Raw genomic sequence first — 56,313 nt, forward strand, 5'->3', positions numbered from 1 at the left:
CCTCAGCGCGCCGTGGCCCGCCGGGGTGATGGGGGCCGGGCGGGGCGACCGGGCGGCCGCTCCCGCGGGCGCGGCCGCCCGGTGCAGATCGTGGTCACCGCGCGTAGCTCTCGGTGTCCCGCCACTGGTTGATGAACGGCTGCATGAAGTCGACCATGGCGGGCAGTTGGTCCGCACACGACAGGTAGGCGATCACCCGGATCGCGCCGACCGCGTTGACGAACCTGAGCACCTCCTGGTCGAGCTCGCGCAGCCCGTTCTTGCGCGCACCCCGGTCGTAGGCGGCCTCGTACTCCGGGCCGAGGCCGGCCAGGTCCCACTCGACCGGGCCGTAGGTGATCAGCTCGAAGTCGGAGAACAGCGGGCCGCCGGTGCTCGCGAAGATGTTCGCGGGCGGCGAGTCGCCGTGGACGGGCTGCAGGCCGACGCCGGGGAACTTCGCCTCGAACGCGGCCTGGGAGCTGACGAGCGGCTCCAGGACCTCCCACTCGGCTCGTGCCCGCCGGAGGTCCTCCGCGGTGACGATGTCCAGGCCTTCGAGCTTTTCGAGGCCCTCGCGGACGAACCGCGGTTCCGCCGAGGACAGGAACTCGAGCTCGCCGGGGTAGTCCCGCAGCGCCTTGTGCAGGTCGGCGGAGAGTTCGGAGTTCTTGACGTAGTCCGGTTCCGCGGACTTGTCCTCCTCGGTGAACGGCCAGAAGGTGATCGAGAAACCGTCGCGCTGCACCGGTTCGCGCGGCACCAGCGGGCTCGGCGGGATGACCGGGGTCCCCTGGTCGTGCAGCCACTGCGCGACGTCGAGTTCCTGGCGCTGGCGCCGGGCCAGTGACTCGAGGGTCGTGGTGTGCGACAGGACGGTCGGGACGCGGGCCACGACGGGCGACGGCGCGAGGTGGACGACGACGGAGAACAGTTCGTAGAGCACCTTGCCCTCGGTGATCTCCAGGCCGAGCTCGCGCCCCGCCGCCACCGCGGCGTCTCGTGCGGCGTTGGTGCGGGCGGCGATGTTCTCGGGGGTCGCGAAGGCTGTCATGGCGTGATCGTGTCACGCCCCCGTGGCTCGACGCAGATCATTTACGGTGGGCCCATGGCCGACCGCCACCTGATCGACGTCCACGTGCTGCTCGTGCGCGACGGCGAGGTGCTGCTGTCCCGGCGCCGTGACACCGACCCCCGGTTCGACGGTCTCTGGCACCTGCCCTCGGGCAAGCTCGACGCGGGCGAGTCCGTGCTCGGCGGTGCCGTGCGCGAGGCCGCGGAGGAGATCGGCGTGGTGATCGAGCCCGGCGACCTGCGGCACGTGCACACGTTGCACGCCAACGGGTCCGGAGTGGAGCCGCGGCTCGGGCTGTACTTCGAGGCCCGGCGGTGGAGGGGGGAGCCGGTCAACCGCGAGCCGGAGAAGTGTTCGGAGCTGCGGTGGTTCGGGCTGGACGCGCTGCCCGCCGACATCATCTCCTACCCCGCCGCCGGGATCACCGGTTACCTCGCCGGGGAGTCGTTCGGGATGCTCGGCTGGGGGCCCTGAACGAGCCCGTCGAGCACCAGGGTGATGACGCCGTCGGCCTCCGCCCGCCACCCCGGGCGGTCGTGGGCCGCGCCGATGCCGTGCAGCGCCATCATGACGGCGCCGGCGCCCACGTCGGCTCGGACTGCGCCCTCCTCGACGGCGGCGGCCACCAGGTCGGTGACAGCCTGCTCCAACGCCCTGCTGCCCTCGGCGAGCGTCTCCGAGCCGGTGGTCATCAGTGTGGCCAGCGTGCGGGCCAGGCCGTGGTGGTCGTGCAGGTAGCCGACGAAGTCGCGCAGGAAGGTCGCCAGGGCCTCCAGCGCGGGTGACGTCGCCCCCAGCCGGCGCGCCCTGTCGCACAGGGCGGCGACCTCCTCGCGGTAGACCGCTTCGGCCAGCGCCTCCCTGGTCGGGAAGTGGCGGTACAGCGTGCCCGTGCCGACTCCGGCCAGCCGCGCGAAGTCGTCGAAGCGCAGGTCGAAGAACTCCCCCGCCTCGATGATCTCCCTGGCCTTGGCCAGCAGCGCCCGGCGGTTGCGCTCGGCGTCCGCACGCAGCGGCCTGGCACTCCCTCGCGTTGACAAACGGAACCTGCCTCCATATTTTCGGAAGTGGAGATTGTCTCCACTTATTGTAGCCCACGAGGTGGACCTTGAAGATCCTCATGTTCGGCCGAGGCGTGATCGCCACCGTGTACGGCTGGGCGCTGGAACAGGCAGGGCACGACGTCGAGTTCTACGTCCGGCCGGGCCGCGCGGCGGAGTACGGCGGCACGACGAGCCTCGATCTGCTCGACGTCCGGCAGCGCCCGTGGGGACGGCGTGTCGTGCTGGAGTGGCCGGTGCGCCTGCGCGAGGAACTCGAGCCGGACCACGACTTCGACCTGATCGTGCTGAGCGTGGGGCACCACCGGTTGACCGAGGCGGCGGACTTCCTGGCACCCCGCGTCGGCAGGGCCGCGGTGCTGGTGTTCGGCAACATCTGGGCCGAGCCGCTGGACGCGATCGGCGCGCTTCCCGCCGAGCAGGTCGCGTGGGGCTTTCCCCAGGCGGGCGGCGGTTTCGACGAGAACGGCGTGCTGCGTGGCGCCGTCCTGCCGTCCGTCCTCTTCGGAACCGTCGGCACGCCGGCGGCACCGGGGCAGGCCGTGCGGCGGGTGTTCCGCGAGGCGGGGTTCCGGATCAAGGAGGTACCGGACTTCCGCGGCTGGCTGTTGATCCACTTCGTGTCGGACGCCGGGCTGTTCTCACAGGGACTGAGGCTGGGCGCGCTGGCCGATCTCGCGGGACGCAGGCGCGACCTGCGCGAGGCGTTGCTGGCCGGGCGCGAACTGCTGCCGCTGGTCGAGGCACGGGGTGTCGTCGTGGGACGCCGTGCGCTGCTGTTCCGCGCGCCGACCTGGCTGACGGCCCCCCTGTTCGCCTGGCTGACCGCTCACTTCGGGCCGGTGCGCGACAACTTCGCGACGCACTCCGACCCCGGGGCGGAGGAGCCGAGGGTGATCTGCCGGGACGCGCTGGCGGAGGCACGCCGGCTGGGCGTTCCCGCACCGAGGCTGGCAGCGGCGGAACCGAGTTTCGCCACGCACCCCTGACGGGTGCCGGCTCGTGCGGGTGCACGAGCCGGCGACCGTTCAGTGGTCGCAGCAGACGCGCTCGGCCCACTCCGGCTCGTGCCACCAGTGCCTGTTCTCGGCCGACGGCAACGGGTCCAGCGCGACGGACGCCGTGAGCGCCTGCGGCTGCCGCCGGTAGGGCTCGAGCAGGTCGGGGACGCGGTGGAGCACTCCGCCGACCATGACCTGCTCGACGTTCGCCGCCGCCTTGATGTCGGCCAGCGGGTTGCCCCGGACGAACGCGATGTCCGCCGGTGCACCGGCCTTGATCGCGCCGAGCGGCAGGCCCAGCCACTTCGCCGGGTTGCGCGTCGCGGTGATGAGCGCTTCCCTCGGCGTGAAGCCGTGTTCGACGAGTGCGCGCAGGTTCTGGTGCGTGGCGGTGGCGGGGCTGTCGAGCGGCGCGTCGGTGCCGGTGATGACGAACCCGCCTCCCCTGTGCACGTTCAGCGCGAACTCGATCCAGCCCTTCAGGACCGCGCGGGAGGCCGTGGCCGCCGGGGTGCCCTGGGTGGCGGCGTCGGCCACGTACCGCTCGTACTCCCACGGCGGGAACAGCACACGGGTGCGTTCGTCGGTGACCAGCGACTTGTCCGTGTCGTACAGGGCTCGCGACTGGAACAGCGTGGGCGTGATGGACATGCCGGACGTCGTGAACAGCGCCACGACGTCCTGGTAGGCCTTGCCCTGCCGGGAGATGGTGTGGGAGTAGCCGAGCCGGTTGGTGGCACCGACGTGTTCCATGCCGTCCATGCCGATGTTGGCGGCCGGGTACAGGTAGTGCGACGACAACGGCACGCGGGAGCGCTGCACGGCGGCACGTTGCAGCTCGACGGGCAGGCGGACGTAGGTCTTGATCATGTCGTAGCCGAGCTCGTGGGCGCGGCGCAGCTCGAGGTCGAGCTGGGCCTTGCTGAGCGTCGGGCGCATGAAGTTGTAGTAGACGCGCGAACCGTCGACGGCCTCGCCGGTGGCGTAGAACCGCGGCCCCGTCAGGGTTCCCGCCGCCAGCGCCTCCCTCGTCTCGACCATCTGGTAGACCGGGTCACCCGGTGAGCGGACGGTCGTGACGCCGTACGCGAGCCAGACGTTGCCCTGCCGCGCACCCCACTGGCGGCCGCGCAGGTGCCAGTGGTTGTGGGCGTCGATCAGGCCGGGGATGGCGGTGAGACCCGACGCGTCGACGTCGGCCTTGCCGCGCCGCGGGCGGATCTCCGCGACCTTGCCGTTCTCCACGACGATGTCGACGTCGCGCTTGAGCTCGTGCGCCTCGCCGTCCCAGTAGGCGCCGACGCGGATCACCTTGCGTTCGGGCGCCTTCGGCCTGCGCCAGGTCAGGCCGTGCCTGACGGTGGTGACGCGGCCGTCCAGAGTGGACTTCCGGATGCGGCCGTTGTTCAGGTACACCAACGCGTCGTCACCGTGCCACGCCAGCGAGTCCGTGACCTCGTGGGTGATCTGGCGCGGCTCGCCCTGGAACTTTCCCCTGCCGTCGACCGGGACGACCCACGCGACGCTCTCGACGACGAACGCGATGTGCCTGCCGTCCGGCGACCACACCGGGCCGTCGTCGCCGCGCGTGGCGATCGAGCGGAACGGCATCGGCTCGGTGTACTCGAGCTCGCCACTGGCGAGGTCGACGCTCAGGATCTGGCTGGTGCCCTCGCGGAACCGCCGCGAGAACGGCTTCACCGCGGCGAGGGCGACCGTGCCGCCGTCCTTCGACCAGGTCGGGCGGCCCGGCTGGAACAGCGTCGGCGTGACCTGCCTGCGCGCCTGCCGGTCGGTGATCCACACCTGGCCGTCCTGGTCCAGGTACGCGACCCTGGTGCCGTCCGGCGAGAACCGCGGCGTGATCTGCGCGTGCGGCGCCGGTGCGTACAGCTCGTCCTGACCGGTGGCGAGGTCGCGGACCCACAACTGTGCGACGCCGGTGCGGTCGCTGGCGTAGACGATCTTCGTGCCGTCGGGCGAGAAGTCGGGGTCGGAGTCGAAGTACCTGCCGTCGGTGAGCTTCGTGGCCTTGCCGTCGCTCAGCAGGTACAGCGCGTTCAACGCCCGGAAGGCGATCTTCCCGTCGCTCGACACCACCGGACCGGCGATGCCCTTGACCGCGCCACCGGTGAGGTTGCGGGTGCGGTGCGGCCTGCGACTGGTGCGCACGGGAACCGTGGCCTCGAACGCGATGTCCTTTGTGGACCCACCGGTGCGGCTGCGGATCTTGCCGTCCGCGGTGTAGAGCACGCTGTCGCCGGCCCAGATCGGCGCGAACCCGAAGACGTCCTCGCCCGTGACCACCGCGGTCGTCCCGAGCACCAGCTCGGCCTGCCCAGGTCGCATCCGCGTGTAGCTGGGCTGGTCACCCGGCCCGAACGCCGCCCCGAACAGCTGCGTGCCCGCCGGAGCCGTGACGAGCCGCTCGCGCACGCCGTCCAGCGTCACGGTGTCGACCGCCGCGTTGCCGACGGTGAAGATGATCCGCCTGCCGTCCGCAGACCACTGCGGTGCTGCGGCCTCGTCCGGCACCCCGGTCAGCTGGGTGACGGTGCCGGTCGCCAGTTCGAGCAGGTGCACGCCGTAGCTGCCGGCCCGGTCGCTGACGAACGCGAGGTGCCTGCCGTCCGGCGAGAACGCGGGCTCCCGGTGGTCGTACCTCCCCCGCGTGAGTTGCCTGAGCCCCTTGCCGTCCAGTCCGATGACGTACAGGTGGTAGTTGCCGTCCCGATAGGACTGGAAGGCGATCTGGCCGTCCGGGCCGAACGACGGCAGCGAGGCGTCCTGCAGCTCGTCGGTGAGCTTGCGCGCCTGTCCACCGGTCGCGGGCAGGACCCAGATGGCGGTGACGAGGTCGATGGCGAGCCACCTGCCGTCCCGCGACCGCGACACCGAGATGTTGGTGCCCTGCGTCAGCCTCACCCGCTCGCCGGGCTCCGCCCGCGCCTCGGCGCTGATCGTGAGCGTGGACGCGGCGGTGGCGACAGCGGCGGCCTGGCCGGTGCGGGTCAGCAGTTCGCGACGCGACAGTTCCATGGTGGCACTCCCCCGAATGGTGTTCCCCTTGGAGAACCCACCCTGGCACCGCCCAGGCCTCGCGCCATCGGCCGTTCGGACCAGCGTCCACCACGCGGAACACTTGCGCTGTCCCAGCTCGGAGTGCTAGCGGCAACTTGCACCCGACCGGATAGCGTGCGGGCGCAACGTGAAGTGCCTAGACAGCGAAATGTCTTGAGTCAGCTATTCATCATCTCCAACTCTTCCAGCAACGGAGGTACCTCGTCGGGGACGCTGAAGTGCGAGGCCTTCACTCCGTCGAGATAGCGAGCCACGAAGATCTGCGGAACTCCGGGAGGCACAATGCCGATGGACTGCAGCATTGCCGTCACCCGGCGGAACGGCCTGGTGAAGCCGCGCAGCATCCGGTCGTCCGCGTAGTTGCCGAGCTCGTACACCTCTTCGCGGCTTACCCGACCACGCTTGGCGAGCCGAAGCGCCGCCGCCTGAACCGGGGCCTCGACGTCGAGATGCGCAAGGAGAGCCGCCACCCCGACGAGCGTCCACTCCGCCCCGGACTCCTCGTCCTCCTGGTCAACGGCACGACCCGCATCGGCTGGTGATTCCTGGTCGACGACGACTTCGAGCACGGCGGCGCGGGCGAGGAGGTCGGTCGGCCGCATGAGGAACAGGCGCTGCCCCGTCAGTTCGCTGTACTCCAGGGCGAGCTCAGGCCGGGGGCCGATGAAGTCGGCACCCTGCCGCCACCACCAATCCTCCTTCTCGTCCCGTGTGACGATCAAAAGATCCTGCTTGCGCTCCAGCGCGTACCGAGTGGCTTGGTACCAGACGAGGTAATCGCCAGCGCCGCCATCCGCGGAGTCGTACTCCTGCTTGTCCGCGTCCTTGTAGCCAGGCGGTATCTCCGCCTTGATGCGGCGGTTCGCCTCGGCGACGCAGTCCTCGTGTTCGTCCTCCGCCAGCGGAGCTGTAACCCTGCCTTCGAGGAGCTCGCCGAGCTGTTCCAGGATCGGGTCGCCTGCACGCTCGGCGTCGGCATCCTCGAGAACGAGTTGCAGCTCCTTGTGGAGCGCATCCACGAAATCGTTCACGCGGGTGGTGAGTTCAACCAGTTCACCACCGTCCACACCTACTGCCTTCGCCCAGATGCCCAGCGTGTCGGTCATCGAGCGAGCCGACTTGGCAATGGCGTCGGTGGCGGCTTTCGTCGCGCCGCGCGGACTGCCCTGGGAACGTTGGCGGTGACGCCAGAACTCACGAAGGGCCTGGTGCGGAACGATAAGCCGGTCACCGAGGCTCTTCAGGGTGGTGATGAGATCGCTGGAGGTCTGGGACCTGAACCTGTACAGATCGAGCAACACGTTCGCGTCCACAGCGACGATCGCCTCGCGGAGCGCCGTGTCCAACTCATCCGGTGACGCGATCTTGTAACCGGCGAACTCACCGTCGTACAGACCATTCATGACGGTCTTGTCGTGCCGGTGGCCTCGCCACGTTAACCATCCGGTGGGCCGTTCATTCTAACGGCCCACCGGACGCGACTAGAGGGCGAGCGCGCCCTCGATGCGGGCCACCATCGCGTCCTCGGCCTCGACGACGACACCGTCGGCCTCGGCGACCTCGCGGCAGATCGCCAGCACGGCGCGCGGGAAGTCCTTGGCGTCCTCCGGCGACTTGGCCGTGAGCGTCTTCATCGAGGAGCGCAGCGCCTCCAGGATGACGGGCTCGATCTCCTCGTCGGTGCCGGAGGGCACCGACGGGCGGGCGCTGCCCAGGACGATGCGCAGGTCGGGTGACAGGTGTGCGAGCGCGCGCAGGCCGGCGAAGCGTTCCTCCAGCACGGGGCCGGGGTCGGCGTGGGAAACCAGCAGCATGGCGCCGTACACGGCGGTGCGCAGCGTGCGGCTCTCCTCGTCGGTGTAGAAGATCATGTGGCCCACTCTAGGTCGTCGGGTCAGGCGGTTGTTCTGGTGTTGATTAGAGGACTCTCCAGCTCCCTCACGGTTGCTCCTCAGCTGCGAAAACGCCTGTGATGGACGTCTATCGCGGACGAGGCGAACAAACTGACCGGGCTGTGCGTTGAGATGGGTTGAGACCGTCCAGCGCAGGAGGATGCACGCATGACGACCACCGCTACCCGGCCCCGCGTCACGGTTCGGCGGGTGGTGTTCACGCTCGTCCTCTTCTCCGTGACGACGCTGCTGTTCTGGGTGCCGTTCGAGGGCCTGTTCGCCGCGAGCGCGGAGTGGCCGGACCCGGTGCGGCCGGTCGCCGCCGTCGTGTTCGCCGCGGCCGCCATCACGATGATCGTGCTGTTCACCCAGCGCGGCAGCGACCGCGCCGCGCGGATCTCCCAGTTCCTGCTCGGCTTCGTGTGGATCGCGTTCGTGTGGACGCTGATCACCGACGTCGTGCGGCTCGGGCTCGCGCTCGGCGGCGTCGAGAACCCGTTCCGCTCCCGCTTCATCGCCGTGCTGCTCGCCGTCCTCATCGTCACCGTGACGGTCTACGGGGTGTACGAGGCGATGCGCGTGCCCCGCGTCAAGCGGCAAGACGTGACGATTCCCCGGCTCGACCCCGCGTTCGACGGCCTGACCGTCGCGGTCATCACCGACACGCACTACGGCGCCATCAACCGCGCGAAGTGGTCGAGGGGCATGGTCGACGCGGTCAACGAGCTCCGCGCCGACGTCGCCGTGCACGTCGGTGACATCGCCGACGGCACCGCCGAGCAGCGCCTGGAGCAGGCCACCCCGCTCGGCGACGTGAACACCGAGCACCGCTTCTACATCACCGGCAACCACGAGTACTACTCGAACGCGCAGGGCTGGATCGACCTGATGACCCGGCTGGGCTGGAAGGCGTTGCGCAACGAGCACGTGGCACTGGAGCGCGGTGGCGCCGAGCTGGTGTTCGCGGGCGTCGACGACGTGACGGCCAGCCACTCGGGCGAGCCCGGCCACGCCGCCGACCTCGCCCTCGCGCTGCGCGGCGCCGACCCGGGCGCGCCGGTCGTGCTGCTCGCGCACCAGCCGTCCGAGATCAGGAAGGCCGTCGACGCCGGAGTGGACCTGCAGCTGTCCGGGCACACGCACGGCGGGCAGATCTGGCCGTTCCACTACCTGGTGCGGCTGCAGCAGCCGGTGGTCGCCGGCCTGAGCAGGCACAGCGACCGCACCCAGCTCTACACCAGCCGCGGCGCCGGCTTCTGGGGCCCGCCGATGCGCGTCTTCGCGCCCAGCGAGATCACCCTGCTGACGCTCAGGGCTGCCTGACGGGCACCCCGGAGAGGTGGCCGCTGTCGTTGAACCTGACCAGACGAGGTGACTCTCCGGTCGTGTAGCGGATGACCGTGAGCGCCGCGTGGTCGTGGTGCAGCGTCAGCCACCGCTCGGGCGGGGCGTCCAGCGCGTCCCGCACGAGCCAGCCGATCAGGAACGAGTGCGTCACGACCAGCACCGGGCCGTCGCCGGGCCGGGCGAAGCGCGTCTCGGCCTCGTGGGCCAGCGCGGGCCCGCGGGTGCGTTCCGACTCCGGGAAACCGTCGAAGAACTCGTCGTGGTCGGGGACGAAGTGCGGCACGTAGTCGTCCGCCGCCGCCTCGACGCGGCAGGGCACGCGCAGCACACCGGCGATGATCGACGCGGTCTCGGCGGCACGAGGCTGAGGACCGTGGTGCACGGCCGCGAAACCCGTGCCCCGCAACCGTTCCGCCAGGGCCTCGGCCTGCCTGCGGCCACGCGCCGTCAGCCGGGACCCGTCCTTCGTCGCCTCGCCGTGCCGGACCAGGTGCAGATCTCTTGTCACGCCGTGCAGTCTGCCTTGACGGCACTCGCGGCGTGATGGGCGTAGGTCGGTCCGGAGCTGTTCCAGTCCTGACCTCGGGTGACGAGCTGCACGGTCAGGTTTCCGCTGGCCTTGAACTTCCCGACGCCGACCCACTGCCCGCGCTTGTCGACCTGCTTGATCGCGAACGACGCCATCGGGGTGCCGCCGACGCCGTTGCGGTCGAAGACGTAGTACACGGTCGGGTTACCCCCGACCTCCTGCAGACCACCGTTCGGGACGTGCACGGAGACCTCGCAGGTACCGGTCGCCGTGAACGTCCACATGCCGTAGGCCGAGCTGTCGTCGCGGCGCGCGTCGCCGGACATCGGGATCGACACGAACGTCGAGCCGCACTTGCCGTCGCCGTGGTCGACCCAGCCCTTGCGGCCGTCGCGGTACAACCCGACGTTGGTGTAGCCGCCGCACCCCGGGCCCGTCGTGAACGACTTGGTGCCGGCGGGCGCCCTGCCGGTGTCACCGGCGGGCGGCGGGACGGCGTTCCGCGTCGTCGTCGGCATCAGGCCCAGGGCGGACGAGGCGAGCGACGGGTCCAGGCTGTTCGCCGAGGTGGACTCCTCCGGCAGCTCCTCCGGCGGGGTGATCAGGCCGGGGATGTAGCTGTGCGAGGGCTGCGCGATGTCCGTGCCGCCGCTGCCGGGGTCACCGTCGAACGTCACGAGGGCGATCCCGCCGAGGACCAGCAGCGCGGTGATGGCGACGATCGCGGCGGTGCGCGGCTTGAACGGACCGGCCGGCGGCTTCTCCTCCTGCTCCGGGACGTCACCGGCCGAGGCCCAGCGGGCGGCACCCCTGGCGCGGGCGGCCTCCATCAGCGCTGGGTCGGGCGCCAGATGACGCTCGGTCGGTTCTTCGGGGAACTGGGTCGGCACGGAGCGCAGTGTGCCAGGGACACAGGGCCACCCGAACGCGTGGTTCTTTCACGAACGGGTTGTTTGAACTCAATGGACCGCACGCTGTGCAGGCGGCTGCGCCGTTTCGTCTACGTAACGTGACGGCTACCGGCGGAGCGAACTTTCATTCCTGACTCGTGAGTCAAGCTAAGCACCGTCCCGCACCTGCGCACACCCACCGCCGCGGACCGGAAAAACCGGATCTTGTCCCGGTTCCCGTGTCACAGAACGAAAACACCTGCAGAACGCCTTGATCTCGCCGTGTCCACGGGCGGTAGAACCGGTTCAGAGCCGTCATGTTCCGGGCACGGAGTCGATCGCTCGCAAGATCTGGCGGCACCGGCGCCGCCGGCAGGACGGGTTCCGGCGGCCGGATCTTCTCGTGCGCACGGCAGTAGCCAAGCCCCTCCCGGCCCGCCTAGGGTGCCCGCCATGCCCTCAGGTAGACAGGCCGTCGTGCTGCTTGCCGCCCTCGTGGCGGGTTGCGGCACGGCGATCCCCGGTACCCCCGTCGCCGGACCCCAGTTGCCTCAGACGTCGACCTCCCAGACCGTCACCGTCGTGACGACGACTCCCGCGCCGAGCAGCAGCGCCGTCCCCCCGCCTTCTCCCCCGCCCCCGCCCGCTCCCGTCGCGAAGTTCGGCAACCCGAACGGCACCACCCCCGTGCCGCCGGAGGCCGCCGCCGAGGACACCTCGAAGCCCACCCGCGTGATCGGCACCGGCACGCCCGCGAGCTGCACGTCGCAGGCCGTGGTCGACGCGGTCGCCGCCGGAGGGGTCGTCACCTTCAGCTGCGGGCCGCAGCCGCACACCATCCCGCTGGCCACGACCGCGAAGGTCCGCGCGAGGACCGTTCTCGACGGCGGTGGCCGGATCACGCTGAGCGGCCAGGGACAGCGCCGGGTGCTCGACCACGACGCGCCGAGGCTCGTGGTCCAGAACATCACCCTCGCCGACGGCAACTCGACCGGCGACACGGCCGACGGCGGGGGTGGCGGCGCGATCATGGTGCGCGGCGGTCAGCTCAAGGTCGTGAACTCGCGTTTCGCGAACAACAGGTGCGACGCCAACGGCCCCGACCTCGGCGGTGCCGCGATCCGCGTGACCGACTGGGCCGAGAAGGTGCCGGTCTTCATCACCGGCAGCACGTTCGAGGGCGGGGTGTGCTCCAACGGCGGTGCGCTGAGCAGCATCGGCGCGTCGTGGGTCGTGCTCAACAGCCTGATGAAGAACAACAAGGCCATCGGCCGCGGCGCCAACCCGGCGCGCGGTGGCACGCCGGGTGGCGGCAGCGGTGGCGCGATTTACAACGACGGCAACACGTTCACGCTGCGCGTCGCCGGTTCGCTGATCGAGGACAACCAGGCCAACGAGGGTGGTGGCGCGGTGTTCTTCGTCAGCAACGACAACACGGGCTCGATGTCGGTCGAGGGCTCCACGTTGCGCCGCAACCCGAGCCTCGGTTTCGAGACCGTCAAGGGGATCTTCTACCTAGGCGTGGGCGGCAAGCCGAAGGTCACCGCGTCGACGATCCAGTGAGCCCGCGACCAGCAGGAACGCGAGACCGGCGACGCACATCGCCAGGCTGAAGCCGTAGACCCAGCGGAACCCCAGCTGCTGGGAGACGCCGAGCAACGCGCCCGCGACCATGCCGCCGACGATCTGGGTGTTGCTGAACATCGTCGTGGCGTGGCCGGGGCGGCCGGGGTCGAGGCTCTGGAAGTAGGTGATGCCGACGCCCATGATCAGCGAGATGACGGTGGCGTGCAGCAGCTGCGCGGCCATCACCTGCCAGATGGAGTCGGCGAACACCATCACCCCGTGGTAGCTCAACGAGATCACCGCGCCGATGAGCACGAGCCTGTGCTGCGACATGCGGTTCGCCAGCGAGCCGAACCACAGCATCATCGGGATCTCCAGCGCCGCGCACAGGCCCATCGCGAGCCCGGCGTCCCCGGCCGTGCCGCGCAGTTCGGTCGTGATGAACAACGGCAGGCCGCTCACCGCGAGGGCCACGGCGCCCTGCAGGAACAGGAAGGCGGCGGAGACGACGACCATGGGGCCGGCCGCGGAGCCGGCGGCTTCCTCGGCCTCCTCCTCTTCCGCCCGTGCGGGCGGCACCGGGAGCGTGAGGGCGAGGACCGCGACGCCGAGCTGCAGCACGGCGGTGGAGCCGAACAGTCCGATCCACCCGGTCTTCGCGACGAGCAGCGCGGCCACCGGCGGTCCGGCGACCCACGCGACCGAGAGCAACGTCCGCAGCACGCTGACGACCATCGACGGGCCCTGGGACACCTGACGGCCGTATGCGAAGAGCTGCGGCAGCAAGGCGCCCGTGATCCCGATGAACACGACGGACGTGCCGAGCAGGAACCAGTAGTCGCGCAGCACGGCGAACAGGCCGTAGCCGACGGCCCCGGCTACACCGCCCGCGGCGAGCAGGTACCGGCGCTGCACCCGGCCGTCCGAGAGCCTGCCCATGACCGTGCTCGCCACGACCTGCGCGACCGGGCTCACGATCAGGAAGAAGCCGAGCTGGAACGGCGTCACCTTGACTTCGCTCGTGAGGAACAGCGAGCCGAACGGCAACGCGAACGCCATCGACACGCCGCACACGACGCTGATGCCGGAGAGTTGGAGGAACGTACGGGACAGGAGCGGCGAGGATGTTCTCTCGCTGAGAGCCGTCACCCGGTGATCGTGCTCTTTGAGCGGTCAATCAGGAAACGAAATATCCCATGATGCGGGCAATCTCTCACACGACGACGATCGCGCCGTCTCGACGGTGATCTGCACCACCTCTGAGCAGGCCCGATTCGGTCATTTCGACCACCTGGCAGCCGCCGAAGAACATGCTCGGCGCGCGGAACCGGGTGACCGGGAGCTCGCTTTCCGGTCGAATTCCCGGCTCGACGTGGAGGTGGTCTCCGCTCAGGTGCATGCGCGGCGCGTCGACCGCGTCCTGGGCGGGCATGCCGCGGTCGAGGACGTTCACGAGCACCTGCAGGATCGCGCCGCAGATCCGGCTGGAGCCCGCGCTGCCGAGCACGAGCTCGGCCTGGCCGTGCCTCGTCACCACGGTCGGCGCCATCATCGACGGCAGCCGGTCACCGGGCGCGTGGCTGAAGAACCCGTCCGGCGACAGGTCCTCCTCCCCCATCATGTTGTTCAGGTGCACGCCGGCGATCGAGATCCCGGAGCCCGCGCCGTTCGTCGTGGTGACGCTGCACGCCGTGCCGTCCGCGTCGAGCACGGAGATGTGCGTGGTGGAACCCAGGCGGTTCAGGTGCGCCTTCGGGGTGGCGAGCGCGCGGAGGAGGTCCTGCTGCGACGGGTTGCCCGGCAACGCTTCCAGCATCTGCGTGAGCAACGCGCCACCCGCGGCCGGTGGTGGGTTCGTGTGGACGTCACGGCCGCGGTGCCGCGCGTGCAACGGCTCGCGCCGCACGGCTTCGTAGGCTTCCAGGTCCTGGCGGGTGAGGTCGCCGCCCTTCGACCTGATCCAGTCGGTGATCGCGCCCGCGATGTCACCGGTGTAGAACGGCTCCGCGCCGTCGCTGCCGAGCCGGTCCAGGGCCTCGGCGACCTCGGGCTGCACGAGGAGTTCGCCCTCCTCGAACGCGGTGAGACCCGCGCTGTGGGCGAGCGGCAGCAGCAGCGACGTGACGTACGCCTGATACCGGTTGATCCGATGGCCTTCACGGGCGTGCATCGCCGCCGTGGCCACGAGTTCGTGCAGCGGCGCACGGCCGTAGGCGGCGGCTTTCGCGGCACCGGCGGGCATCCCGTAGGCGGCGACCGAGGACGGTCCCACGTGGAACTCCTGTTCCGCGTCACCGAAGTGGACGGTGATGGGGGTCAGCGGAGCGCGGTCACCCGACGCCCCGCGTCCCGGTGCGGCGGCCGAGAAGTCCAGCAGCACAGGGGTTTCCCCGGCGCGCGCGATCATCATGTACCCGGCGGAGCCCAGCCCGGTCAGCAACGGCTCGGTGACGCAGGACGTCAGCATCGCGGCGACCGCCGCGTCCACGGCGTTCCCACCGGCGCGCAGCATCGTCGCGCCCGCCTGTGCGGTGAGCGGGTGGCCCGCAGCGATCGCGCCTCGCACCGTTCGACCTCCTGAAGAGAAGGCAATCAACGGTAGACCCCGGTGCGGCACGCCGACCACCCGGCCCGCTCGACGAGCTGGTGGGTCCTGGAGGTTGAAATCATGGTCAAAACGGGTATTTCGACGACCATGGAGTGGATCACTCGGCTGATGGAGGCGCTGGGCTCGCCCGGCGCGGGCATCGCGGTCGCACTGGAGAACGTGTTCCCGCCGGTGCCGAGCGAGGTGATCCTGCCGCTGGCGGGCTTCACCGCCGGCCAGGGCAAGATCTCGCTGGTCGCCGCCATCCTGTGGACGACGGCGGGGTCGGTGGTCGGTGCCCTGGTGCTGTACGGCCTGGGCGCGTGGCTCGGCGTGGAACGGCTGCGCAAGGTCGCGGACAAGATCCCGTTCGTCACCGCGTCCGATGTGGACAAGGCCGACGAGTGGTTCGACAAGCACGGCAGCAAGGCCGTGTTCATCGGGCGGATGGTGCCGGTCGTGCGGAGCCTGATCTCCATCCCGGCGGGCGTGTCCGGGATGCCGATCCTCAAGTTCACGCTCTACACGGCGGCGGGCAGCCTCGTGTGGAACACCGCGCTGATCCTCGCCGGCTACGCGCTCGGCGACAACTACGAGCTGGTCGACCGCTACCTGGGGTGGGTGTCGACGGTGGTGCTCGCCGCGCTGGCCATCGCCATCGTCTGGTTCGTGGTCTCCCGCGTCAAGGCGCGCCGTTCGTAGAGCACCGACGCCACCGCGATGGCGAGACCGGCCACGGACAGCGCCACGCCGACCCACGCCGTCGAGGTGTAGCCCCAGCCCGCCGCGATGGCCAGGCCGCCCAGCCACGCGCCCGCGCCGTTCGCGACGTTGAGCGACGAGTGGTTGGACGAGGCCGCGAGCGACGGCGCGTCCGGTGAGGCGTCCATCAGCCTGATCTGCAGGGCGGCCGCGAGGATCTGGATGGTGAAGCCCAGCAGGAACAGCAGGGCGACCAGGAACACCGGCACGGTCGCGGTGAGCCCGAAGAGCGCCAGGATCAGGCAGACCGCGATCAGCCCGCCGAACACCGAACCCGCCGGCGAGCGGTCGACGAACCGGCCGCCGAACGTCGCGCCGAGCGTCATGCCGAGCCCGAACACCGCGAGGATCCACGGGACGGCACCGGCGGGCAGCCCGGCGACCTCGGTCGTCAGCGGGGCGACGTAGGAGTAGACGGCGAACATGCCGCCGAAGCCGATCATGCCGGTGAAGATCGCGAACCACACCGTCGGGCGGCCGAACGCGCGGACCTCGCCCTTCATCGACGCGCCCTCGGCCTTCGGCACCAGCGGCACCCAGGCCGCGATGGCCCCCGCCGTGACGAGGGCGATCACCGCGACCGCGAGGTACGCCGTGCGCCAGCCGATCTGCTGCCCCGCCGCCGTCGCGAGAGGCACGCCCACGAGGTTCGCCACGGTCAGACCGACCATCACGCGTGCGACGGCCGTGCCGCGCCGTTCGGGAGCGACGAGCGTGGCGGCGACAACGGCAGCGATGCCGAAGAACGCGCCGTGCGGCAGTCCGGCGACGAACCGGGCGATGAGCAGCAGCGTCTTGTCCTGCGCGACAGCGGACAGCCCGTTGCCCAGGGCGACCGCGAGCATGAGGCCGATCAGCATGCCCTTGCGCGGGAGCTTGGCCCCGAGCACCGCGATCAGCGGCGCACCGACGACGACACCGGCGGCGTAGAGGCTGATCGCGTGACCCGCCTCGTAGTCGGGGATGCCGAACGTCTCCGCGATCTGCGGCAGCAGGCCCATCGTCGCGAACTCGGTCGTACCGATGCCGAACCCGCCGAGCGCGAGAGCGGTCATGGCGCGGGTGGTGTTCAAGGCTTCCCCAATGGGTGTCAGCAGCAGAGACTAGTTAGCTACTGGAACGATTTTACGGCCCTTCTGACGCGCTTCAGAAGACTTCGGGGCGGTGCCGCTGCTCACACGCCGGTCCAGCACCACGGACATCACGGCGATCGCCAGGCCCCCGACCGCGAGCAGGTTGGCCGCCTCGTCGCCCAGCAGGTTGCCGCGAAAAGACCAACACCGAAGAGGCCGATCCCTGCGGGGACCGGCCTCTTCGGCGTCAGCTACCTCAGATGCGCGGGACGTCCACGAACGTGCGGCCGTTGAGCGGCTGCGTCGCACGGGCGTTGCCCGCGGTGAACAGCCCCTTGAACCGCGCGATGGTCGCGGCCGACACGTGCTGCTCGCCGGTCAGGTACCACTCGACGCCCTCGGTGAACGGCGCCGTGGTGAGCGAGCCGGTGTAGTGCAGCGTGTGGTGACCCGCGGGCAGCAGCCGGTTGAGGTCGACGGGCTCGATGTCGACCGGCGCACCGCACTCGGGCGAGAGCGTCGCCAGCACGTCGTCCACCACGGAGTGCGAGCCGACGACCAGCGGCACGCCGACCACCAGCAGCTTGCCCGCGGCACTGCGGTGCACGAGGTGCATCTCGAGCGGGGTGTTGCGGCCGCCGAACTGGTGCTCGGACGGCGTGTGGAAGTGGAACTGGACCAGGTCGTACCTGGTGCCCGCCACCGTCACGTGGCCGGCGCCGGGCTCGACCTCGGCCTCTTCTGTCTCCTCGTGGTCGCGGACCGTGCAGCCGTCGGCCTTGTCCGCGTCCTTGCGGATGTACTTCAGCTCCAGTGCGGAGTGCCCGTAGGACACGTCGAGCTTCGGCGCGTGCGGGTCGAACCGGATCGCGCCGGCCGTGACGTTCACGGGGCTTTGCTTCGGCGTCGCCGACTCGGCCGCGCCGCTCGCGAAGAAGGTCGCGGTGAGCACGAGAGGAAGAAGCGCCGGAAGGGATCGCTTGATGTTCATGGCACTACTTTTCACCCGATCGGGTGAAATGAGGAAGAGAGTGTGTTCGCGCTCTCACCCGCCGGAAACATTCCCGGTTCCGCAATCGTGACAAATCTGAACTGCTTCAGCGCCGCGAAGTGCGAACATGCAGGTCAGAATGCTGCAACCCAGTTGCAACAAGGGCTCTCACGGCGTGATCGTTGACGACGCAAATTCGAATTGAGACAGAATCAACCCGGACGTGAGAATTGAAGAACGAGAACGTTCTCGATCACCATTGTCCGATTCAAGCGGATTTGACGAATTTGCCTGAAGTGACTCCATTGACGCGATGTGTGCGACAAGATGGGCCTATGGTGACCGCCGCTGACATCCGCGCCGTGGCACTCACGCTGCCGCGGACCACCGAACACCTGATCCGCGACCGCGTGAAGTTCCGCGTGGGCCAGATCGTCTACGCGGCCCTCTCGCGCGACGAGACCGTGCTGGGCTTCGGCTACCCGCGCGAGGAACGGGAAGCGCTCGTCGCGAGCGACCCGGTCAAGTTCGCAATGCCCGGCCAGTCGGACATGCGCTTCCAGTGGGTGCACGCCTCGATGGCCGAGCTCGACGTCGAGGAGATGACCGAGCTCGTCATCGGGGCTTGGACGATGTGCGTGCCCAAGAAGCTCATCCGCGAGCGTCTCGGCGAACACGTTATTTAGTCAACACTGAAGCTATCGTTATCAACGAGGCTGTTCTGCGCAGAGGCAGCCCACCCCGGGCTCGATCCACTGCCGGCCCGCCCACTCCGGATGCCGCTCGACCAGCACCGCCGTCACCTCGGCCACGATCTCGTCAAGCCCTGCCGCGGAGTCGCGCCGCCGCCACGTCTCGTCCCGCAACTCCCCCAGGTAGTCCCGGACCCCTTGCAGCACCGCGACATCACCCACTGACCCGTGCCCCGGCACGATGACGCAGGGCGCGCCGGCGATCAGCCCGTCCAGCACGCCGATCCACGCCAGGCCGGAGACGTCGGTGTCGTGCGGGGGAAACCACGGGAAGATCGCGAACTGCCCGGTCTCGGCCAGGTCGCCGGTGAACAGCACGCCCGCGTCCGGCACCTCGACCACCTGGTCCCCCAGCGTGTGCCCGCGCCCGGTCGGGCGGAGCAGCACCGTGCGGCCGCCGAGGTCGAGGGCGCGGACGCCGTCGAACACCTCGTCCGGCACCGGGATCTCGACGTCCGCCAGCCGTTCGGCGATCGTGCCGCCGAAGCCGCGGAACATCTCCAGGTAGCCGGATCCCTTGCGCCGCAAGTCGTCCGCCTGCGCCCGGTTCACCAGGTAGGAGTCACCGAACGCGGACGCGCCGAACGCGTGCTCGGGGTGGAAGTGCGTCGTCGTCAGGTGGATCCGCCGTCCGCGCGCCACCTCTTCGGCGAGGTCCCGCACCTGTGACGCGTTGGCGAGGCCGAGTCCGGTGTCCACCACGAGGACCGCCTCGGTGCCGCTGACGATCCCGATGTTGGGCACCAGGGCGACGTGCTCGTTGGGGATCACCAGCACGCCGCCGGCCACCTCGGTGGCGCCGGAGATCTGGACGGCGGGGTCAGGAAGGTTCATGCCCCCACTCCACCCGCGTGGGCCGGGGGCCGTCCAAGACCATCTGCGCAGGCCCGATACCGCGCGAGTATCGTGCCTGTTCATGGAGCTGCGGACCCTGCGGTACTTCGTCGCGGTCGCCGAGGAGCTGCACTTCGGACGCGCCGCGCGGCGGCTCCACCTGAGCCAGCCGCCGCTGAGCCGGGCGATCAAGCACCTGGAGACCGACCTGGGCGCGACACTGCTGCACCGCTCCCCCGCCGGCGTCACGCTGACCGCCGCCGGCCACGTCCTGCTCGCCGAGGCGAGGGCCCTGCTCGGCCACGCCGAGCGCATCCGCGCCAAGCTCGGCAGGACGACGATCACCGTCGGCATGCTCGGTGATCACAGGACAGGCGTGGCCGAAGCGTTCCGGCGCAGGCACCCGCACGTCGAGATCCGCGTCCGCGAGACCGACCTGACCGACCCGACCTGCGGCCTGCGCACCGGTCAGGTCGACGTCGCCCTGACGCGCGGCCCGTTCGACGAGAGCGGCCTGAAAACCGTTGTGCTCCACCGGGATCCGGTCGGCGCGGTGCTGCGGCGCGACGATCCGCTCGCGGCGCGGGAGCGGATCACCACGGCGGACCTCGCCGGTCGCGACTGGTTCCAGTTCCCGGACGGGACCGACGAGATCTGGCGGGACTACTGGAACGGCGGGCGACCGCGCAGCGGCCCGACCGTCCGGGCGGTCCAGGAGTGCGTGCAGTCCGTGCTGTGGAACGGTTCCGTGGGCCTGGCACCGCTCGGCCACGACCTGGGCGAGCTCGTCGTCGTGCCGCTGACCGACATGGCACCCAGCCCCGTCGTGATCGCGTGGATCGAGGACGACCCGCTCACCCGCGACTTCGTCGAAGCGGCGGTCCAGGCGTACGGGGCCGGGTGACGGCGGCTGACCCCGGTGCGGTTGGCCGCGTCCGGGGGAAGTGGGTCAGGGCGTGCCGACACGGCTCACGGTCACCGCGTAGTCGCCGCCCTCGAAGGGTTTCCGATCCCAGGTCGCGAACCGTTCGACCAGCGTGAGCCCGGCCTGCGCGCAGTGCTCGTCGTAGTCGTCGGCGGTGTAGCCGCGGTCCAGGCTGAACCCGGCGACCAGCACTTTCCCGACGTGCCTGGCCACGCCCGCGACGAGCGCGGCCTGCGTGCCGGGCGGGGTGAACAGCGGCACGTTGCCCGCCATGACGACCACGTCGAACGTCCGGCCCAGGTCGAGCTCGGCCAGGTCGGACAGCACCCACGTGATGTCCGGCGCCTGCTCGCGCGCGTAGGCCAGCATCGACGCGTCGACGTCCGCCCCGACCACCTCGATGCCGTGCCGGGCCAGCTCGATCCCGACCCGCCCGGTGCCGCACCCGGCGTCCAGGACGGAGGCCGGGGCGAACGCCCGCACGAAGGTCGCCTCTCCGTGCACGTCCATCCCCGACTCGGCGAGCGAGTCGAACCTGCGCTGGTACTCCGCCCCGTTCCACACGCTGCGCATCATAGATCCGAAGATCGGCGGCTACCGGACATGAGGGAGCACTGCCAAGGTCGGATCATGACGCGCTTTCTGCTGGCAGTGGCGTTGCTCGTAGCGGCGGCCTCACCCGCGCAGGCCGCACCGCCGCGCTGGGTGGGCACGTGGGCGACCGCGCCGTCCTCGGCCGTGCCCGGCTATCCGAACTTCTCGATCCGCAACATCGTGCACGTCAGCGCCGGCGGCAAGGAGATCCGCGTCCGGCTCTCCAACGCCTACGGCCGCACCCCGATCGTCTTCGGCCAGGTCACCGTCGCCCGCGCGGCCGGTCCGGACACACCCCTCGCGCTGCCCGGCACGATGCGCACGCTGACGTTCGGCGGCGCCCGGTCGATCACGGCCCCGCCCGGAGCCGACGTGGTCAGCGACGGCGTGGCGCTGACCGTCCCCGCCGACTCCGACCTGCTGGTGAGCGTCTACACGCCGGAGCCCGGCGGCCCCGTCACGCGCCACCAGCTCACGATGCAGAACTCGTACTTCACCCGCGACGGCGATCACACGGCCGACGAGTCCGCCGCCGCCTACCGCGAACGCACCACGAACTGGCACTACGTCTCCGGCGTGGACGTCAGGTCGGCCGGCCTGCGAGGCAGCGTCGTGGCACTCGGCGACTCGATCACCGACGGCGCGAACTCGACCTGGGGCGCGAACCTGCGCTGGCCCGACCAGCTCGCCGACCGCGTGAACACCCGCCTGGGCGTGCTGAACGCGGGCATCAGCGGCAACCGCCTGCTGCTCGACGGCGGCTCGGCCGGTCCCAACGCCCTGGCCAGGCTGAACCGCGACGTGCTCACCCAGTCCGGCGTCCGCACGGTGATCGTGTTCGAGGGCATCAACGACATCCAGCAGACCCCGCACCAGACAGACCCGGCCAAGATCATCGCCGCGCTGAAGCAGATCGCGTCCCGCTCGCACGACCGCGGCCTGCGGGTGGTCGGCGCGACGATCACGCCGTTCAAGGGCTGGAACAGCTACACCGAGGAACTCGAGTCGGTGCGCCAGGCCGTGAACGCGTTCATCCGGACGAGCCCGGACTTCGACGCCGTCGTCGACTTCGACCAGGTGATCCGCGACCCGGCCGACCCGCAGCGGATCAGGCCCGACTACGACGAGGGCGACCACCTGCACCCCGGTGACAAGGGCTTCGAGGCGATGGCGAAGGCGGTGCGGGTCGCCACCCTCTGACACCCGATCGAGCGATGTGGGTTTGTGAGAGCCTTCGGCCCGGTCATCCGGTGGAGATCGACACGAACCACCGGGTTAGGGGTCCACGCATGCGTCTCACGATCCTCGCCGCCCTGCTCGCGGTCAGCGCCACGGCTTGCGGGGCGCCGGACCCCGCGCCCCAGGCGGCCTCCACCACCGGCTCGGCCACGCCCACGCCGGCGAACGACAGGCAGCAGGCCGCGGTCAAGGCCGAACTGACCATGCAGGGCAAGCCCGGCCTCGGCCTGCTGGCCGCGACGAACCAGGGCACCGCGCCGATCACGTTCCAGGGCTGGCCGAAGCTCGCCTTCAGCAACCCGGCGAACCAGCCCGCCGCGATCCCGGTGGAGCAGAAGCTGGTGCCCGGCGAGGGTCCGTCGATCACGCTGCAGCCGGGCCAGACCGCGTTCGCCGGCGTGCAGCTGGACGTGGACGACGACGCGAACTCGTTCGCCATCAACGAGATGACCGCCGAGCTGCCGGGCATGACACCGGTGAAGGTGGCGTTCATCGGGACGGACGGCCAGCCGATCGCCGACCTGACCAAGATGAAGGTGAGCGAGGTCAAGGTCGGGACGATGCAGCCGGTCGCCCAAGGCGTCCTGGTCTTCGACTAGCGCTTCATCCAGCGGTACTGGAGGTGCACCTCCCGCGGGTGGGCGGCCCGGTCGAGGAACATGAGGCTGTCCATCCGGCAGTTGCAGGCGTTGCCCTCGCGGGTGTTCTGCGGGTAGCTGCCGCCGATCTTGTACCCGCGCGGGTCGGTCGCCGAGGCGAGGTCCGGTTCCGGTTCGCCTTCGAGCTTCCACGGGTCACCGGCCACGACGTAGTTGCCCGTCAGCGGCTTTCCGTCGCGGTACAGGGCCATCGTGCCGGTGTCGAAGTCGAACGTGGCCGCGAGGAACACCCATTCGTTCTGCGGCAACAGCTTCCGCCAGTCCTCCGTGGCCGCGAACGTCTGGGACTCGCCGCCGTCGAGCCTGCGGGCGAGGGCGACCAGCTTCAGCTCACCGCCGACCTGGATCAGCTCCAGCAGCGCCCGCACCGCGTGACCGTTGGAGTCGCCGGTCAGGACTCCGGCGAGGCCGATGGCGCCGTAGAGGTCGTCCGGGGCGGCCGAGTTCGAGTTCGGGGCCGGGTTCTGGCCCGTCATCTTCACCCAGCCCATGATCGACGCTTGCCGCGTGCTGTTGAACGCCTTCAGCGTCGGCACACCGGTTTCGCTGTACAGGCCCGCCTTCCAGTCGTCGTTGCCGGCAAGGGCCGGGTTGACCTGCTGGAGCTGCAGCGCGGTGCGACTGCGCCGGAACGCCCCGTCGCGCACGCGCATGCCGGCGCCGCCGTTGATCAGCCGCAACGGCGTGCCGGAACGGCCGCCGTCCTTTTCCAGGGCCTCGTCGCCGCGCACCGGGTGTTCGAAGTCGTAGTACGACACCAGGTCGCGGGACAACGTGGGCAGCACCGTGCCGAACGTGGCCTGCGCCGGTGCGGCCAGGCCGGCGCTGAACACCGTGACCAGCCCGAGCGTGAGCAGCCGCCTCATCGAATCCCCTTGCCCCGCACCCACAGGTCGCGGACTCTGCCGATGTTGTCGAACGAGCCGAAGCCGACGCGGCCGGACGCGAACGTCCTGTCCACGGCGGTCATCAACGGGTACGGCGACCCGTCCACGTACACGGCGATCTCGCCCGAGTCGGCGCAGTGCTTGACGCGCACGCGATGCCAGGCCGAGTCGCTGACGGCCGGAGGCGCGCCGACGGAACGCACGGCGTCCCATTGGTGGTCCAGGCGCAGGCGGTCGGCGTTGTTCACGACGAAGATCCCGTTGTGCGGGTAGATCCTGTTGTCCGACGAGAGATGCGCGTAATAGAACTCGGTGTCGGAGCGGTGGCCGAACACGATGATCACGTCCCGGTTGGACTCGGCGACCGGGGTGTCCAGCCGCACCGAGGCGTCGACCTGCACCGAGCCGAACTCGGGGCCCTTGCGCAGCACCGCGTACTCGAACGGGCGGCGTGGACCCGGCCGGGCGACTCCGGGCTGGGCCAGCACGACCTCGCGGCCGGGGAACTGCCAGAGCGACGGGGTCACCGGCTGCCACGACCGCGCGGAGCCGGTCCCGGCGACGAGGTCGTGACCGGAGCGGCAGGAGGCGAAGGTGCGGGCACCCGTCACCTTCCAGACCTTGCCGTTCGCCTTGGCCAGCACGTAGAGCTCGCCGGCCGCGTCCTGACCGAAACGCAGGTCGACCCGGTTCGGGTCGTTCACCAGAGCCTTCATCGTGGTCAGCTGCCCGTCGACGTAGACCATCAGCTCTCGCGACACGGCCATCGGCCTGCCCGCCCGCATCTCGCGTTCGTCGGCGTAGTAGAGCAGTCCCTTCACGCCCTCGCCGTAGACGTACTTGCCGCGCAAAGAGGGGATCTTCGAGCCGCGGTAGACGAAGCCGCCCATCACCGCGTTGCCGCTGTCGGCACACGGTCGCTGGGACGGAAGGCGGTTGTGGTCGAACGCGGTGACCGGGTAGGTGTAGCCGTACTTCGCGTCGTCGGCGGGCAGCGGGAACACACCGCACGACGGGTCGCCGCGCCGGTACTCCCAGATGCCCTCGCGTTCGCTCCAGCCCAGGTTGGCGCCCTTGCGGACCTCGTAGACCGCGTCGACGGCCTTCTCGCCGATGTGGCCCAGGTACATCCGGCGGGTGACGCGGTCCCAGCTGAAGCGGTACGGGTCGCGCATGCCGTACGCGTAGATCTCCCCCAGCGCGCCTTCCTCGCGCACGAACGGGTTCGCGCGCGGGATGCCGTACTGGCCGTTCACGCCGTCACGACCGGCGGGGTCGATGCGCAGGATCTTGCCCTGCGGCAGCGCCAGGTCCTGCGGCACGGTGGTCGAGACGCCGATGCCGCCGTCACCGGACGCGACGTAGAGCAGGTGGTGGTCCTCGTCCCACCAGCGCGCCGCCGGGTTGAAGCCGATCTCCTGGAAGCCGTGGATGTAGGAGGCGAAGCCGACCCGCAGCAGTTCCCGCCGCGTACCGGCGAAGACGTCCGCGCGCGGGTCCGAGGCGGTCCACTCGGTGATCACGCCGTGCACCTGCGCGTCCGCGGGTGAGGGCAGGTCGGGCTTCTTGGTGGTCAACGCGGAACCGGTCTCGGTGTGCACGGTGTAGAACTTGCCGTTGCGCCTGAAGTCCGGGTGGAACGCGGCGAAGCCGAAGCCGCTGCCCAGGCCGCGGTGGGTGTGGAAGTCGGGGCCGATAGCGGCACCCAGGTCCAGGAACGCGTGCTGGGCTCCGTCGCGCAGCAGGTGGAGCTTGCCGTTCATGTCGGGCACGAACAGCCGGCCGGAGCCGTCCGGCACCTCACCCAGGTAGTTGATCCTGTTGTAGCGCACCAGTCTGGTGTCGGTCGGCGGTGGCACGGGCTGCGACTTCGGCAGCTGCGCCACCTCGGTCAGCTCCAGGCCGGTACCGGAGGCGCCCGGTGTCGGCAGCGGGTCGGCGATCGGTGCGTCGGCCCGCGCCGGCGCAATGGGCACGAACAACGCCGAGAGCACGAATGTTGAGACTGCCAACCGGAACGAGCGTCTGGACATTCCCCACCACCCTGTGGGCCAGGCCGTGGCAGCACGGCATCGGAAAGCGCTTTCCAATGCGGCGGCTCCCGAAATCTACCTAGCTGATAATGTGGTTACAACCCTTGCACCCGTTGCTCGCGAACCGCGGGTGGAATGCCACGAACCCGGCCCCGCTGCCGAGTCCCTGGTGGTCGCGGAAGTGCGCGCCGACGGCCGGGCGGACGTCGAGGTACGTCCGCCGCCGTCCCGGTTCGGCGTGTACATCCTGCCGTTCATGTCCGGCACGAAGAACCTGCCGGAGCCGTCCGGAATTTCGCCGAGGTGGTTGATCCGGTTGTACCGCTTGAGCCTGCCGTCCCCGGCCTCCGGAGTGGTGGAGGACTGCGGCAGGCGGGTGACCTCCCACGATCGCACGCCGACGCCGGACGGCGCGGGCGACGAGAGCGGCTGACCGGACTCCACGCCCTCAGTCGTGCCCTGTCACGGCTCCCAGCAGGTCGCGGATGTGCGCGGCCGCCGAGGCGAACTCCGGACGGGCCATCGTCGTCGAGTAGTCCCGTTCGGCGGGCAGGCCGACCTCGATGACCTCCTGGACCACCGCGGGACGCCGCGTCAGCACGACCACCCGGTTCGCGAGGTACACCGACTCCGCGATCGAGTGCGTCACGAGCAGCACCGTCGTGCCGGTCTCCCGCCACACCCGGTGCAGCTCGACGTTCATTTGCTCGCGCGTCAACGCGTCCAGCGCGCCGAACGGCTCGTCCATCAGCAGCACGCGCGGCTGGTGCAGCAACGCACGGCACAACGCCACGCGCTGCTGCATGCCACCGGACAGCTCGTGCGGCAGGGCGCTCTCGAAACCGGAAAGCCCTGTCATCTCGATGAGTTCGTCGGCTCTCCTGCCCGCCTCGGCCGAGTCCATCCCGCGCATCTCGGCCTGCAGCAGGATGTTCCTGCGCGCCGACCGCCACTCCAGCAGGGCCGCGCGCTGGAAGACGAACCCGATGTCGTGCCGCGGGCCGCGGACCTGCTCGCCGAGCAACGACACCGAGCCCGACGAGGGCGTCAGCAGGCCGGACACCAGCTTCAGCAACGTCGACTTGCCGCAGCCGGACGGCCCGACGATGGACACGAACTCGCCCGGCGCCACGTCGAGCGACACCTGCTGGATCGCCGTCACCTCCGTGCGCTTCGACTGGAAGCGCACGGAGACGTCGCTGATCTCGACAGCGGAGGTGGTGGTTCCCGAAGTCACGCTCATCCCTGCGGTGCTCATCCCCTCGGGGCCACACTTTCTTCCCAGTAGGCCGACGGGTCGGCAGCCTCCTTGATGATGCCGGTCTTCTGGAAGGTGTCGATGGTCATCTTCCAGTCCTCGACGGTGTTGACGCCCGGCGCCTTGTCCTTCGTGGCATCGGTGTGCAGCAACGTCAACGTCGTCCTGAACTGTTCCAGCACGACGGTCGGTGACGGCAGCTGCTCGGCTGCGCCCTTCATCGACTCGGCCGCGGCCTCCGGCGCCTTCTCGGCCGCCGCCCACGCCTCCTGCGTGGCCGTGACCATCTTCTTCACCAGCTCGGGATCCTTCTGCAGCATCGACTTCGACGTCAGCAACCCGTTGCTGAAGTAGTTCAGCCCGAACTCCGAGAAGCGCAGGTACCCCACGTCCTTGCCGGACTTCTCCTTGATCGTCGGCCCCTGGTCGGACGCGAAGCCGAGCAGCACGTCCGTGCGGTTCGAGATGACCGCGGCCATCTTCCCCGCGGGGTCGATGTTCTGGATGGAGACGTCCGACTCCTGCATGCCGTTCTGCTTCAGGAAGGCCGGGAACGTCTTCGTCAGCGCGTCCCCCGCCGTGGTGGCGACGGACCTGCCCTTCAGGTCCTCGGGCTTCTTGATGTTCTTCTCGGTGAAGAACTGCACGGAGGCCGGGGTGGTCTGCAGGAACACGCCGATGCTCTTGGCCGGCACGCCCTGCTCGACCGCGGTGGCCAGCGCGGACGTGTCGGCCCAGCCGAAGTCGGTCTGGCCGGCGCCGGTGGCCGTGACCGTCTTGCCGGAGCCCTGGCCCGCCTGGATCTTCAGCTTGATGCCGTGCTTGTCGTAGATGCCCTGCTTGACCCCGTAGTAGAACGGCGCGTGCTCGCCGTACGGGTACCAGTTGAGGGTCAGCGTGACCTCCCTGGCCTCCCCGCCGGACCCGGACGTCGTACCGCCGCCCCCACCGCAGGCGGCGACCAGCAGCAGTGCGGGAAGTGCGCCTGCGAGCAGTTTCTTCATGATCCGCCCTTCGCTAGGAGTGTTGTGACGGCGGCGCCGCGCCGGCTGGCGTGCCACGGCAGCACCAGCTTCTCGGCGAGGTCGAGCAGGAGGAAGAGCAGCACGCCCACCAGCGAGACGACGATCAGGCCCGCGAACAGCATCGGTGTGTCCATGTTGCCGTTGGCCTGCAGGATCACGTAGCCGAGGCCTTCGTTGGAGCCCACGAACTCGCCGACCACGGCACCGGTCACGGCGAGCGTGACAGCGACCTTCAGGCCCGCGAAGAGGTGCGGGAGGGCCGCCGGGAACCGGATCTTCACGAACGTCTTGACCGGACCGCCGCCCATCGTCGCGGCGAGCTCGAGCATCTCGGTGTCGACCGACTTGAGACCGGTGACCGTGGAGATGACCACGGGGAAGAACGCCATCAGCACGGCCACGATCACCTTGGGCTCGAAGCCGAAGCCGAGCCACACCACGAACAGCGGAGCGATCGCGATCTTCGGGATGACCTGTGCGAACAGCAGGATCGGGTACGCGGTGCTCTCGATCGTCCTGGAGTAGACCATCGCGACGGCGACCAGGACGCCGAGGACGCCCGCGATGACGAAGCCGAGGACTGTCTCGTAGGTGGTCACCCAGGTGTGACCGGACAGGTACGACCACTTGTCGGCCAGCAGGCCGAAGGTCTTGGCCGGTGACGGCACGAGGTAGGCCTCGACCAGGCCGGTGACGGTGACGAGGTGCCAGATGGCGAGGCAGGCGGCGAGCAGCGCGGCCGGGCGCCACGCCCGCTCCACGACGCCGCGCCAGCGATCCGCCCGAACCGTGTCCACGAAACCCCCTGAGGTCTCGGAAAGCGCTTTCCAGGTACGCTATGTCCGGTCCACTGCACGGTCAAGGAGGAGGATCGATGCAGCTGGACCTGACAGTTGATCACTTGGACGTCCACGCGGTCGAGGCGACCGCGGTCCCCGGTGGGACGTTCGAGACGCCTGAATCGATTCTCGGCCATTGTCCGCGGTTCGGTTCAGGAGCTGTAGGTGTTGCCGGCGTGGTCGCGGCCGCGGGCGAGGTAGATCCTGTGGTCACCGGTTTTCAGGAACCGGACCGTGGTCGGCATGTACCGCATGGTGTAGCCGCAGCGACGGGTGGTGCTGCGGTTCGGCGGGCTGCCGTGCACCAGCATGGCCGAGTGCACGCTGCACGCCCCGCGTTCCAGTTCCACGTCGACGGCGCGGGACTCGTCCACCGCCGTCTCCTGGTTGAAGAACGAGTCCGCGGTGCCGGTGTGCTCGACGGCCGCGAGGTGGCTGCCCGGGATCACCCGCAGGCACCCGTTCTCGACGGTCGACGGGTCGATCGCGAGCCACACGGTGATCGCGTCGCCCGCGGGCGAGATGGTGTCGCGCCAGAAGTGCGCGTCCTGGTGCCACGGCACGGGTTTGCCGTCGCCCGCGGGCTTGCAGATGAAGTGCGACGAGAACAGCGCGATGTCGGGGCCGATCAGCGACTCGACGAGGTCCAGCACGTCCGGGTCCAGCAGCCACTGGAACAGCGCGGGGTCGGTCAGGTGCGGCACGTCCATGTGCTCGGGGCGCCGCCCTTCGGGCAGGGCCGCCAGCTTGGCCTCGAAGTGCGCGGCCAGCGCCTCGAACTTCGCCGGTGCGAGCACGCTGGAGTGCGTCTCGTAGCCATCGGTCTGGAACATGGTCACCTCACGAGTAGGCCGGTCTCCCTGTCGTAACGCAGAACGCGTGCGGGCGGCGCGTCCACGGTCACCGTCGCACCGATCTCCGGCTCGTCGTCCTCGGGCACGACGTAGCCGATCTGGTCCTCGCCGCAGTCGAGCGTCACCAGCGACGTCACGCCGAGGTTCTCCACAATGGACACCTCGCCGGTGAACAGGCCGCCCGCGGCGGGTGAGAGGTACTCGGGCCGCACGCCGATGATCTCCGAGCCGCGGGGCACGAGATTCATGGGCGTCGAGCCGATGAAGTTGGCGACGAACGTGTCCGCGGGCCGTTGGAACACCTCGCGCGGTGTGCCGAGCTGCCGGATCCGGCCGTCGTCCATCACCGCGATCCGGTCGGCCAGCGCCAGCGCCTCGGCCTGGTCGTGCGTCACGAACACCGTCGTCAGCGCCAGCTCGCGCTGCAGCTTCTTGAGGAACGTCCGCGCCTCCAGCCTCAGCCGGGCGTCCAGGTTGGACAGGGGTTCGTCGAGCAGCAGCACCTCGGCCGACGCCGCGACCGCGCGGGCGAGCGCCGCCCGTTGCTGCTGACCGCCGGAGAGCTGGCCGGGCCGCCGGTCCAGCAGGTCGCCCAGGCTCAGTCCTCCGGCGGTGCGCACGGCCGTCTCCCGCTGCACGGACTTGGCGGCGCCGCGCACCCGCAGCGGATAGGCGATGTTCTCCGACACCGTCATGTGCGGGAACAGGGCGTAGTCCTGGAACACCATCGCCACCCGGCGCTCACCGGGCTGCAGCCGCGTGACGTCGCGGTCGCCGATCGCCACGGTTCCGTCCGTGGCGCCTTCGAGGCCCGCGATGGTGCGCAGCAGCGTGGTCTTGCCGCAGCCGGACGGGCCGAGCAGGGCGAACAGCTCGCCGTCGGTGATCTTCAGGTCCAGCGCGTCCACCGCCCGCACCCCGTTGGGGTACACCGTGGACAGACCCTCGGCAGTGATAGCCGCCATCAGCTCTTGATGCCTCCGTGGAATCGGAACCCGTACCGCTTGCTCACGAACACGTACAGCACGACCACCGGGATCGAGTACAGCAGCGAGAACACCGGGATCACCGTCAGGTTGGCGCTGCCGCCCTCGTCGTAAAGGGTGCGCAACAGCACGGCCGCCGGCTGCCGGCCGACGTCGCGCAGCAGCAGGAACGGCAGCAGGAAGTTGCCCCAGGCGTTGACGAACGCCCACACGAAGATCGTGGCGACACCGGGCCGCGCGACCGGCAGCACGACGTGGGCGAGCACCTGCGGGGGTGAGGCGCCGAACACCCGCGCCGACTCCTCGTACGACCTCGGCACGGCGTCCACGAAGTCCTTGAGGATGAAGATGGCCGCGGGCAGCATGCCGCCCGCGATCACCAGCGCCGTGCCGAACTGCGAGTCGATCAGGCCGAGCTGCAGCATCATCACGAAGATCGGCACCATCGCGGCCGTACCCGTGACGACGCTCGACAACAGCAGGAGCAGGTACAGCAGCAGGTCACGGCCGGGAATCCGCACGCGCGACAACGCGTAGGCCGCCAGCGCCGCGAGCACCGTCGTCACCACGGTCGCGATCGCGCACAGCACCAGCGAGTTCACCAGCGACGTCAGCGCGTACGGGTGGTCGAAGGTCGCCACGACGTTGCGCCACGTCCAGTCCGGCCAGCGCAACCCCAGTCCGGGCTTCGAGTCGAACGGCGCCGAGGCCAGCCACAGCATCGGCACCGCGAAGAACGCGAGCACCACCGCGATCAGCACGTAGAAGCCGATCCGCCGGACGATCCACAGAGGACTCACGCCCGCCTCCGCAGCAGTCGCAGGTACACCAGGGCGATCACCAGGTTGCCCACGAGCAGCAGCATCGACATCGCGGACGCGTACCCGAGCCGCCCTCCTTCCAGCGCCTGCCGGTAGATCAGCACCGGCAGCACCTCGGACTGGTGGTTCGGGCCACCGGACGTCAGCAGGAACGGCGTGAAGTCGTTGGCCGTCCACAGGCTGATCAGCAGCGTGTTCGTCAGCACGTGCCCGCGGATGTGCGGGAACACCACGTCCCGCACGGTCTGCCAGCCCGACGCTCCCGCCAGCCGCGCCGTCTCCAGCTGCGAGGGCGGCACCGCGGCCAGCGCCGAGGTGTAGAGCAGCATCGAGAACGCCGTGCCGCGCCAGACGTTGAAGATGACCAGGCTGGTCATCGGGTACTGCACCAGCCACGACGTCTCCGGCTGCCCGAGCAGCAGCCCCAGGGTGCCCGTGTCGCGGCTCAGCACGGCGAACCACAGGAACGCGACGACCGTGCTGGGCAGGATCCAGCAGAGCAGCACCAGGCCCTCGGTCGTGCGCCGCAGCCACGGGCTGACCGAGCGCAGCAGCCACGCCAGCACGAAGCCGAGCACGTTCTGCCCGATGACGGCCGAGAACAGCACGAACAACGCCGTCAGCCACAGCGAGTTGGTGAACAGCGGGTCGCGGACGGCCTCCGCCAGGTTGTCGAGGCCGACCACCTGGGGGTTCGCCGCCGCGGGCCCGGTGAGCTGGTAGTTCGTGATGCCGATGTAGAGCGTCCACAGCGCTGGGAAGACCAGGAAGACCCCGATCAGCAGCAGCGCCGGCGCGACGAACCCGGCCGCGCGCCGGACGCCCAGGCCGGAGCTATCCAACGTTCTGCTCGCCGACCGCCTTCACCAACGCCTCTCTGTAGGACCGGGCGACGTCGTCGGGACTCCTGCCGGACACCACGTCCGCGGTCGCTTGCTGCAGGGCGGCCGACACCTTGGGGTAGTCGGCGAGGCCCGGCCGGTACCGGGTGATCGGCAGGACCTTCTCGGCGACGAACGACAGCATCGGGTCGCCGCCGAGCACCTGGTCGTTGACGTCCTGCCGCTGCGTGAGCTGCGCGGTGCCCGCGAGCGACTCCTTGACGGCCTCCGCGGAGTTGAGGAACTGCATGAACTCCCAGGCCTGCCGGGGGTACTGCGTGTTCGGGTTGATCACGCGCACGCCACCTCCGGACATGCTCACGAAGTCCTGCCCGCCGACGCCCGATCCCGGTGACCTGGCCGGGACCAGCGCCCAGCCGACGGCGGCGTCGCGGTCCGCCATCCTGGCCACGCCGTTGGCCGGCTCCAAGACGGACCGCCAGAAGTAGTCGCTCTCCAGCAGGATGCCGATCTTGTTCTCGCTGAACAGCGTGAACGAGCGCTGGCGGCCGTTGGTCTCCTGTTGCAGCACGGGATCGCCGAGCCCGCCGCCGTAGATCTTCCGGTAGAGCCCGAGCACGTCCTTGAGCTGCGCGGAATCCCCTTGCCACTTCCCGTTCTCGTAGACGGGCCTGCCGGTGCCCGCGAGCGCGGGCAGCACGCCCTGCATGGTCGTGGCCTCCCCCATCGCGCTGCCGGCGTTGAGCTGGATCGGCGTCACGCCCTGGAGGCCCTTGAGCTTCTCCCCCGCGTCGAGCACGTCCTGCCACGACCTCGGTTGCCAGTCCGCCGGCAACCCGGCCCGGGCGAACAGCTTCTTGTTGAAGAACAGCACGCGCCCGTCCGTGCCCATCGGCACGCCGTACCGCTTGCCGTCGAACTCGCCGAGCCCCTGCACGGCCTTCGGGATCTGGTTCCAGCCGTCCCAGCCGGTGTCGCCGACGACCTCGTCGAGGGGCTTGATCTGCCCGGCCTGCGCGAACTCGCCGAGCCAGATGCCGTCGATCTCGATGATGTCCCCGCCACCACCGGTCTTCAGGTCGAGCGCCACCTTGGTCTTGTAGTCCTCGTCGCCGGTGCCGTTCTGCTCGAACCTGATCGTCGCCGTGACGCCCTTGGCCTTCTGCAGCTCGGTGAACCTGGGGATCACCCAGTTCTGGATCCAGCCGGCCCCGCGCGCGTTCTTCCCGCCCACCGCCGCGTTGGCGACGATCGTCAGTGTGATCTCCTCGGCGTCGGCGTTGCGCGCCCGATCACCGTTCCGCGTCTGCCCCAGACACCCCGCCAGCAGCCCGCACACCACCAGCAGCCCGAACACCTTTGTTCGCCCCATCGGTCCAACATGGCACTGGATCACGACCGCCACAAGCGCTGTTCGAGCGGCCGCGTCGCGAAGGCGTCCGCCCGGTGCGGTGATCGGCGGTAGGGTCCGGACCGATGTCTGTCGAGTTCGCGGTACTCGGTCCCCTGCAGGTCCGCGTGAACGGCAGGGAGCTGCGGGTTGGCGGGTTCACCCGCCGGGCGGCGCTGGGGCTCCTGCTGCTCAACGCGGGCCGCGTGGTGTCGATCAGCGAGCTCACGGCGGCGCTGTGGCCTGACGGGCATCCGCCCACGGCACGCGGGATCCTGCTCAACGTCGTGTCGGCGTTGCGCAAGGCCGGGCTCGACATCGTCACCCGCAAGCCCGGCTACCTGCTGCGCGTGGAACCGGATCGCGTTGACCTGCACCGGTTCCGCGCCGCCCTCCACCGCGCCTCGGCCGCGCCGGGGCCGGAGCAGACCGCCGCGATCCTGCGGGACGCGCTGGCGTTGTGGCGCGGGCCCGTGCTCGCGGACCTGGCGGCGGACGGCGTCACGTGGCCGGCGCTGGTGGAGATCACGCACCTGCGCGACGGGGCGGTGGAGGACAGGTTCGACGCCGAGCTGGCGTGCGGGCGCCATCGCGAGGTGATCGCGGAACTCGAGGCGCTGGTGCGCGATCACCCGCTGCGCGAACGCCTGCGGGGCCAGCTGATGCTCGCGCTGTACCGGTCCGGCAGGCAGGCCGACGCGCTCGCGGTCTTCCGTGCCGCCCGCGAACGCTTCGCCGCCGAGCTCGGCATCGATCCCGGGCCCGAACTGGCCCGCCTGGAACGGGCGATCCTCACCCAGGACCCGGCGCTCGCGGCCACGGCGTCGCCCACGACGACCGTGCTGGAACGCAAGAAGGTGAGCGTCCTCGTCGTCCGGCTGGAACTGCCGGGAGCGGACGAGGCCGCCGACGAACGGCTGGAGACCGCGGTCGCACGAGTGCTCAGGCACGTCGAGGACCTGGGCGGCACCACCGTCACGACGCTCGGCTCGACGGTCTGCGCGGCGTTCGGGGCGCCGGTCAACCGCGAGGACGACGCCGCACGGGCCGTGCGCGCCGCGTTCGAGATCACCGGCGAGCATCCGGCGGCCGCCGCGGTGTCCACCGGGCCCGCGCTGGTGACGTCCGGCGATCGCGTCGAGGTCGGCGGTACGGTGCTCGACGCCGGTCTGCGGTTGCTCGCCGGGACCGCGAAGGGCGAGGTCGCCACGTGCCCGGTGACCGAACGAGCGCTCACGCCGACCGGGGACGACGCGCCGTTCGTGGGCCGCGCGCAGGAGATGGCCCTGCTCGTCGAGGCGTACGAGCAGGTCAGGGCGACGAATCGGCCGAGGACGATCACGCTGGTCGGTGAGCCGGGCGTGGGCAAGAGCAGGCTCGTCCGGGAGTTCGCCACGGGCCGCCGGACGCTCACCGGCCGCACGCCCCCGTTCGCGCGCGACGACGTGTTCGCCCCGCTGGCGGAGATCGTGCGGAGCCACGCGCAGATCTTCGACACCGACGACGCCGCCGCGGTCACCGCCAAGATCCAGGCGATCAGCGACGACCCGTGGCTCGTCACCCAGCTCTGCGCGCTGGCCGGAGCGGGCCCGCAGGGCGCCGACGCGCTGATGGCGTGGCGCAGGCTGGTCGAGCACCTCGCGGAGGAGCCGCTGGTGGTGGTCGTCGAGGACGTGCACTGGGCCGACGAGCTGCTGCTCGGCTTCCTGCACGGGCTGGCCGACACCGCGGACGACGTGCCGTTGCTGGTGCTCCTCACCGCACGCCCGGGCCCACCTGTCCGCGGCGAGTCGATCACGCTCGGCGCACTGTCCGAAGAGGACACCGCACACCTGCTCGAAACGCTGATGGACCGCCACGACGTCGTGGCGGACTTGCGGACGCTGTTGCGACGGGCGGCGGGCAACCCGCTCTTCGCCGCCGAGTACGTCCGGATGCTCCGCGACGGTGCCCCGGACGCCCTCCCGGAGACGGTGCAGACCGTCATCGGCGCGAGGCTCGACTCGTTGCCACCGCTGGAGAGGTCCGTGTTGCAGGACGCCGCGGTGATCGGTCCGGCGGTCTGGCCGGGCGCGGTCGCGGTCGTCGCGGAACGAGACCCCGCCGAGGTCACGCGCTGCCTGGAGGTGCTGGCACAGCGGGACTTCCTGAAGCGCCAGGCCAGCAGGGTCTTCGGTGAGAACGAGTACGCGTTCAGCCACGTGCTGGTGCGCGACGTCGCCTACGACCGGGTTCCGCGTGGCACCAAGGCGATGAAGCACTACCACGCGGCCGAGTGGGTGCGGGCGCTGCCGCTGGAGCACGTTCCCCTGCTGGCGCACCACTTCCAGGAGGCGGTGTGGATCGCCGAGGCCTCCGGGAAGCCGTGCGACATCATGGGCAGGAAGGCGAGGACGGCTCTCACCGACGCGGGCCGCAGGGCCACCTCGCTGGCCGCCGGGGACACCGCGATCCGGTGCTACCGCGCCGCTCTGGCGGTCTGCCCGCCCGGTCATCCCGACAAGGCCGGTCTGCTCACGTTGCTGGGATCGAGCCTCGCGGCGAGCGGTGGAGGACTCGGGGAACTGGCCGAAGCCGTCGAGCTGCACCTCGGCGCCCAGGACTTCGCGGGCGCGGCGGAGGCCTCCCGGGCGGCCTGGCGCGCCACCTGGCACCGGGGCGACCACGCGGCGGCCGAACGGCACCTCGACCGCACGATCGAGTTCCTCGCGCTGGCCGGGCCCGACGAGCGGGTGTCGGGTGTGCGGGCGTACCTCGCGCACTCCCTGACGCTCGTGGACAGGCTGGACGACGCGATCAGCGCCGCGCGGGAGGCGTTGCGCGGCGCCACGGGCGTGGAGCGGGCCATCGCGCTGGAAGCCCTGGGCCTCGCCAGGGTCAAGCAGGGCGACCCGGACGGCGTCGGCGACCTGCGCCAGGCCGTGGCCGAGCGCAGAACGGCCGGCGTCTCGCCCAGCCTGTGCCTGTTCAACACGGGCACCGCCTACGCCGTGCTCGGTGACGTCGGGCAGCGGCTCGCGGTGAGAGCCGAAGCACGGGTGGCCGCCCGGCGGCACGGCGACGACGACACGATCACCTGGCTCGACTCGTCCAGCTACCTGGACCTGCTGTGGGACGGCCGGTACGCGGAGGCCCTCCAGCAGCTGGACGAGTCTCTCGCCCGCTCCCCCGGCCAGTCCCACCTGCACGCCGCTCGCAGCCGCGTCCGGTTGCTGACCGGTGATCTCGGCGGGGCCGCCTTGGACGCGGACCGGGCGCTGGAGCTCGCGAGGAGCAAGGGCCATCCCGGCGAGTTGCAGCACCCGCTGACGCTCAAGGCCCGCATCGCGCTCCACCACGGCGGCCCGGCGGAGGTCGGCGAGCTGCTCACCCTGCTGCCCGGCCGCCAGATCACCGGCCCGATCGGCGTCGACCTGCCGATCGTCCTCGCCGCCGCGGGCCACGGCCCGGACTGCCTCGACGGGGTGTCCTGGTCGCGCTGGAAGGACGCCGCCGTCGCCTACCTCCGCGGTGACCGGCGGGAGGCCCTCCGGATCTACCGGGAGATCGGCTCCGAGCCCGACGCGGGCGATGAGTCGCTGGTTATCGGACGGAAATAGCGTCCGGGGCGTGCCCGCGACCCCGCGCTACTACCAGGCCAAGACCCGGCTGCTCGACCTGGTGAACGAGCTGCCCGACAACACCCCGTTCCCTCCGGAACGCGAGCTCTCGGACGTGTTCGGCATGTCCCGCACCACCATCCGCAAGGCGCTGGACGAGCTCGTGCTGGAGGGCAGGCTCGTCCGCGGGGCGGGCCGGCAGGGCACGGCCGTCGCGCCCCGCGGGCGGATCCACCGGATCGGCCTCGACGCGCTGGTGCAGGACCTGGCCGCGCGTGAACAGGTCGTGGTCAGAACCATCGGGCAGGACGTGGTCAACGTCGAGTCGGTCCTCGTGCGCGGGGACGAACCGGTCGGCGTGCGGTCGGCCTGCCTGCGTGCGTCCCGCTTCCCCGGCTTCGCCGAGCGCTACGACCGCACGACCCCGCTGCGGCGGTTCCTCTCCGACGCCTACGAGGTCCGGTTCGGCGAGGTGTGTCCCTGGTGCACCACCGCTCTGGCCACCCCTCGCGTCGCCGGACTGCTCGACGTCCGCCCCGCCACACCGCTGCTGTCGGTCGCGTGGCTCGGCCACGACCACCGCGGTGCGCCGGTCGAACGGTCGTGGGCCGTCCTGCGCGGCGACCGCGCGCGCCTCACGATGCAGAGCCCGCGGCTCAGCGCACCTGCTCGGCCTTGAACTGCATCCGAGGCGACGCGTAGAACTCCTGGGCCTGCACCAGCCGCAGCTCGCGCTCACCGGAGCGGTAGGTCAGGTCGATCAGGTCGAAGACGCTGGACGCGGTGCGCTCCAGCGCCACCGCCGCGTCCTTGGTCTCCACGTAGTGGGCGGTGAACAACGCGGCCGTGACGTCGCCGGACCCGTTCGCCTTGAACGGCAGGTGCGGGGTGGTCACGAGCCACGCCCCGGCGGCGTCCACGACGAGCATCTCGATCGTGCCCTCCTCCCGGTCGGGCCGTTCGACGCTCGTGACCAGCACGGTCGACGGGCCCATGGCGCGGGCGAGGTCGGCCGAGGCCAGCGTCTCCTCGAGACCCGCCGGCTCGGTGCCGGTGAGGAAGCCCAGCTCGAACTGGTTCGGGGTGATGATGTCGGCCACCGGCACGACCCGGTCGCGCAGCAGCACGGGGATCTCGGGCGCGACGAAGCACCCGGACTTGGCGTTGCCCATGACCGGGTCGCACGCGTAGAGCGCCGCCGGGTTCGCGGCCTTCACCCTGCGCACCGCGTCGATGATCACATCGGCGATGCCCGTGCCACCCTGGTAGCCGGACAGGACGGCGTCGACCTGCCCGAACACCCCGCGTTCCTCCACCCCGAGCAGGATCTCGGCCACGTCCGGCGGCGGGATGAGCGGCCCGCGCCAGGCGCCGTACCCGGTGTGGTTGGAGAAGTTCACCGTGGGGATCGGGACGACCTCGACCCCGATGCGCTGCAGCGGGAACACGGCCGCGGAATTCCCGACGTGGCCGTGGGCGACCACGGACTGGATGGACAGAACCTTCATCCGTCCACCCTAGAACGCCAGGTCCCGGGCGCCTCACCGAGACCGCATAGTGTGAACGGGTGGCCGCCCGACGCACTGTGCTGAAGACCTTCGCCCTGCTCCCGCTCGCCGGGTGCGCGACTCCACAGGAGACGGTTCCGGCCGGCACCACACCGCCACCGGCCACGACGACGAGCGCGGCGCCCGTGCGGCACGACGCGTTGTTCGAGCTGGAGAAGAAGTTCGGCGCACGGCTGGGCGTCTACGCGATGAGCGACAGCGGCAGCACGATCGAGCACCGGGCGGACGAGCGGTTCGCGTTCTGCTCGACGTTCAAGGGCCTCGCGGCGGCGGCCGTGCTGCACCGCAACCCGATGTCGCATCTGGACACCGTGGTCACGTACACCGAGGCCGAGCTGATGAAGAGCTCGGCCGTCACGAGGCAGAACGTCCGGACGGGCATGAAGCTGCGCGACCTGTGCGACGCCGCGGTCCGCCACAGCGACGGCACGGCGGGCAACCTGCTGCTGCGCGACCTCGGCGGCCCGGCGGAGCTGACGAGGTACCTGCGCGAGCTCGGCAACACCGAGACCCGCATGGACCGCGTCGAGCCCGACATCACCTCGGCCACGCCCGGCGACCCGCGCGACACCGCCACCCCGCGCTCGCTCGGCACGGACTACCAGCGGATCGTGCTCGGGGACGCCCTCGAACCGGCGAAGCGCGACTTCCTGACCGGCCTGCTGGAACGCTCGGTCACCGGGGCGAAGCGCGTCCGGGCCGGGGTACCGGCGGGCAGCAGGGTCGCGAGCAAGACCGGCACGGGCGGGCACGGCACGGTCAACGACATCGCGGTCGTGTGGCAGCCGAACCGGCAGCCGATCCTGATCGCGGTCATGTCCAGCAAGTCCGCAGCGGACGCCGAACACGACGAGGCACTCGTCGCCGAAGCCGCCGCCTACGTCGTCAAGACCCTCACCTGACGGACGACACGTCCGCCCACACGGTCTTGGAGTCCGGGAACCGGTTGTGCCCCCACACCTGCGCCAGGCCGTTGACCAGCAACAAACCCCGCTGCCTGCGTCCGAGGAACCCCATCCGCCCGAGTTGCGGGAACCGGCCGGGCGTCCCGTCGTCGACCTCGACCCTCACCACCTCGCGCTCCGGAAGGCACAGAATGCGCGCACGTCGCTGCGGGGCCGCGTGGTGGTAGGCGTTGCTCACGAGTTCCGTGGCCACCACCATCACGTCGACCACGACGTTCTCGTGCATTCCCCTCAGGAGACGACGAACTTCCGCGCGCACGTTCGCGAGCGGCAGAACACCCTCCGGTAGGACGAGGTCCAGTCGTTCGGTGGACCGTCCTGCAATACCCATCAGCATCTCCCCGCGCCCTGTTGTTTCAAGGCACGAGCCTCGGTACCCCAGAGCGCACAGATCGAAACCTGCCGGCCTTCCATCACGCTTCCCTCGGAAGAACGGCCCACACCACGGTGCCGCCGTGAGCCCTGTCCACACCCCAGCGGTCGGACAGCCGGGCCACCAGGACCAGGCCGTACCCGCGCTGCGGACGGGACACCTTGCGCAACGGCGGATGGGCACGGGCGTCGTGCGCGATCTCGATCCGGATTTTGTGCTGTTCGACGACCACGCGCAAGAACGACGGTTCCGAGGTGTACCGGTAAGCGTTGCTGACCAGTTCGTTCACCACCAGCAACACGTCGGCCACGGCGTCGGTGTCCTCACCCGTCAACTCCAGCCGTACCCAGCGGCGGACGGCCGCAAGGGACGGTCGTTGCCTGCCCAGGGGCAGATCCGCCGCCTCGCCCGTCCTGGCTGCCTGGTCGCGAGCCAAACCGCTCCTCGGTCAGATGATCAGTTCGGGCGCGGGTTACCCGGGTGCATCCGCCGCCAAACCAATCGTTCATCAACTTGAACTACCCTCACTGCTCCGCCGCGAATCCAGGGGGAAGAGCATGCCCAGGTCCTTGACGCCGTTACTGGCCGCGTTGCTGGTCATGTACTCGGTGCACCAGATGCTCACCGGCGTCGTCGGCCCGCTCACCGGCGCACTCGCGCTCAGCGCGTTCCAGCTGAGCCTGGTGTTCACTGTCACCTCCGTGACGATCACCGTGGCGAGCGTGCTCTGGGGACTGCTGTTCGACGCCGCGGGACCGCGTCCCGTGCTGTTCGCCGGGCTCGTGCTGAGCGTGGCCGGGCCCGCCGGTTTCGCGGCGGCGGTCGCGTTCGGCCTCGACGAGACGCTGACCCCGGACCTGGCGTTCGCGTTGGTGCTGGTGTTCCGCTCCGTGCTGTTCGGCGCGGGCCTCGCCGCGGTGCTCGTCACCGCGCTCGCCGTCGCGGGTCTCTCCACCCGCGGCGAGACGGCGCGCACCCGAGCCATGGGCTTCGTCGGTGCCGCTCAGAGCCTCGGCGGTGTGATCGGCCCGGTCGTCGGCGGCGCGCTCGCGGTGGGGTCCCTGTGGTTGCCGCTGTACGTCGCGCCCGTGATCGCTCTGCTGCTCTCGCTCCTGGTCCTCGTCACCGTGAAGCCTCTCGCCCCGCAGGCGGAGGAACCGGTGCGGACCCAGCCGCTGCTGCTGGTGCCCGCCTTCGGCACCGGCTTCTTCCTGCACCTGTCACTGGGGATGGCGCAGGTCGTCGTCGTGTACCTCTCCGCGGAGAGACTGCGAGAGACCACGGGCAGCGCCGAGGGCGTGCTGTTCGCCTCCGTCATCGGGCTCGTGCTGACGCAAGGGCTGCTCGTGCCGCTGCTGAAGTGGTCCCCGGCCCGGCTGATGCGGATCGGCTCCCCCGTCTCGGTGGCCGGGTACGCACTGCTCGCGGTGGCGCCGTCCTCCGCGTTGATGGCACTGGCGTTCCTGGTGGTGGCCGTCGGCGTCGGTCTCGCGCTCACCGGGTTCACCGCGGCGGCCTCGCTCGGCGTCGGGCCTCGGCACCAGGGGCTGATCGCCGGGCTGGTGACCACCACGAGCGGGCTGACGTTCGTCGTCGCGCCGATCCTGAGCGCGCTGCTGTACGAGGTGGAGCCCGTCCTGCCCGTGCTCGCCGCCGCGGTGGCCGCGGTCGTCGCGACCGCTTTGTCGTTCGTCCCCGTGACACCGCGGGTCCCCCGGCCGGTGGCCTGAGGCCGTGCGGATCGAGGCTGCCGGACTGATCGACAAAGCCACTACGCTGCGCACGTGACGCGTTACCTAAGCGTGCTCGTACTGGCACTGCTCGCCGCGATGGCCATGGCCGTCCCCGCGCAGGCCCACGCCGAGCTCAAGAGCAGCAATCCGGCGTCCGGCGCGGCCCTGGCGGCCCCGCCCGAGCAGGTCGAGCTGGTGTTCAGCGCGCCCGTCCAGCTGCCGGACGGGGACGCGGTCACCGTCACGGCGGCCGACGGCACCAAGCTGCCGGTCACCCAGGTGCAGGCCGTCGACAGGACGATCACGGCGAAGATCGACACCGCGGCGGCCAAGTCCGGCGCGCACACGGTCGCCTGGTCGGCCAAGTCCGACGACGGCGACACCGTCAACGGCACGTTCGGCTTCACGATGACCGTCGTGGCGCAGTCCACGTCGGCCAGTGCCCCGCCGTCGTCGGTGACGCCGAGCGCGCCGGTGTCGAACACTCCCCCGCCGGCCGCGTCCTCCGAGTCCGGTGGCGTACCGGTCTGGGTGTGGATCGCGATCGGGCTAGCGGTCGTCGTCGGCGCGATCCTCCTGGTCCGCCGCCGCAAGCCGGAGACCCCGTAGCCGTTCGCTCAGGAGCGCGCGTTCGGCCGGGTGTCCAGCCCGGTCGAGCGCGGCCTCCAGTGCCGCCGCCGGATCTTTCCCGAGCCGCTGCAACAGGTCCGCGCGCACGGCGTGGAACAGGTGGTAGCGGTCGAGGTCGAGCGCGTCGACCTCCAGCAACGCCCGTTCCGGGCCTTCCGTCTCGGCCAGGGCGACGGCGCGGTGCAGGGCCACGACGGGGCTCGGCGTCAACGCCATCAGCTGGTCGTAGAGGGCGACGACCTGGTGCCAGTCGCTCGGCGGGTCGCTGTGCACGGCGTTGATCGCGGCCTGGACCTGGTACGGACCGGGCCGGTTCCAGCGCAGGCAGCGCCGCACGAGGTCCTGCCCCTCCCGCACCAGGTCCGCGTCCCAGAGCGCCCTGTCCTGGTCCTGGAGCAGCACGATCCGGCCGTCGCGCAGCCGCGCCTCGCGCCGGGACGCGACGAGCAGCATCAGCGCGAGCAGCCCCCACACCTCGGGTTCGTCCGGCATGAGCGCCGCGAGCACCCGGCCGAGCCGGATCGCCTCCTCCGCGAGCGCCGCCCGGTCGAGCCAGCCCTCGTTGAAGATCAGGTAGACGACGGCGAGCACGGCCTTCAGCCGGTCGGGCAGGTCGGCGTCGCGGGGCACCCGGTACGGGATGCGGGCCGCGCGGATCTTGCCCTTCGCGCGCACGATCCGCTGCGCCATCGTGGGTTCCGGCACCAGGAACGCCTTGGCGATCTCCGCCGTCGTCAGGCCGCCGAGCAGTTTCAGCGTCAGCGCGACCTGGGCGGGCAACGCCAGGGACGGGTGGCAGCAGGTGAAGATCAGCCGCAGGCGGTCGTCGGGCACGTCCCCCACCTCCTGTTCTTCCGGTTCGTGGTGCAGCAGTGCCGCCTGCGCGTGCTTCTCCTGGCCCTTGGCCTCCCGGCGCACCCGGTCGATCGCGCGGTTGCGGGCGGTCGTGATGATCCACCCGGCCGGAGCCGGCGGGACGCCCTCGACCGGCCACCGGAGCACGGCCGTGGCGAAGGCGTCCTGCACCGCCTCCTCGGCGAGGTCGATGTCGCCGAGGAGACGGGTCAGGACGGACACCGCACGGCCGTACTCGGCCCGGAAGACCTCTTCGACCATCAGGACGCGACGGGCCTGACCTCGATCGACAACGGGCTGAGCACGCCCGCGAGCCGGCGGCCCCACTCGAGCGCCTCGTCGAGGTCGGCGGCCTGGATGACCGTGAAGCCGCCGATGTGCTCCTTGCCCTCGGCGAACGGACCGTCCGTCATCAGCACGTCGTCGTCCTTCGCCGTGAGCACGGTCGCGGTCGACGGCGGGTGCAGGCCGGCGGCGAACACCCAGGCGCCCTTCGCGCGCATCTCCTCGTTCAGTTCGGCGAGCTTCGTCATGATCGGCTCGAGCACCTCGGGCGGCGGGACCTCACCGTCGGGCTGGTAGATGCTGAGCAGGTACTTCTGCGTCATGGTGGTCTCCTTTCACCCTTTGTACGAACGGCGCGGGCCCGTTTCGACGACCATGGCGACATGATCGGGTTGATCCTCCCGCTCGACGACCCGCGGGCCGTGCTGGCCGTGGCCGGCGGCAAGGGCGAGTCGCTGGCGAGGCTCGTCCGCGCGGGCCTGCCGGTACCGGCCGGGTTCCACCTCACGACCCGCGCCTACCGCGAGCGGTCGATGGAAGGGCTGCTGGAGGCGTTCCGCGCGCTCGGCGGGCCGGTGGCGGTGCGGTCGTCGGCGACCGCGGAGGACCTGCCCGGGCTGTCGTTCGCGGGCCAGCACGACACGGTGCTGAACGTGACCGAGGACGGGCTGTTCGACGCGGTCCTGCGGTGCTGGGACTCGCTGCGCTGCGACCGCGCCGTCGCCTACCGCGAGCACAACGGCGTCGGCTCGGCCGAGATGGCGGTCGTCGTGCAGCGGATGGTGCCCGCCGAGGTCTCCGGCGTGCTGTTCACCGCGGACCCGGTGACGGGGCGGGCCGAGCCGGTCGTCAACGCGGTCCGCGGGCTCGGTGAGGCGCTCGTCAGCGGAGCCGGGAACCCGGCCGACGTGCTGTCCGCCGATCAGAAGGCCTCGCTGGTCGCGCTGGGTGCGCGAATCGAGGCCCTGTACGGCACGCCGATGGACATCGAGTGGGCGCTGGCCGGCGGCGGGTTCCAGATCCTGCAGGCGCGGCCGATCACGTCGTTGCGCGTCGAGTGGAACGACACGCTCGACGGCGACTACCTGTGGTCCAACGGCAACGTCGGCGAGGCGATCCCCGAGGTGATGACGCCGGTGACGTGGTCGCTGGTGAAGGAGCTGTCGGGCACGGCGATCGGGCCGCACCGGATCTCCGGCAACATCGGCGGCCGCTTCTACCTCAACATCAGCACCTACACCGCGCTCGGCGCGGCCGTGGGCAAGGCCGACGAGATGCTGCGCGCCGGTGAGGAGACGTTCGGGCGCATCCCGGCCGGCGTGACCGTGCCGCCGCTGCCGATGTCGCGGGCGGCGATCCTCGGCGCGGTGCTGCGGAGTGCGAGCGGCCCGGTGAGGCAGCAGCTCCTGTACCGGACGCGGCTGCCCCGGCTGGTCCGCGACAACCCCGCGCGGTGCACCGCCGCACGACGGGCCATCGCCGCGTGTGCCACGCCGGAGGCGTTGCTCGCCCTGTGGCGCGACGACCTCGACCAGCTGCTGCGGTTCGTGTGCCCGATCCTCGACGCCGGCGCGCGGATGGCCGGAGGCGGGCGGGCGGCGGTGCGGCGCGAGCTCGTGGCGCTGGTGGGCGAGGAGGACGCGGCCACGCTGATGACCGGGTTCCACACGGGCGCCGGGCTGTCGAGCGTGGGGCCGCTGATCGGGCTGGCGCGGGTGCGCTCGGGTGAGCTGAGCTGGGAGGAGTACGCGCAGGAGTGGGGGCACCGGTCCCACGACGAGTTCGAGATCTGCCAGCCGCGTCCCGCCGAGTCGCCGGAGTGGCTCGCGGCGCAGCTGGACGCGCTGGCGGACCCCGTCGCGTTGCTGGAGCGGCAGGCGGCGGCGCGGGCGGCCGCCTGGGACCGGCTGGTGGCGGCGCACCCGCGACGAGCACGCCGCATCGAGCGGCGGCTGGAGCGCATCGGTGCCGGTGCGCGGGCCAGGGAACAGGCGCGGTCCGAGATGGTGCGCGTGTTCTGGGTGATGCGGGCGTTCGTGCTGCGGGCCGGGGAGCTGACGTCGTCCGGGGACGACCTGTTCTTCCTGCCGATCGACGACGTGCTGCGCGTGCTGGGCGGCGAGACCTCGTTGCTGGACCGCGTTCCCGCTCAACGGCAGGCCTATGAGCGCTATCGCGCGCTGCCGCCCTACCCGGCCGTGATCCGCGGCCGGTTCGACCCGGAGTCCTGGGCCGCCTCTCCGGACCGGCGGGCCGACTTCCACGACGCGACCTCGGACGTGCCGATGCCGCCGGACGTCACCGGGTTCCCCGGCTCGGCGGGTGTGGTCGAGGCAGTGGCCCGCGTGCTCACCAGGATCGACGACGGCGGGACGCTGGAACCCGGCGAGGTCCTGGTGACCTCGGTGACGAACGTCGGCTGGACGCCGTTGTTCACCCGCGCCGCGGCCGTCGTGACCGACGTCGGCGCGCCCCTGTCGCACGCGGCGATCGTGGCGCGCGAGCTGGGCATCCCGGCGGTGGTGGGCTGCGGCAACGCGACGACCCGCATCGCCACGGGAGACGTCGTCCGGGTCGACGGCGTGCGGGGCACCGTGCGGAAGGTGCGCTGAAGCCCGTGGTGGGCCGCAATCAGTTGTGCGCCGGCACGCCCTGCATCGAGACGAGCTGGCGGCGCATGCGTTCCCTCACCAGGTCGATGGCCTCGGTGACGGTGTCGCCGTCCGCGTAGGCCTGCACCTCGACCCACTTCAGGTCGAGCCGGGCGTGCGCGTGGATCACGGACTTGTCCGAGGTCAGGTTGACCCAGGCGAAGTCGACGCGGTCCGGTGCGTAGCGGTCCAGCGAGCCGATCCGCGCGGACGCGTAGTCCCTGGCCTGCTCTGGAATGGCGTCCGCGAGTGAGACCTGGATGTAGTCCATCGACACCTGCCTCCTCGAGCCGTGCGGCACCGCCGCGCGGCCGCTTCGAGGATACGAGTCCGATCGCGACGCCGAACCGGGCGTAAGTCCCTACGGCGCAGGGACTTTGTGCCGAGAGGACGACGTGATCAGGTCTTCGGCACCAGGGAGGAGACCCGCTGGTCGAGCTGCTCCTCGGTGGGCGAGCCGGTGAGCATCTCCACGGAGCCGTTGACGCCCACGAACGCGAACGCCGGCTGCGCGGTGACGCCGAACCGCTTCCACACCGCGCCGTCCAGGTCCGCCAGGTGCGGGAAGGCGGACATCCCGTGGTCGCTCACGAACTTCTTCATCGCGTCGAGCTGGTCCTCCGCGGCGACACCGACGAACTGGACCTTGCCGTGCCGCTTGGCCACCGCCTCGACCGTCTCCGCCTCGGCGTTGCACGCCGGGCACCACGGCGTCCAGAACCAGAGCACGGCGGGCTGGCCGACCAGCTTGTCGCCGCGGAACTCCGCGCCCTCCAGGGTCTTGGCGGTGAACTGGAACTTCTCCGGCGTCGGCGTCTTCTCCGCACAGCCGGTGAGCAGCAGGATCCCTAGCAGCACTCCGAGGATGCGCATTCGGCCCCTCACCTCCTGTCCGGGCGTACGGCCTCGCACCGCCTCCGGTTCACCGGCCTGCCCCGCGGCGGAAGACCGCGGTGTCCGGCTCCGCCGGTGTCTTGATCACTCGGCTCGCCGAGGAGGTCACGCCCGCGTGGTCCAGGCGGCGATCTGGGCGCGCGACCGCACGCCCAGCACGGACTTGAGATCGCGCACGTCCGCCTCCACGGTCCGCAGCGACACGTGCAGCCCGTCCGCGATCTGCTTGTTAGTCAGCCCTTCCGCGACCATCGCGGCGACGCGCAGCAGCCGTTCGTCACGCCACGAGAGCGCGGCCTCCTCCGGTTCGGCCTGCGGGCGCGGCGCCGTGACGGACACGCCGGGCAACGCGAACTGCCGGACCGACTCGAGCATCGTGAAGTCGGGTTCGAGCAGCGACCGCGACCGCAGCCGCTCCGCCACCTCCTGCTCGACGGAGCCGGGCATCAGCGCGAACTTGTGCAGCGCGATCTTCTCGGCCTCGGTCAGCAACTCGTAGCCGCGGTCGAACGCGGCGTGCAACGACCGGTGGTGCGCCGGAGCGTCCCGCGGCCCCGTGGTGAGCACGGCGAACCGGTCGTCCAGCCGCGCCACGATCTCCTCCAGCGTCAGCACCCGCACCAGCCGCGCCGCCAGTTCGAGCGCCAGCGGCAACCGGTCCAGCCGCGCGCACACCACGTCCAGCAGCGGGGCGTTCTCGTCGAACTCGCTGTCGACCGCCACCGCCCGGTCGCCGAACAACCGCTTCGCGTCGCGCGCACCGAGAGGCCTCAGCCGGTACACCTGTTCCCCCGGCACGTTCAGCGCCTGATGACTCGTGGCGAGGACGCGAAGCGACGGGTGCGCGGCGATGAGGTCCGCGCAGCCGTCCAGCACGTGCTCGCACCCGTCCAGCACCAGCAGTCCGGGCCGCGGCGCCCCGGCGAGGAGGTCCAGAACCCTGCCGGCCTCCGCCAGCTCGACCACCAGCACGTGCTGCCGGTTCGCGATCACCTCGTGCACGAGCCGCGACTTGCCGACCCCGGGCGGCCCGGTCACGGTGACGATCCTGTTGCGCCCCAGCAGAGTGGTGAGCTCGGCCAGCTCCGTGGTGCGGCCCGCGAAGGTGTCGAGGCGCGGCGAGGCGGGGGCGACGTCGCGGGCCCGCCTGCGGTAGGCGCGCTGACGGCACGCGCCGGAGCAGTACTTGGCGGTGGTGGTCAGGCCAGCGCCGCACTCCTCACACGTCACGGGGCACCCGCCTTCGCACCGCCTGGGCTCCGCTGGGCAGGCTCGCGCAGGGGTCCCCTTCGGGTCTGGGTCCCCCGCGTCCCACCGTAGCCAGCAGGTCTGACACTGCGGCTCATCGTGCCGACGCCATCAGCCTTGCGGGCCGGTATGGCGCACCCGCTCACCGCCGGCAGGTCCGACACCCGGATCACCGCGCCGAAGCCAGTGGCAGGTCCGGCAACTCGGCTCACCGTGCCGACGCCGCCGCGCCAACTCACCTCACCCACGCCACCGACAGCTCCGGCACCTCGGCTCACCACGGCGCCGCCGCCAGTAGAGCGGCCTCCCCACTCAGCATGTTCGCCACCGCTGACATCACCAGCAGATCGGGCGCACCCGTTCACCGCACCCACGCCACCACATCCGACGCTCCGCTCAGCGTGTCCCTTACCGCTGGCACCACCGGCAGGCCCGACGTAGCCGCGCATCACGCCCACGAGTCCGACGCTCCGCTCAGCGTGTTCCCCACCGCTGGCGGCACCGGCGAATCCGACGTATTCGCTCACCACGCCCACACACCACTCAGCGTGTTCCCTGCCGCTGGCAGCACCGGCAGATCCGACATGGCCGCTCACGCCAACAAGTCCAACACACCGCTCGGCGTCTCCCCTGCTGCTCACACCACCAGCAGACCCGACGCACCCGCCCACACCAACACATCCGCCGTCCCAGCCCACCGCGTCCACGCCGCCGACAGGTCCACCACGCCGCGGAGCAGGCCCCCGACCGTCAGGAAATGCGGCGCTCACCGCGCCCTCGCCGTCCGTGCCGTCCGTGCAGTCCGTGCCGCCAGCTGCGTCCGCGAACTCAACCCCAGCCGCGAGAGCATCTGCGTCACGTGCGACCGCACGGTCGCGACCGAGATCCCCAGCCGCACCGCGATCTCGGTGTTGGTCAGCCCATCCGCCACGAGGTCCGCGATCTCCCGCTGCCGCGCGGTCAGCGGTCCGTCCTGCCGCGGCGTGCTCACGTACGCGAGCAGTCCGGCGTGGTCGAGCCGCTCGCCCAGCGACCAGGCCCGCGACGCGCGCCTCGGGCCGGCGGAGGACAGGGCTCGTTCGCGTGCGTCCGCCACCATGCGGTTCCAGGGCTCCTCCTGCTGGGAGCCCCGTGTCCGGCGGGTGGCGGCCGCGGCCGCCATCAGCACCACGGCTCGGTCGGCGTCGCCGCGGTGCTCCGCCACGATGCCCAGTCCTTCGAGCAGGCCTGCCTCTGAGACGGCCGCGGGGGCGCCCACCTGCAGGGCGATCGTGAAGTGGTGCTCGGCCTGGTCCACGTCGTTCGCGGCCAGCGCGATCACGCCCGCGGTGTGCCGGGAGGCCATCAGGCGGAAGCCGTCCAGGACTCCGAGCGACAGCGACTCCAGCGCGGCCGCGAGGGCGGCGGTCAGGTCGTCCAGGCGCATCAGGAGCCAGGCGTGGTTGTTCAGGAACGTCATCAGCAGTTCCGGGTCGCCCAGGGAACGCGCTGCCGCCACCGACCGTTCGTTGGCGGTGTGCGCGCCGGCGAGGTCGGAGTTGATCCCCCGCGCGTAGCCCAGGGTGTTCCACCCGCGGGCCTCCCAGGCCGGTTGGCTCATGGCCGGATGCGCGACCAGTGCCTCCGCGTAGCGCAGCGCGGCCACCTCGTCGCCGGTGAAGCCGGCCAGCCAGGCCGCGCGGAAGAGCAGCAACTCCGCGTGCGACGTCAACGGGCCGTGCGCCAAGGCGGTGGAGGCCATGCGCAACGCCTCGCTGTAGGAACGGTGCAGGTACCAGACGTGCACGACGCCCGCGACGAGCCACGTGTGGCGCGGGTCGGTGCGCGGCACGCGTTCCACCGCCTGCAGCAGCTGGTGTTCCTGGCTCGTCAGCCACGTGTCCATGGCGGACGTGATCACTGGTGCCGCCGAGATGGACCGGATCGTCGCGGTCAGCGAGTCGACCAGCAGGTCGAACGTCGTCTCCGCCTCGCCGCTCTCCTCCAGCCGTGCCAGGCCGAACAGGCGGATCGACTCGAGCATCCGGAACCGCGCGCTCGACGACGACGGCGAGCGCACAACCAAGGACTTGGCGCGCAACGAGGCCATCAGCTGCACGACGTCCGCCCCCTCGCCGCACACCGCGGCCGCCAGGTTCAGGTCGAAGTCGCCGATCAGCGCGGAGAGCCTGCGCAACGCGGACCGCTCGGCCGGTGACAGCAGGTCGTAGCTCCACCCGATCACGGCGTCGAGCGTGCGGTGGCGCGCGGGCACGTCGGTGCGGGCCGCGGCGAGTTCGATGGCCAGCGGCAGGTGGTCCCGCACCGAGTCAGCGAGCTCCACAGCACCACCGCATTCCACGAACAGGTGCCGCGCGTCGGCCGGAGACAGCGGCCCGATCTCGACGCACATCTCCCCGGCGAGGTCGAGAGGTTCGCGACTGGTCACCAGAACGCGCAGGCGCGGGCACGCTGCCAGCAGCTCCGCCACCGCCGAGGCGGCCTCGCGGATGAGGTGCTCGCAGTTGTCCAGCACCAGGACGCGGTGATCGGCCAGCGCGCGCCGCACGGTCTCGTGCAGCGGCGAGTCCGGTTCCTCCCACACGTTCAGCGAGAACGCGATCACGTGCCACAGCAGATCGGGCCGGCGCACGGACTCCAGTTCGACGACGGCGTCACCGAGGCGCAGTTCGGCCGCCAGCCTCGACTTCCCCGCTCCGCCGGGCCCGACGAGCGTCACCAGCCGGTGCCGGCGCAGCAGCCGTCGCACGGTGGTCAGTTCCCGCTCTCGTCCCACCAGGCGAGTCCGCGAGTCCACCGACCACCACATGCGCGCGATTCTAGGAGCGAGGGCGATGCGAACAAATGTCGACCGACAAATGCAATACCGCTCACAAACCGGTTTGAGCTGCGCGAACACCGATTCGGGCGGGCGGGAACCCGCCTCCTGCTGAGACGGTGGTTCTCCCCCGTCTGCGGGCCGCCCAATTCCGGTGCGCGTTCCGACGATCCGGAATCCCGCCTGAGCCGACAGCAGGTCCGGACGGCTCGCTGAGATTCGTCCGGACCTGCTCGGCGGATTCGGTGCCTCTACTCGGTGACGGGCTCAGTCCACCGGGTCGAGGGGCGTCACCGGGGGCTTGCCCACATAGGGCCCGGAGCAGACGCTCTTGCTGCGGTAGCAGGTGAAGTACTCGAGGCCGTCGTAGGGGTCTCCGCTGGTCATCCAGACCTGAACCCTGGTGGCCCCGCCTGCGACGTCCGCGTCGAGGAGAAGGGATGCGGGCCCCGACCTGTCGACCCAGGTGCTGGAACTGTTCCAGTCCAGCCAGGTCCTGCCCGCCCACGCCTGCGCGTAGATCCGCCGTTCCCCGACGGCCTTGAACGCCCCGTCGACGCCGACCGCCCGGTTGTACCAGGTGACCGTGCCTTTGTAGTAGCTCGCTCCGACCTCGATCGAGAAGGCGCTGGTGGGGTAGTCGGCGGCGGTGGCGGGCGCCGCGGCGAAGACCGTCCCGGCAACCGACGCCAGCGCGGCCGCGACCGCGCCGAACTTCCTCGTGCGGCTCTCCGCCTTCGTCATGTCCTTCAGCCTCACCATGAAACCACTCCCAAGTTCTTCGTAGCCGTTGTTCGGCAACACCACCCAACCGCGCGCCGACCTCGCGCCGGAAAGGATTCGAACCAGCTCGAATCCACGGCGACCACTGCTACCGTCGGCGCGGTGCTCACGCTGCGTGTAGACGCCGACACGGTGTCCAGGACACGGTTGTCGCCCTCCCCGGCGTCGGAATCCGTGGCGTGGCTGAAACTCACCGCCGCGTCGGGCCGGCACCCGGTGTTCGGAGATCCCGGGCCACTAGCTCGCGCGTCTCTCGCCCATCCGGACGTCGCCCTGCTCGCGGACCTGTTGCCGCAGAACGGCGACACTTACACACCCGACCTGCTCACCCCGCAGCCGGGCACGGACGCACAACGGCGTGACCTTCTCGACGAGCAGATCGCACAGATCGAAGCCGCGGCCCAGGACGACCTCGAAACCCAGGTCTTCACCTACACCCGGACCCACTGGAGCAGGCCGCTGCGGGCCACGACCCGCCGGATCGCGGAGTCGGGGCGGATGCAGCGACGACTCGCCAACGGTCTCGCCCGGTTCTGGCGGGACGCCCTCGCCGACGGATGGCCCGAACTGCGCTCGATCATCGACCAGGACATCGCCCACCGCGCGACGGCCATCGCCACCCATGGCGTCGGCCGAGCGCTCGGAGCACTCCACGCCGACATCGACTGGGCCGGCGACGCGGTCACCCTCGCCAAGTCGTGGGACGCCGAGATCGACGCCACCGGCCGGGACCTGGTCCTCGCCCCCAGCGTGCTCAACTGGCCCGACCTCGTCATCCAGGTCGACACCCCTGGCCAGTTCGTCCTCTACTACCCCGCCCAGCGGGTCGGAGCCGGCCGGGACCGCAGGCCCGGAAGCATCGCGCAGGTGGTCGGCAGCGCCCGAGCGGCCCTGCTGGCGGACCTCGGCACCGCCCGGTCGACCGCAGAGCTCGCCACCCGGACCGGACACACCCCGGCCACCGTCTCCTACCACCTCGGCGCACTGCACCGCGCACGCCTCGTCACCAAGGTCAGAGACGGGCGCTACGTGATGTACCAGCGGACCGAACAGGCAGCACGTCTGCTCGAACAAGAAGCCCGCGACTAGCCGTTCGGGCTGCGCCAGCGCCACTTCACCCGACCCGGCAAGTTTCGCCGGACACCGAGACCTCCAGTCGGCCGGACATACCCTGTCCTGCTGGCTTGAACCTGTCGGAGGACCAAGCCGCCGAACTGCGATTGTCTCGTCCGGGACGCCGACATCCGCAGTGCGTCGGCCCAACCCGGCCGCATCGGTTCGGGGACCAGCATCTTGGCCAGCGGCAACGAGGCGTCGACAGCCTTCGAGCCGACCGGACGCAGCACCGCGGCGCAGATCGTGCGTGTAGCGATGTCGACGGCGATGGTCAGGTCGGCGCGGACTGGGACGCCGGTCGAACGCCTTGGCGTCGGCCAGCACACTCCTCGATCCGGGCGACCGCGCGCCGGATGAAGCGGGCGATTGGCGAGGGAGATGATCTCCTGGCGACCTGATTGATCACTGGGCAGTATGGGAAACATGCCTGCCACTCCCGAGAGTTCCGCCGTCATCGCCGATGTGGCCGTGGAGAACGACTACGACGGCTTCGCCGAGGCGTACACGGCCGAGAACGAGACCAGCCTCCTCAACGCCTACTACGTCCGGCCCGCGATCGTGGACCTGGCCGGCGACGTGGCCGGTCGGCGAATTCTCGACGCCGGCTGCGGTGCTGGTCCTGTGTCCGTGGCGCTACGTGATCGGGGAGCCGTCGTGAGCGGCTTCGACCGCAGCGCCAAGATGGTGGAGCTGGCCAGGCGGCGGCTCGGCGACGACGTGGACCTGCGGGTCGCCGACATAACGGGTCCGCTGCCGTACCCCGACGGCGCGTTCGACGACGCCGTCGCCGCTTTGGTGCTGCACTACCTGGAGGACTGGACCGCACCTCTGGCCGAGCTGCGGCGGGTGCTGAAGCCCGGTGGCCGGCTGATCGTGGTCGTCAACCACCCCATCCTCCTCAAGATGGTGCATCGCGAGACTGACTACTTCGCGACCACCAAGTGGTCCGACGAGTACGACTTCAACGGCCAGAAGGCCGTGCTCACCTACTGGCACCGGCCGCTGCACGCGATGACCGATGCCTTCACCGCAGCAGGCTTCCGCACCGCCGTCATCAGCGAGCCGCCTCCGGCGCCGGAAGCCCACGAACTCTTTCCCGAAGAGATGGCGAGTTTCCCTTCGGGGGCCTTCCTGAGCTTCATCTTCTTCGTTCTGGAGGCCGCCTAACTGGTCCAGGAACCGCAGGAGTACATCCCGTACGCCTTCGGCGCCTGGGAACCTCAGGCTCACAAGTGGACCGCGGGATCGAGAACGACCTTGGCACACCGGCACCGTCGACCTCGGCGATCCCCACCTCCAACGTCTGATCACCTCGTAGTCCTCGAAGAACCCGCCCTCCGCAGCGGTCAGCCCCATGATCGGCAGCCTCTTCCCGCGCCGCACGGTCGCGCTCCGGACACCGAGAACTCCCAGTCGGCCCGGACATACCCGGCCGATCTGCCAGACACGTCTTGTGGCGCCGCGATTACGCGCGGTATGGTCTAGACCTTCAGTCGCCGCCGCGATGTAACGGGAGTACGCACACATCAAGGCAAAGGAAGACACATGAAGATTGGACGCAAGGTTACGGCCGCCATGGCCGGCGTTCTCGCTGCACCGTTGATCGTCGTGGCACTCCCCTCCGGCACGGCGTTCGCGCACGGCTACGTGAACTCACCAGCCAGCCGTCAGGCGCAGTGCGCCAGCGGCACCGTGAAGGACTGCGGTGCCATCCAGTGGGAGCCGCAGTCGGTCGAGGGGCCCAAGGGCCTGCAGAGCTGTCACGCCAACCTGTCGCAGTTCGCGGTGCTCAGCAACGACAGCAAGGGCTGGAAGGTCACCAACACCGGCCGTTCGGTGACGTTCAACTGGACGTTCACCGCGCGGCACCGCACGCGTGACTACGACTACTTCGTCGACGGCCGCAAGGTCGCGACGTTCAGCGGCAACAACCAGCAGCCGCCGGCCAGCGTGTCGCACACCGTGAACGTGGGTTCGGCGGGCCGGCACAAGGTCCTCGCCGTGTGGAACATCGCGGACACGCCGATGGCGTTCTACTCCTGCATCGACATCAACGCGAGCTGATCACCGACCGCGTGAGATCCCCTTCCTCTCACGCAAGAGCTCGTCGACGTCGAACGGCATCAGGTTCAACGGCGGACCGGACAACGGTTTCCGCAGCGCGTCGAGGATTCTCGCGTTCATCTCGTCCATGATCGCGCGCGCCTCGGTGTCGGTCTCGGCCGCCAGGGCACGGGCCCTGGCGGTCTCGGCCTGCTTGCGCAGAACGAGGGAAGGGGGCACCCCTGTCGTGCCCCCTTCCTCCCGGACCTTCTTCTTGATCCACCAGTCCTCTTCGAGCGGCTGACCCGCGCCGGGCAACGGTTTCCCGGCGCCGGGCAGGTCGTCGAACTCGCCGCGGTCCTGGGCTTCGCGGATCTGCCTGTCGATCCACGACTCGAAGCTCATCTCCGGCGGTTTCCGTCGTGTCACGGGGAGAACCTCCTGACCGCGGCCCCGATCGCCTCCCGGAAGGCGGGGCTGCCCTTGTGGCCGCTGTCGTCCACGAGGGTCAGCTCGGCGTCCGGCCACGCCTGCGCGAGCGCGTAGGCCGTGTCCGCCGGGCAGCTCATGTCCCTGCGGCCGTGGATCAACGCGGCCGGGATGCCGGCGAGCTTGCCCGCGCCACCCAGCAGGTCGTCCACGAAACCGCCGTGTGAGTAGTAGTGCGCGATGATCCGCACCAGCCCGATCACCTCGTCGGACGCGCGATCGGCGAACACGTCCGGCTTGCCGAAGTCCTCCAGCGACAGCACCGTGTCCTCCCACCGGCACCACTCCAGCGCCGCCCGCTCCCGGACGCCGCGATCCGGGCTCTCCATCAGCTCCGCGTACGCGCGGACGACGTCGGGCGCGCCGCCGGCGTGCGCGGCGAACCGGGCCCAGGCCTCCGGGAAGAAACGGGAAACGCCTTCGTAGAGCCAGTCCAGCTCGCGCTGAGACGACAACGTGACGGCGATCAGGATCATCTCCGACACCCGCCC

54 protein-coding genes (1 of these 54 running past the window's edge) are annotated in these 56,313 nt (G+C 70.5%); 19 read left to right on the forward strand and 35 right to left on the reverse strand.

From position 1 onward, the window contains the following. Positions 1-94: 94 nt before the first annotated feature. Positions 95-1,033, reverse strand: a complete 939-nt coding sequence (locus ORI60_RS12770; protein ID WP_266037386.1) for a phosphotransferase — start codon at positions 1,031-1,033, stop codon at positions 95-97. Between the two features lie 54 nt (positions 1,034-1,087). Between ORI60_RS12770 and ORI60_RS12775 the strand changes: the two genes are divergently transcribed. After that, a complete protein-coding gene (locus ORI60_RS12775; RefSeq protein WP_266037387.1) occupies positions 1,088-1,528 on the forward strand; it encodes an NUDIX hydrolase in 441 nt (146 codons plus the stop codon). Here the strand turns inward: ORI60_RS12775 and ORI60_RS12780 are convergent. Further along, the gene (locus ORI60_RS12780; RefSeq protein WP_266037388.1) at positions 1,483-2,094 is read right to left on the reverse strand and encodes a TetR/AcrR family transcriptional regulator; all 612 of its coding nucleotides are present in this window, start codon (positions 2,092-2,094) and stop codon (positions 1,483-1,485) included. The two genes, ORI60_RS12775 and ORI60_RS12780, sit on opposite strands and share 46 nt — an antisense overlap. A 68-nt stretch (positions 2,095-2,162) precedes the next feature. Between ORI60_RS12780 and ORI60_RS12785 the strand changes: the two genes are divergently transcribed. Next, entirely contained in the window at positions 2,163-3,104 is a 942-nt protein-coding gene (locus tag ORI60_RS12785; RefSeq protein WP_266037389.1) for a ketopantoate reductase family protein, read from the forward strand. 39 nt (positions 3,105-3,143) lie between these two features. On the opposite strand, the gene ORI60_RS12790 is transcribed toward ORI60_RS12785, so the two are convergent. The 3 genes from ORI60_RS12790 to ORI60_RS12800 form a co-directional block, all read right to left on the reverse strand. Beyond that, a complete protein-coding gene (locus ORI60_RS12790) occupies positions 3,144-6,155 on the reverse strand; it encodes an amidohydrolase family protein (protein ID WP_266037390.1) in 3,012 nt (1,003 codons plus the stop codon). A gap of 200 nt (positions 6,156-6,355) precedes the next feature. Beyond that, a complete protein-coding gene (locus tag ORI60_RS12795; RefSeq protein WP_266037391.1) occupies positions 6,356-7,600 on the reverse strand; it encodes a PIN-like domain-containing protein in 1,245 nt (414 codons plus the stop codon). Between the two features lie 78 nt (positions 7,601-7,678). After that, the gene (locus tag ORI60_RS12800) at positions 7,679-8,068 is read right to left on the reverse strand and encodes a hypothetical protein (protein WP_266037392.1); all 390 of its coding nucleotides are present in this window, start codon (positions 8,066-8,068) and stop codon (positions 7,679-7,681) included. A gap of 189 nt (positions 8,069-8,257) precedes the next feature. On the opposite strand from ORI60_RS12800, the gene ORI60_RS12805 reads away from it, so the two are divergent. Further along, positions 8,258-9,412: a metallophosphoesterase gene (locus ORI60_RS12805; RefSeq protein WP_266037393.1), complete on the forward strand. Its 1,155-nt coding sequence runs from the start codon at positions 8,258-8,260 to the stop codon at positions 9,410-9,412. Here the strand turns inward: ORI60_RS12805 and ORI60_RS12810 are convergent. Together ORI60_RS12810 and ORI60_RS12815 are read right to left on the reverse strand one after the other, a co-directional pair. Continuing rightward, positions 9,399-9,944: a histidine phosphatase family protein gene (locus ORI60_RS12810; protein WP_266037394.1), complete on the reverse strand. Its 546-nt coding sequence runs from the start codon at positions 9,942-9,944 to the stop codon at positions 9,399-9,401. The genes ORI60_RS12805 and ORI60_RS12810 overlap by 14 nt on opposite strands. Further along, on the reverse strand, positions 9,941-10,855 hold the full coding sequence (locus tag ORI60_RS12815) for a hypothetical protein (RefSeq protein ID WP_266037396.1): 915 nt from the start codon (positions 10,853-10,855) through the stop codon (positions 9,941-9,943). The genes ORI60_RS12810 and ORI60_RS12815 overlap by 4 nt, the downstream gene beginning before the upstream one ends. A gap of 453 nt (positions 10,856-11,308) precedes the next feature. Here ORI60_RS12815 and ORI60_RS12820 point away from each other — a divergent pair, with 453 nt between their 5' ends. Next, a complete protein-coding gene (locus ORI60_RS12820) occupies positions 11,309-12,418 on the forward strand; it encodes a hypothetical protein (RefSeq protein WP_266037397.1) in 1,110 nt (369 codons plus the stop codon). On the opposite strand, the gene ORI60_RS12825 is transcribed toward ORI60_RS12820, so the two are convergent. After that, positions 12,371-13,570, reverse strand: a complete 1,200-nt coding sequence (locus ORI60_RS12825) for a sugar efflux transporter (protein ID WP_266037398.1) — start codon at positions 13,568-13,570, stop codon at positions 12,371-12,373. The genes ORI60_RS12820 and ORI60_RS12825 overlap by 48 nt on opposite strands. A gap of 64 nt (positions 13,571-13,634) precedes the next feature. Beyond that, complete coding sequence (locus ORI60_RS12830; RefSeq protein WP_266037399.1) at positions 13,635-14,987, reverse strand: gamma-glutamyltransferase; 1,353 nt, start codon at positions 14,985-14,987, stop codon at positions 13,635-13,637. 129 nt (positions 14,988-15,116) lie between these two features. Between ORI60_RS12830 and ORI60_RS12835 the strand changes: the two genes are divergently transcribed. Then, positions 15,117-15,710, forward strand: coding sequence for a DedA family protein (locus ORI60_RS12835; RefSeq protein ID WP_266037400.1), 594 nt, complete (start codon positions 15,117-15,119; stop codon positions 15,708-15,710). On the opposite strand, the gene ORI60_RS12840 is transcribed toward ORI60_RS12835, so the two are convergent. Both ORI60_RS12840 and ORI60_RS12845 read right to left on the reverse strand, forming a co-directional pair. Beyond that, a complete protein-coding gene (locus ORI60_RS12840; RefSeq protein WP_266037401.1) occupies positions 15,617-16,825 on the reverse strand; it encodes an MFS transporter in 1,209 nt (402 codons plus the stop codon). The genes ORI60_RS12835 and ORI60_RS12840 overlap by 94 nt on opposite strands. A gap of 274 nt (positions 16,826-17,099) precedes the next feature. Continuing rightward, the gene (locus ORI60_RS12845; RefSeq protein ID WP_266037402.1) at positions 17,100-17,834 is read right to left on the reverse strand and encodes a carbonic anhydrase family protein; all 735 of its coding nucleotides are present in this window, start codon (positions 17,832-17,834) and stop codon (positions 17,100-17,102) included. A gap of 335 nt (positions 17,835-18,169) precedes the next feature. On the opposite strand from ORI60_RS12845, the gene ORI60_RS12850 reads away from it, so the two are divergent. Continuing rightward, positions 18,170-18,520 carry an MmcQ/YjbR family DNA-binding protein gene (locus ORI60_RS12850; protein WP_266037403.1) on the forward strand — a complete coding sequence of 117 codons (351 nt, stop codon included), beginning with the start codon at positions 18,170-18,172 and terminating at the stop codon, positions 18,518-18,520. A 21-nt stretch (positions 18,521-18,541) separates the two neighbouring features. Here the strand turns inward: ORI60_RS12850 and ORI60_RS12855 are convergent, their stop codons facing one another. After that, a complete protein-coding gene (locus tag ORI60_RS12855) occupies positions 18,542-19,420 on the reverse strand; it encodes an MBL fold metallo-hydrolase (RefSeq protein WP_266037404.1) in 879 nt (292 codons plus the stop codon). An 82-nt stretch (positions 19,421-19,502) separates the two neighbouring features. On the opposite strand from ORI60_RS12855, the gene ORI60_RS12860 reads away from it, so the two are divergent. After that, positions 19,503-20,324 carry a LysR family transcriptional regulator gene (locus ORI60_RS12860; protein WP_266037405.1) on the forward strand — a complete coding sequence of 274 codons (822 nt, stop codon included), beginning with the start codon at positions 19,503-19,505 and terminating at the stop codon, positions 20,322-20,324. Between the two features lie 45 nt (positions 20,325-20,369). On the opposite strand, the gene ORI60_RS12865 is transcribed toward ORI60_RS12860, so the two are convergent. After that, positions 20,370-20,909, reverse strand: a complete 540-nt coding sequence (locus tag ORI60_RS12865; protein WP_416234397.1) for a class I SAM-dependent DNA methyltransferase — start codon at positions 20,907-20,909, stop codon at positions 20,370-20,372. Positions 20,910-20,975: 66 nt separating this feature from the next. On the opposite strand from ORI60_RS12865, the gene ORI60_RS12870 reads away from it, so the two are divergent. Further along, complete coding sequence (locus ORI60_RS12870) at positions 20,976-22,139, forward strand: SGNH/GDSL hydrolase family protein (protein WP_266037406.1); 1,164 nt, start codon at positions 20,976-20,978, stop codon at positions 22,137-22,139. A gap of 89 nt (positions 22,140-22,228) precedes the next feature. Further along, on the forward strand, positions 22,229-22,777 hold the full coding sequence (locus ORI60_RS12875) for a DUF4232 domain-containing protein (protein WP_266037407.1): 549 nt from the start codon (positions 22,229-22,231) through the stop codon (positions 22,775-22,777). Here the strand turns inward: ORI60_RS12875 and ORI60_RS12880 are convergent. Together ORI60_RS12880 and ORI60_RS12885 are read right to left on the reverse strand one after the other, a co-directional pair. Beyond that, positions 22,774-23,703, reverse strand: coding sequence for a LamG-like jellyroll fold domain-containing protein (locus ORI60_RS12880; protein WP_266037408.1), 930 nt, complete (start codon positions 23,701-23,703; stop codon positions 22,774-22,776). The genes ORI60_RS12875 and ORI60_RS12880 overlap by 4 nt on opposite strands. After that, positions 23,700-25,736: a PQQ-dependent sugar dehydrogenase gene (locus ORI60_RS12885; protein ID WP_266037409.1), complete on the reverse strand. Its 2,037-nt coding sequence runs from the start codon at positions 25,734-25,736 to the stop codon at positions 23,700-23,702. The genes ORI60_RS12880 and ORI60_RS12885 overlap by 4 nt, the downstream gene beginning before the upstream one ends. A gap of 190 nt (positions 25,737-25,926) precedes the next feature. Between ORI60_RS12885 and ORI60_RS12890 the strand changes: the two genes are divergently transcribed. Further along, positions 25,927-26,190 carry a hypothetical protein gene (locus tag ORI60_RS12890; RefSeq protein ID WP_266037410.1) on the forward strand — a complete coding sequence of 88 codons (264 nt, stop codon included), beginning with the start codon at positions 25,927-25,929 and terminating at the stop codon, positions 26,188-26,190. Positions 26,191-26,205: 15 nt separating this feature from the next. On the opposite strand, the gene ORI60_RS12895 is transcribed toward ORI60_RS12890, so the two are convergent. The 8 genes from ORI60_RS12895 to ORI60_RS12930 all read right to left on the reverse strand — a co-directional run bounded on the left by ORI60_RS12895 (position 26,206) and on the right by ORI60_RS12930 (position 33,754). Beyond that, a complete protein-coding gene (locus tag ORI60_RS12895) occupies positions 26,206-26,994 on the reverse strand; it encodes an ABC transporter ATP-binding protein (RefSeq protein ID WP_266037411.1) in 789 nt (262 codons plus the stop codon). 17 nt (positions 26,995-27,011) lie between these two features. Beyond that, positions 27,012-28,019 (reverse strand): ABC transporter substrate-binding protein, encoded by a 1,008-nt coding sequence (locus ORI60_RS12900; protein ID WP_266037412.1) that lies wholly within the window; start codon positions 28,017-28,019, stop codon positions 27,012-27,014. Continuing rightward, on the reverse strand, positions 28,016-28,837 hold the full coding sequence (locus ORI60_RS12905) for an ABC transporter permease (protein WP_266037413.1): 822 nt from the start codon (positions 28,835-28,837) through the stop codon (positions 28,016-28,018). Before ORI60_RS12905 ends, ORI60_RS12900 begins: the two co-directional genes overlap by 4 nt. Positions 28,838-29,031: 194 nt before the next feature. Next, positions 29,032-29,712, reverse strand: a complete 681-nt coding sequence (locus ORI60_RS12910; protein ID WP_266037414.1) for a phytanoyl-CoA dioxygenase family protein — start codon at positions 29,710-29,712, stop codon at positions 29,032-29,034. Between the two features lie 2 nt (positions 29,713-29,714). Next, the gene (locus tag ORI60_RS12915) at positions 29,715-30,698 is read right to left on the reverse strand and encodes an ABC transporter ATP-binding protein (protein WP_266037415.1); all 984 of its coding nucleotides are present in this window, start codon (positions 30,696-30,698) and stop codon (positions 29,715-29,717) included. Next, positions 30,698-31,519, reverse strand: a complete 822-nt coding sequence (locus tag ORI60_RS12920) for a carbohydrate ABC transporter permease (protein WP_266037416.1) — start codon at positions 31,517-31,519, stop codon at positions 30,698-30,700. The genes ORI60_RS12915 and ORI60_RS12920 overlap by 1 nt, the downstream gene beginning before the upstream one ends. After that, a complete protein-coding gene (locus tag ORI60_RS12925; protein ID WP_266037418.1) occupies positions 31,516-32,382 on the reverse strand; it encodes a carbohydrate ABC transporter permease in 867 nt (288 codons plus the stop codon). The genes ORI60_RS12920 and ORI60_RS12925 overlap by 4 nt, the downstream gene beginning before the upstream one ends. Next, a complete protein-coding gene (locus tag ORI60_RS12930; protein WP_266037419.1) occupies positions 32,375-33,754 on the reverse strand; it encodes an extracellular solute-binding protein in 1,380 nt (459 codons plus the stop codon). The genes ORI60_RS12925 and ORI60_RS12930 overlap by 8 nt, the downstream gene beginning before the upstream one ends. A gap of 104 nt (positions 33,755-33,858) precedes the next feature. Here ORI60_RS12930 and ORI60_RS12935 point away from each other — a divergent pair, with 104 nt between their 5' ends. Further along, positions 33,859-37,371 (forward strand): BTAD domain-containing putative transcriptional regulator, encoded by a 3,513-nt coding sequence (locus tag ORI60_RS12935; RefSeq protein WP_266037420.1) that lies wholly within the window; start codon positions 33,859-33,861, stop codon positions 37,369-37,371. Between the two features lie 10 nt (positions 37,372-37,381). Continuing rightward, the gene (locus tag ORI60_RS12940) at positions 37,382-38,050 is read left to right on the forward strand and encodes a GntR family transcriptional regulator (RefSeq protein WP_266037421.1); all 669 of its coding nucleotides are present in this window, start codon (positions 37,382-37,384) and stop codon (positions 38,048-38,050) included. Here the strand turns inward: ORI60_RS12940 and pdxY are convergent. After that, a complete protein-coding gene (gene pdxY, locus ORI60_RS12945; protein WP_266037423.1) occupies positions 38,028-38,879 on the reverse strand; it encodes a pyridoxal kinase PdxY in 852 nt (283 codons plus the stop codon). The genes ORI60_RS12940 and pdxY overlap by 23 nt on opposite strands. Positions 38,880-38,938: 59 nt before the next feature. Here pdxY and bla point away from each other — a divergent pair, with 59 nt between their 5' ends. Continuing rightward, positions 38,939-39,841 carry a class A beta-lactamase gene (gene bla, locus ORI60_RS12950; protein WP_266037424.1) on the forward strand — a complete coding sequence of 301 codons (903 nt, stop codon included), beginning with the start codon at positions 38,939-38,941 and terminating at the stop codon, positions 39,839-39,841. Here the strand turns inward: bla and ORI60_RS12955 are convergent. Together ORI60_RS12955 and ORI60_RS12960 are read right to left on the reverse strand one after the other, a co-directional pair. Continuing rightward, on the reverse strand, positions 39,834-40,235 hold the full coding sequence (locus tag ORI60_RS12955; RefSeq protein ID WP_266037425.1) for an ATP-binding protein: 402 nt from the start codon (positions 40,233-40,235) through the stop codon (positions 39,834-39,836). The two genes, bla and ORI60_RS12955, sit on opposite strands and share 8 nt — an antisense overlap. Before the next feature lie 82 nt (positions 40,236-40,317). Continuing rightward, entirely contained in the window at positions 40,318-40,713 is a 396-nt protein-coding gene (locus tag ORI60_RS12960) for an ATP-binding protein (RefSeq protein ID WP_266037427.1), read from the reverse strand. A gap of 121 nt (positions 40,714-40,834) precedes the next feature. Between ORI60_RS12960 and ORI60_RS12965 the strand changes: the two genes are divergently transcribed. Next, positions 40,835-42,007 (forward strand): MFS transporter, encoded by a 1,173-nt coding sequence (locus ORI60_RS12965; RefSeq protein ID WP_266037428.1) that lies wholly within the window; start codon positions 40,835-40,837, stop codon positions 42,005-42,007. Positions 42,008-42,061: 54 nt separating this feature from the next. After that, positions 42,062-42,619: a copper resistance CopC family protein gene (locus tag ORI60_RS12970; RefSeq protein ID WP_266037429.1), complete on the forward strand. Its 558-nt coding sequence runs from the start codon at positions 42,062-42,064 to the stop codon at positions 42,617-42,619. On the opposite strand, the gene ORI60_RS12975 is transcribed toward ORI60_RS12970, so the two are convergent. After that, positions 42,560-43,756, reverse strand: a complete 1,197-nt coding sequence (locus ORI60_RS12975) for an RNA polymerase sigma factor (RefSeq protein WP_266037430.1) — start codon at positions 43,754-43,756, stop codon at positions 42,560-42,562. The two genes, ORI60_RS12970 and ORI60_RS12975, sit on opposite strands and share 60 nt — an antisense overlap. Next, positions 43,756-44,103, reverse strand: coding sequence for a YciI family protein (locus ORI60_RS12980; protein WP_266037431.1), 348 nt, complete (start codon positions 44,101-44,103; stop codon positions 43,756-43,758). The genes ORI60_RS12975 and ORI60_RS12980 overlap by 1 nt, the downstream gene beginning before the upstream one ends. Positions 44,104-44,163: 60 nt before the next feature. Here ORI60_RS12980 and ORI60_RS12985 point away from each other — a divergent pair, with 60 nt between their 5' ends. Further along, positions 44,164-46,392, forward strand: a complete 2,229-nt coding sequence (locus tag ORI60_RS12985; RefSeq protein ID WP_266037432.1) for a PEP/pyruvate-binding domain-containing protein — start codon at positions 44,164-44,166, stop codon at positions 46,390-46,392. 19 nt (positions 46,393-46,411) lie between these two features. Here the strand turns inward: ORI60_RS12985 and ORI60_RS12990 are convergent, their stop codons facing one another. The 5 genes from ORI60_RS12990 to ORI60_RS13010 all read right to left on the reverse strand — a co-directional run bounded on the left by ORI60_RS12990 (position 46,412) and on the right by ORI60_RS13010 (position 52,153). After that, positions 46,412-46,702, reverse strand: coding sequence for an HPF/RaiA family ribosome-associated protein (locus ORI60_RS12990; protein ID WP_266037433.1), 291 nt, complete (start codon positions 46,700-46,702; stop codon positions 46,412-46,414). Between the two features lie 128 nt (positions 46,703-46,830). Next, the gene (locus ORI60_RS12995) at positions 46,831-47,304 is read right to left on the reverse strand and encodes a TlpA family protein disulfide reductase (protein WP_266037434.1); all 474 of its coding nucleotides are present in this window, start codon (positions 47,302-47,304) and stop codon (positions 46,831-46,833) included. A 126-nt stretch (positions 47,305-47,430) separates the two neighbouring features. Then, positions 47,431-48,555, reverse strand: coding sequence for a helix-turn-helix transcriptional regulator (locus tag ORI60_RS13000; protein ID WP_266037436.1), 1,125 nt, complete (start codon positions 48,553-48,555; stop codon positions 47,431-47,433). 784 nt (positions 48,556-49,339) lie between these two features. Then, positions 49,340-51,382, reverse strand: a complete 2,043-nt coding sequence (locus ORI60_RS13005; RefSeq protein ID WP_266037438.1) for a helix-turn-helix transcriptional regulator — start codon at positions 51,380-51,382, stop codon at positions 49,340-49,342. Positions 51,383-51,658: 276 nt separating this feature from the next. Next, positions 51,659-52,153: a hypothetical protein gene (locus tag ORI60_RS13010; RefSeq protein ID WP_266037439.1), complete on the reverse strand. Its 495-nt coding sequence runs from the start codon at positions 52,151-52,153 to the stop codon at positions 51,659-51,661. 123 nt (positions 52,154-52,276) lie between these two features. Between ORI60_RS13010 and ORI60_RS13015 the strand changes: the two genes are divergently transcribed. The 3 genes from ORI60_RS13015 to ORI60_RS13025 all read left to right on the forward strand — a co-directional run bounded on the left by ORI60_RS13015 (position 52,277) and on the right by ORI60_RS13025 (position 55,354). After that, a complete protein-coding gene (locus tag ORI60_RS13015; protein WP_266037440.1) occupies positions 52,277-53,263 on the forward strand; it encodes a DUF5937 family protein in 987 nt (328 codons plus the stop codon). Positions 53,264-53,713: 450 nt separating this feature from the next. Further along, positions 53,714-54,457 (forward strand): class I SAM-dependent methyltransferase, encoded by a 744-nt coding sequence (locus ORI60_RS13020; RefSeq protein WP_266037441.1) that lies wholly within the window; start codon positions 53,714-53,716, stop codon positions 54,455-54,457. Positions 54,458-54,835: 378 nt separating this feature from the next. Then, positions 54,836-55,354 carry a lytic polysaccharide monooxygenase auxiliary activity family 9 protein gene (locus ORI60_RS13025; protein ID WP_266037442.1) on the forward strand — a complete coding sequence of 173 codons (519 nt, stop codon included), beginning with the start codon at positions 54,836-54,838 and terminating at the stop codon, positions 55,352-55,354. On the opposite strand, the gene ORI60_RS13030 is transcribed toward ORI60_RS13025, so the two are convergent. Further along, positions 55,355-55,762 (reverse strand): DUF1992 domain-containing protein, encoded by a 408-nt coding sequence (locus tag ORI60_RS13030; RefSeq protein WP_266037443.1) that lies wholly within the window; start codon positions 55,760-55,762, stop codon positions 55,355-55,357. Beyond that, on the reverse strand, positions 55,759-56,313 hold the 3' portion of the coding sequence (gene pip, locus ORI60_RS13035; protein ID WP_266037444.1) for a prolyl aminopeptidase. It continues 363 nt past the right edge of the window; the window shows 555 of its 918 coding nt (coding positions 364-918); the start codon falls outside the window, past its right edge — the gene reads right to left on this strand; the stop codon is at positions 55,759-55,761. The genes ORI60_RS13030 and pip overlap by 4 nt, the downstream gene beginning before the upstream one ends.

Origin of the sequence: Lentzea sp. NEAU-D7 (assembly GCF_026242055.1) — a bacterium.
GTDB lineage: Bacteria > Actinomycetota > Actinomycetes > Mycobacteriales > Pseudonocardiaceae > Lentzea.

Coding starts and splice junctions, on each gene's coding strand:
- ORI60_RS12770 (WP_266037386.1), bottom strand. CDS start 1,033: ATGACAGCCTTCGCGACCCCCGAGAACATCGCCGCCCGCACCAACGCC.
- ORI60_RS12775 (WP_266037387.1), top strand. CDS start 1,088: ATGGCCGACCGCCACCTGATCGACGTCCACGTGCTGCTCGTGCGCGAC.
- ORI60_RS12790 (WP_266037390.1), bottom strand. CDS start 6,155: ATGGAACTGTCGCGTCGCGAACTGCTGACCCGCACCGGCCAGGCCGCC.
- ORI60_RS12795 (WP_266037391.1), bottom strand. CDS start 7,600: ATGAATGGTCTGTACGACGGTGAGTTCGCCGGTTACAAGATCGCGTCA.
- ORI60_RS12800 (WP_266037392.1), bottom strand. CDS start 8,068: ATGATCTTCTACACCGACGAGGAGAGCCGCACGCTGCGCACCGCCGTG.
- ORI60_RS12805 (WP_266037393.1), top strand. CDS start 8,258: ATGACGACCACCGCTACCCGGCCCCGCGTCACGGTTCGGCGGGTGGTG.
- ORI60_RS12820 (WP_266037397.1), top strand. CDS start 11,309: ATGCCCTCAGGTAGACAGGCCGTCGTGCTGCTTGCCGCCCTCGTGGCG.
- ORI60_RS12835 (WP_266037400.1), top strand. CDS start 15,117: ATGGAGTGGATCACTCGGCTGATGGAGGCGCTGGGCTCGCCCGGCGCG.
- ORI60_RS12840 (WP_266037401.1), bottom strand. CDS start 16,825: ATGACCGCTCTCGCGCTCGGCGGGTTCGGCATCGGTACGACCGAGTTC.
- ORI60_RS12845 (WP_266037402.1), bottom strand. CDS start 17,834: ATGAACATCAAGCGATCCCTTCCGGCGCTTCTTCCTCTCGTGCTCACC.
- ORI60_RS12850 (WP_266037403.1), top strand. CDS start 18,170: ATGGTGACCGCCGCTGACATCCGCGCCGTGGCACTCACGCTGCCGCGG.
- ORI60_RS12855 (WP_266037404.1), bottom strand. CDS start 19,420: ATGAACCTTCCTGACCCCGCCGTCCAGATCTCCGGCGCCACCGAGGTG.
- ORI60_RS12860 (WP_266037405.1), top strand. CDS start 19,503: ATGGAGCTGCGGACCCTGCGGTACTTCGTCGCGGTCGCCGAGGAGCTG.
- ORI60_RS12870 (WP_266037406.1), top strand. CDS start 20,976: ATGACGCGCTTTCTGCTGGCAGTGGCGTTGCTCGTAGCGGCGGCCTCA.
- ORI60_RS12875 (WP_266037407.1), top strand. CDS start 22,229: ATGCGTCTCACGATCCTCGCCGCCCTGCTCGCGGTCAGCGCCACGGCT.
- ORI60_RS12880 (WP_266037408.1), bottom strand. CDS start 23,703: ATGAGGCGGCTGCTCACGCTCGGGCTGGTCACGGTGTTCAGCGCCGGC.
- ORI60_RS12900 (WP_266037412.1), bottom strand. CDS start 28,019: ATGAAGAAACTGCTCGCAGGCGCACTTCCCGCACTGCTGCTGGTCGCC.
- ORI60_RS12910 (WP_266037414.1), bottom strand. CDS start 29,712: ATGTTCCAGACCGATGGCTACGAGACGCACTCCAGCGTGCTCGCACCG.
- ORI60_RS12915 (WP_266037415.1), bottom strand. CDS start 30,698: ATGGCGGCTATCACTGCCGAGGGTCTGTCCACGGTGTACCCCAACGGG.
- ORI60_RS12930 (WP_266037419.1), bottom strand. CDS start 33,754: ATGGGGCGAACAAAGGTGTTCGGGCTGCTGGTGGTGTGCGGGCTGCTG.
- ORI60_RS12935 (WP_266037420.1), top strand. CDS start 33,859: ATGTCTGTCGAGTTCGCGGTACTCGGTCCCCTGCAGGTCCGCGTGAAC.
- pdxY (WP_266037423.1), bottom strand. CDS start 38,879: ATGAAGGTTCTGTCCATCCAGTCCGTGGTCGCCCACGGCCACGTCGGG.
- ORI60_RS12955 (WP_266037425.1), bottom strand. CDS start 40,235: ATGGGTATTGCAGGACGGTCCACCGAACGACTGGACCTCGTCCTACCG.
- ORI60_RS12965 (WP_266037428.1), top strand. CDS start 40,835: ATGCCCAGGTCCTTGACGCCGTTACTGGCCGCGTTGCTGGTCATGTAC.
- ORI60_RS12975 (WP_266037430.1), bottom strand. CDS start 43,756: ATGGTCGAAGAGGTCTTCCGGGCCGAGTACGGCCGTGCGGTGTCCGTC.
- ORI60_RS12980 (WP_266037431.1), bottom strand. CDS start 44,103: ATGACGCAGAAGTACCTGCTCAGCATCTACCAGCCCGACGGTGAGGTC.
- ORI60_RS12985 (WP_266037432.1), top strand. CDS start 44,164: ATGATCGGGTTGATCCTCCCGCTCGACGACCCGCGGGCCGTGCTGGCC.
- ORI60_RS12990 (WP_266037433.1), bottom strand. CDS start 46,702: ATGGACTACATCCAGGTCTCACTCGCGGACGCCATTCCAGAGCAGGCC.
- ORI60_RS12995 (WP_266037434.1), bottom strand. CDS start 47,304: ATGCGCATCCTCGGAGTGCTGCTAGGGATCCTGCTGCTCACCGGCTGT.
- ORI60_RS13005 (WP_266037438.1), bottom strand. CDS start 51,382: ATGTGGTGGTCGGTGGACTCGCGGACTCGCCTGGTGGGACGAGAGCGG.
- ORI60_RS13010 (WP_266037439.1), bottom strand. CDS start 52,153: ATGGTGAGGCTGAAGGACATGACGAAGGCGGAGAGCCGCACGAGGAAG.
- ORI60_RS13020 (WP_266037441.1), top strand. CDS start 53,714: ATGCCTGCCACTCCCGAGAGTTCCGCCGTCATCGCCGATGTGGCCGTG.
- ORI60_RS13025 (WP_266037442.1), top strand. CDS start 54,836: ATGAAGATTGGACGCAAGGTTACGGCCGCCATGGCCGGCGTTCTCGCT.